General features: G+C 69.6%; 45 protein-coding genes and 1 tRNA gene (1 of these 46 cut by a window edge). 26 read left to right on the forward strand and 20 right to left on the reverse strand.

Annotated features, from left to right (window positions below):
* Positions 1–138, forward strand: partial view of a SigE family RNA polymerase sigma factor gene (locus ABZ664_RS28955; protein ID WP_362516492.1) — the end only. Its footprint begins 381 nt before the window's first position; the window shows 138 of its 519 coding nt (coding positions 382–519); its start codon lies beyond the left edge, outside the window; the stop codon is at positions 136–138.
* Complete coding sequence (locus ABZ664_RS28960; RefSeq protein WP_362516494.1) at positions 135–1,268, forward strand: hypothetical protein; 1,134 nt, start codon at positions 135–137, stop codon at positions 1,266–1,268. Before ABZ664_RS28955 ends, ABZ664_RS28960 begins: the two co-directional genes overlap by 4 nt.
* 230 nt (positions 1,269–1,498) lie before the next feature.
* Here ABZ664_RS28960 and ABZ664_RS28965 read toward each other — a convergent pair whose 3' ends face one another.
* The 4 genes from ABZ664_RS28965 to ABZ664_RS28980 all read right to left on the reverse strand — a co-directional run bounded on the left by ABZ664_RS28965 (position 1,499) and on the right by ABZ664_RS28980 (position 4,558).
* On the reverse strand, positions 1,499–2,632 hold the full coding sequence (locus ABZ664_RS28965; RefSeq protein WP_362516496.1) for a hypothetical protein: 1,134 nt from the start codon (positions 2,630–2,632) through the stop codon (positions 1,499–1,501).
* A 192-nt stretch (positions 2,633–2,824) separates the two neighbouring features.
* Positions 2,825–3,637, reverse strand: coding sequence for an SDR family oxidoreductase (locus ABZ664_RS28970; protein WP_362516498.1), 813 nt, complete (start codon positions 3,635–3,637; stop codon positions 2,825–2,827).
* Between the two features lie 136 nt (positions 3,638–3,773).
* Positions 3,774–4,112: a metalloregulator ArsR/SmtB family transcription factor gene (locus ABZ664_RS28975; RefSeq protein ID WP_362516500.1), complete on the reverse strand. Its 339-nt coding sequence runs from the start codon at positions 4,110–4,112 to the stop codon at positions 3,774–3,776.
* Positions 4,109–4,558, reverse strand: coding sequence for an SRPBCC domain-containing protein (locus ABZ664_RS28980; protein WP_362516502.1), 450 nt, complete (start codon positions 4,556–4,558; stop codon positions 4,109–4,111). The genes ABZ664_RS28975 and ABZ664_RS28980 overlap by 4 nt, the downstream gene beginning before the upstream one ends.
* A gap of 337 nt (positions 4,559–4,895) precedes the next feature.
* Between ABZ664_RS28980 and ABZ664_RS28985 the strand changes: the two genes are divergently transcribed.
* The 4 genes from ABZ664_RS28985 to ABZ664_RS29000 all read left to right on the forward strand — a co-directional run bounded on the left by ABZ664_RS28985 (position 4,896) and on the right by ABZ664_RS29000 (position 10,007).
* Positions 4,896–5,378 (forward strand): GNAT family N-acetyltransferase, encoded by a 483-nt coding sequence (locus ABZ664_RS28985; RefSeq protein ID WP_362516505.1) that lies wholly within the window; start codon positions 4,896–4,898, stop codon positions 5,376–5,378.
* Between the two features lie 713 nt (positions 5,379–6,091).
* A complete protein-coding gene (locus ABZ664_RS28990; protein WP_362516507.1) occupies positions 6,092–7,297 on the forward strand; it encodes a cellulose binding domain-containing protein in 1,206 nt (401 codons plus the stop codon).
* Between the two features lie 322 nt (positions 7,298–7,619).
* A complete protein-coding gene (locus ABZ664_RS28995; protein ID WP_362516509.1) occupies positions 7,620–8,732 on the forward strand; it encodes an ABC transporter substrate-binding protein in 1,113 nt (370 codons plus the stop codon).
* A 339-nt stretch (positions 8,733–9,071) separates the two neighbouring features.
* A complete protein-coding gene (locus ABZ664_RS29000) occupies positions 9,072–10,007 on the forward strand; it encodes a leucine-rich repeat domain-containing protein (protein ID WP_362516511.1) in 936 nt (311 codons plus the stop codon).
* A 587-nt stretch (positions 10,008–10,594) separates the two neighbouring features.
* On the opposite strand, the gene ABZ664_RS29005 is transcribed toward ABZ664_RS29000, so the two are convergent.
* From ABZ664_RS29005 to ABZ664_RS29040, 8 genes are all read right to left on the reverse strand, one after another.
* On the reverse strand, positions 10,595–10,933 hold the full coding sequence (locus ABZ664_RS29005) for a helix-turn-helix transcriptional regulator (protein ID WP_362516513.1): 339 nt from the start codon (positions 10,931–10,933) through the stop codon (positions 10,595–10,597).
* Positions 10,930–11,292, reverse strand: coding sequence for a type II toxin-antitoxin system RelE/ParE family toxin (locus ABZ664_RS29010; RefSeq protein ID WP_362516516.1), 363 nt, complete (start codon positions 11,290–11,292; stop codon positions 10,930–10,932). The genes ABZ664_RS29005 and ABZ664_RS29010 overlap by 4 nt, the downstream gene beginning before the upstream one ends.
* A gap of 460 nt (positions 11,293–11,752) precedes the next feature.
* Positions 11,753–11,827 (reverse strand) — tRNA-Val (locus tag ABZ664_RS29015).
* Positions 11,828–11,859: 32 nt separating this feature from the next.
* Positions 11,860–12,936 carry an ROK family protein gene (locus ABZ664_RS29020; protein ID WP_362516519.1) on the reverse strand — a complete coding sequence of 359 codons (1,077 nt, stop codon included), beginning with the start codon at positions 12,934–12,936 and terminating at the stop codon, positions 11,860–11,862.
* A 170-nt stretch (positions 12,937–13,106) separates the two neighbouring features.
* The gene (locus tag ABZ664_RS29025; RefSeq protein ID WP_362516521.1) at positions 13,107–13,457 is read right to left on the reverse strand and encodes a hypothetical protein; all 351 of its coding nucleotides are present in this window, start codon (positions 13,455–13,457) and stop codon (positions 13,107–13,109) included.
* Positions 13,458–13,487: 30 nt separating this feature from the next.
* Positions 13,488–13,946 carry a peroxiredoxin gene (locus ABZ664_RS29030; RefSeq protein WP_362516523.1) on the reverse strand — a complete coding sequence of 153 codons (459 nt, stop codon included), beginning with the start codon at positions 13,944–13,946 and terminating at the stop codon, positions 13,488–13,490.
* An 83-nt stretch (positions 13,947–14,029) separates the two neighbouring features.
* Positions 14,030–14,458, reverse strand: coding sequence for a DUF3052 domain-containing protein (locus ABZ664_RS29035; protein WP_329084203.1), 429 nt, complete (start codon positions 14,456–14,458; stop codon positions 14,030–14,032).
* Between the two features lie 123 nt (positions 14,459–14,581).
* Positions 14,582–14,989 carry a secondary thiamine-phosphate synthase enzyme YjbQ gene (locus ABZ664_RS29040; protein WP_362516527.1) on the reverse strand — a complete coding sequence of 136 codons (408 nt, stop codon included), beginning with the start codon at positions 14,987–14,989 and terminating at the stop codon, positions 14,582–14,584.
* Between the two features lie 852 nt (positions 14,990–15,841).
* On the opposite strand from ABZ664_RS29040, the gene aceE reads away from it, so the two are divergent.
* Both aceE and ABZ664_RS29050 read left to right on the forward strand, forming a co-directional pair.
* The gene (gene aceE / locus ABZ664_RS29045; RefSeq protein ID WP_362516530.1) at positions 15,842–18,589 is read left to right on the forward strand and encodes a pyruvate dehydrogenase (acetyl-transferring), homodimeric type; all 2,748 of its coding nucleotides are present in this window, start codon (positions 15,842–15,844) and stop codon (positions 18,587–18,589) included.
* Between the two features lie 94 nt (positions 18,590–18,683).
* A complete protein-coding gene (locus ABZ664_RS29050) occupies positions 18,684–20,255 on the forward strand; it encodes an alpha/beta hydrolase (protein WP_362516534.1) in 1,572 nt (523 codons plus the stop codon).
* A gap of 176 nt (positions 20,256–20,431) precedes the next feature.
* Here ABZ664_RS29050 and ABZ664_RS29055 read toward each other — a convergent pair whose 3' ends face one another.
* Positions 20,432–22,252 carry a serine/threonine-protein kinase gene (locus ABZ664_RS29055; protein WP_362516537.1) on the reverse strand — a complete coding sequence of 607 codons (1,821 nt, stop codon included), beginning with the start codon at positions 22,250–22,252 and terminating at the stop codon, positions 20,432–20,434.
* Between the two features lie 318 nt (positions 22,253–22,570).
* Between ABZ664_RS29055 and ABZ664_RS29060 the strand changes: the two genes are divergently transcribed.
* The 9 genes from ABZ664_RS29060 (at position 22,571) to ABZ664_RS29100 (ending at position 31,040) form a co-directional block, all read left to right on the forward strand.
* A complete protein-coding gene (locus ABZ664_RS29060) occupies positions 22,571–22,876 on the forward strand; it encodes a hypothetical protein (RefSeq protein WP_362516539.1) in 306 nt (101 codons plus the stop codon).
* Positions 22,877–22,931: 55 nt separating this feature from the next.
* A complete protein-coding gene (locus tag ABZ664_RS29065; RefSeq protein WP_362516542.1) occupies positions 22,932–24,092 on the forward strand; it encodes a glutathionylspermidine synthase family protein in 1,161 nt (386 codons plus the stop codon).
* A 22-nt stretch (positions 24,093–24,114) separates the two neighbouring features.
* Positions 24,115–24,597: a DUF350 domain-containing protein gene (locus ABZ664_RS29070; protein ID WP_362516545.1), complete on the forward strand. Its 483-nt coding sequence runs from the start codon at positions 24,115–24,117 to the stop codon at positions 24,595–24,597.
* 302 nt (positions 24,598–24,899) lie between these two features.
* Positions 24,900–26,009 (forward strand): helix-turn-helix domain-containing protein, encoded by a 1,110-nt coding sequence (locus ABZ664_RS29075; protein ID WP_362516594.1) that lies wholly within the window; start codon positions 24,900–24,902, stop codon positions 26,007–26,009.
* Positions 26,010–26,126: 117 nt separating this feature from the next.
* Positions 26,127–27,038, forward strand: coding sequence for an ACP S-malonyltransferase (locus tag ABZ664_RS29080; protein ID WP_362516548.1), 912 nt, complete (start codon positions 26,127–26,129; stop codon positions 27,036–27,038).
* A 7-nt stretch (positions 27,039–27,045) separates the two neighbouring features.
* Complete coding sequence (locus ABZ664_RS29085; RefSeq protein WP_362516550.1) at positions 27,046–28,002, forward strand: beta-ketoacyl-ACP synthase III; 957 nt, start codon at positions 27,046–27,048, stop codon at positions 28,000–28,002.
* Positions 28,003–28,067: 65 nt separating this feature from the next.
* Entirely contained in the window at positions 28,068–28,307 is a 240-nt protein-coding gene (locus tag ABZ664_RS29090) for an acyl carrier protein (RefSeq protein ID WP_362516552.1), read from the forward strand.
* A 57-nt stretch (positions 28,308–28,364) separates the two neighbouring features.
* Positions 28,365–29,597, forward strand: a complete 1,233-nt coding sequence (gene fabF / locus ABZ664_RS29095; RefSeq protein ID WP_362516555.1) for a beta-ketoacyl-ACP synthase II — start codon at positions 28,365–28,367, stop codon at positions 29,595–29,597.
* Between the two features lie 12 nt (positions 29,598–29,609).
* Positions 29,610–31,040 (forward strand): carboxyl transferase domain-containing protein, encoded by a 1,431-nt coding sequence (locus tag ABZ664_RS29100; protein ID WP_362516557.1) that lies wholly within the window; start codon positions 29,610–29,612, stop codon positions 31,038–31,040.
* Between the two features lie 163 nt (positions 31,041–31,203).
* On the opposite strand, the gene ABZ664_RS29105 is transcribed toward ABZ664_RS29100, so the two are convergent.
* A complete protein-coding gene (locus tag ABZ664_RS29105; RefSeq protein WP_344918407.1) occupies positions 31,204–31,698 on the reverse strand; it encodes a DUF3145 domain-containing protein in 495 nt (164 codons plus the stop codon).
* 205 nt (positions 31,699–31,903) lie between these two features.
* Between ABZ664_RS29105 and ABZ664_RS29110 the strand changes: the two genes are divergently transcribed.
* Genes ABZ664_RS29110 through ABZ664_RS29125 form a run of 4 tightly spaced genes read left to right on the forward strand, consistent with a single transcriptional unit; the run spans position 31,904 to position 36,666 of the window.
* Complete coding sequence (locus ABZ664_RS29110) at positions 31,904–32,971, forward strand: S8/S53 family peptidase (RefSeq protein WP_362516560.1); 1,068 nt, start codon at positions 31,904–31,906, stop codon at positions 32,969–32,971.
* A 60-nt stretch (positions 32,972–33,031) separates the two neighbouring features.
* On the forward strand, positions 33,032–33,598 hold the full coding sequence (locus ABZ664_RS29115) for a sigma-70 family RNA polymerase sigma factor (RefSeq protein WP_362516562.1): 567 nt from the start codon (positions 33,032–33,034) through the stop codon (positions 33,596–33,598).
* Positions 33,595–34,059, forward strand: a complete 465-nt coding sequence (locus ABZ664_RS29120) for a hypothetical protein (protein WP_362516565.1) — start codon at positions 33,595–33,597, stop codon at positions 34,057–34,059. The genes ABZ664_RS29115 and ABZ664_RS29120 overlap by 4 nt, the downstream gene beginning before the upstream one ends.
* The gene (locus ABZ664_RS29125; protein ID WP_362516567.1) at positions 34,060–36,666 is read left to right on the forward strand and encodes a CHAT domain-containing protein; all 2,607 of its coding nucleotides are present in this window, start codon (positions 34,060–34,062) and stop codon (positions 36,664–36,666) included.
* Between the two features lie 3 nt (positions 36,667–36,669).
* Here the strand turns inward: ABZ664_RS29125 and ABZ664_RS29130 are convergent, their stop codons facing one another.
* Genes ABZ664_RS29130 through ABZ664_RS29140 form a run of 3 tightly spaced genes read right to left on the reverse strand, consistent with a single transcriptional unit; the run spans position 36,670 to position 39,258 of the window.
* Positions 36,670–37,506, reverse strand: coding sequence for a sulfurtransferase (locus tag ABZ664_RS29130; RefSeq protein ID WP_362516569.1), 837 nt, complete (start codon positions 37,504–37,506; stop codon positions 36,670–36,672).
* A 49-nt stretch (positions 37,507–37,555) separates the two neighbouring features.
* On the reverse strand, positions 37,556–38,671 hold the full coding sequence (locus ABZ664_RS29135; RefSeq protein WP_362516571.1) for a nucleotide pyrophosphatase/phosphodiesterase family protein: 1,116 nt from the start codon (positions 38,669–38,671) through the stop codon (positions 37,556–37,558).
* Positions 38,668–39,258 (reverse strand): DUF5998 family protein, encoded by a 591-nt coding sequence (locus tag ABZ664_RS29140; protein ID WP_350945965.1) that lies wholly within the window; start codon positions 39,256–39,258, stop codon positions 38,668–38,670. The genes ABZ664_RS29135 and ABZ664_RS29140 overlap by 4 nt, the downstream gene beginning before the upstream one ends.
* Before the next feature lie 504 nt (positions 39,259–39,762).
* On the opposite strand from ABZ664_RS29140, the gene ABZ664_RS29145 reads away from it, so the two are divergent.
* On the forward strand, positions 39,763–40,290 hold the full coding sequence (locus ABZ664_RS29145; RefSeq protein ID WP_362516574.1) for a hypothetical protein: 528 nt from the start codon (positions 39,763–39,765) through the stop codon (positions 40,288–40,290).
* 87 nt (positions 40,291–40,377) lie between these two features.
* Here ABZ664_RS29145 and ABZ664_RS29150 read toward each other — a convergent pair whose 3' ends face one another.
* Entirely contained in the window at positions 40,378–42,996 is a 2,619-nt protein-coding gene (locus tag ABZ664_RS29150) for a bifunctional GNAT family N-acetyltransferase/acetate--CoA ligase family protein (RefSeq protein WP_362516576.1), read from the reverse strand.
* Positions 42,997–43,207: 211 nt separating this feature from the next.
* Here ABZ664_RS29150 and ABZ664_RS29155 point away from each other — a divergent pair, with 211 nt between their 5' ends.
* Both ABZ664_RS29155 and ABZ664_RS29160 read left to right on the forward strand, forming a co-directional pair.
* A complete protein-coding gene (locus ABZ664_RS29155; RefSeq protein WP_362516578.1) occupies positions 43,208–44,101 on the forward strand; it encodes a sugar kinase in 894 nt (297 codons plus the stop codon).
* 268 nt (positions 44,102–44,369) lie between these two features.
* Positions 44,370–45,200: a formate/nitrite transporter family protein gene (locus ABZ664_RS29160; protein WP_362516580.1), complete on the forward strand. Its 831-nt coding sequence runs from the start codon at positions 44,370–44,372 to the stop codon at positions 45,198–45,200.
* 39 nt (positions 45,201–45,239) lie between these two features.
* On the opposite strand, the gene ABZ664_RS29165 is transcribed toward ABZ664_RS29160, so the two are convergent.
* Positions 45,240–47,309 carry a RecQ family ATP-dependent DNA helicase gene (locus ABZ664_RS29165; protein ID WP_362516596.1) on the reverse strand — a complete coding sequence of 690 codons (2,070 nt, stop codon included), beginning with the start codon at positions 47,307–47,309 and terminating at the stop codon, positions 45,240–45,242.
* Between the two features lie 135 nt (positions 47,310–47,444).
* On the opposite strand from ABZ664_RS29165, the gene ABZ664_RS29170 reads away from it, so the two are divergent.
* Both ABZ664_RS29170 and ABZ664_RS29175 read left to right on the forward strand, forming a co-directional pair.
* A complete protein-coding gene (locus ABZ664_RS29170) occupies positions 47,445–48,089 on the forward strand; it encodes a GNAT family N-acetyltransferase (RefSeq protein ID WP_362516582.1) in 645 nt (214 codons plus the stop codon).
* A gap of 215 nt (positions 48,090–48,304) precedes the next feature.
* Positions 48,305–50,797, forward strand: coding sequence for a DNA topoisomerase IV subunit A (locus ABZ664_RS29175; protein ID WP_362516584.1), 2,493 nt, complete (start codon positions 48,305–48,307; stop codon positions 50,795–50,797).
* Positions 50,798–50,956: 159 nt separating this feature from the next.
* On the opposite strand, the gene ABZ664_RS29180 is transcribed toward ABZ664_RS29175, so the two are convergent.
* Positions 50,957–51,322 carry a VOC family protein gene (locus ABZ664_RS29180; RefSeq protein WP_362516586.1) on the reverse strand — a complete coding sequence of 122 codons (366 nt, stop codon included), beginning with the start codon at positions 51,320–51,322 and terminating at the stop codon, positions 50,957–50,959.
* Between the last annotated feature and the right edge of the window lie 186 nt (positions 51,323–51,508).

Raw genomic sequence — 51,508 nt, forward strand, 5'->3', positions numbered from 1 at the left:
CAGACGGCCGAGGTGCTCGGCTGCTCGATCGGCACCGTCAAGAGCCAGGCCCATCACGCGCTGACCCGCCTGCGCACGGTCGCGCCCGAACTCGCGCACCTGCTGTCCGATTCCGAGCTCACGGAGGTGGCCCGATGACAAGCTTGCGTAAGACGCTGGGCGACATCGCCGACGAGGCTCCACCGGTGAGTCTGGCCGACCTGGCCGACCGGGCCGTCACGGGTCACCGGCGCAGGCGGCGCACCATCCTGACGCTGGCCGCTGTCGCAACGGTCATGGCGCTGGGCGTGGGAACCGCGGGCATGACGCTGGTGGGGTCGCGTGGCGACTACGGCGACTACGGCGACTACACGGTCACGCCGCAGCGCGCGGACACACTGCCCGAGCTGCCCGACGGCAAGGTGGAACCACTCGGCTACGCGTACCAAACCCCCTGCAAGGTCGACAAGAAGACGCGGCACGTCGACTGCGGCGTCATCGAGTGGCGGGTGGTCACCCGCACCGGCACGACCTACCGAGTGCCGCAGGCACTCACCGAAACCGTCAAGGCGTTTCGCGTCCCCATCTCGATCAGCCGGGACGGACGCATGCTCGCCTACTACAGCCGTCAGGCCCAGGCGCATGTGGTCCGCGACCTGGTGAGCGGCTCCACGGTGACCTCCTCTGTCACGGTGAAGGAGGAGCAGCTCGGCGTGGGCACCATGCTCGTGGTCTCCGACGACGGCCGCTACGTGGTCTTCGACCCGCGTGAGGGGAGCAAGCAACCCGGGCTGCTGATCGACATGCACACCGGCAAAACGGTGTCGATACCCGGCGAGTACGAGACGATCGGCATCAAAGACGGCGTTGCCCAACTGGTCCGTTACCGCAAGACCGACCTGTGGCTGATGCCCGTCACCGGTGGAGGCGCACCGGTGCGCTTCGACGGCGTGTTCATCATGTTCAGCGAGCTCTCCCCGGACGGCCGGACGGTGGCCGCCTTCGAGTTCGGGAAGCAACGCATGGAGAGCCACTCGCTCACCCTGCTCGATGCCAAGACCGGGCGGACCATACGGAAGGTGGTCATCCGCGGCCTGCCGAAGGCCGGCGGCATCCTCGACACCTCCCTCTGGCGGAACAGGGCCGAGGTCACGCTTTTTTACCTGCACAACGGAGGGTCGCGCAGCAGCTATGCGATCGACATCAATACCGGCCGGGCCCGACAAACAGCTCGTTACCCGAATGTGTCTCCGTACATGCTCTTTCCTGGAGTCGTGAGCAGCAAATAGAGCTCGTGCGAAAAATCCCTGGATGAGGATATCGATGGTGGGGTGACTTGTCGTGGAGCACGGGGCCGTCGATGACAAGGAAGCGCGCCACCTATCCGATAGCGCGCGAGAATTCCTTGCCCCGCCGCTCCCGGCGGGGCAAGGAGGGCAGTCGAATACTTCCGACGAGAGATCGTTAATTCACCGGCCTATCGGCTGCCAGCCCTGAGCGAGGTTCCGGTTCGTCGAACTCATCGCACGCAAGACGACTCAGCGATGCGAGCCAGGTCCAGGACGGTGTAGCGCTCACGATTGCCTACCCAGAACAAGGTCGACCCCTCGGGCGAGGTCGCCCCCACTTTGATCTCATGCCATGGCATCCCACGTTTTTGCAGAGCAGATGAACCAATCACAGCGGTCCGCTTCGTGCAGCGATCATAGAGCTGGATAAGAGGTCCGAGTTGGGCCGCACCCCAAGTGATCTCACGGGAATCATCACCGCGAATTGTCGGGAGGCCGAGAAGAAAGATCGTCTCACGGAACGGCGCCATCCTGAGGTTAGCGTCTCCCGGCAGCTCCGTCCGCTCGGCGCCGTCCAATCGCATGATGACAACCTTACGCATTTCATAGGGCACGCTCTCGGCTTGACCGACGCACCAGACGGGCCCGCAAGTCAATTCACGAAGATCCCTCCCAGCGGTGACACGTCTTTCCTCGCCGGTGGCGAGATTGATCACAGTACGTTCGCTCACATCCCAAGCCCACGGCCAGTTGGTGACCCTGAGTTTTCTGTCAGGCCGAACCGGCTCCGGACGGCCTCCGGACATCGAGGCCTTCCAGACGTCACCCTCGTAGCCCCACCACGCCGCGGTGTCTTCCGTTATCTGGAAACCGAAGATTTGTTGATCTTTGTTTATTGGCAGGCGTGTCACCATGCGCATGGAACCACCGACTAAGGGCATGGCCCACAGCTCGACATGACGCTGGCCGCCATAGGTCGCCCCCGGCGCATAGCCGCTGACAAGCCACGCTACCTGTGTAGCACTCAAAGCCGTGTGCTCGATTTCAAAGCACCCTCCACACTCCGCCCACCTTGGCGCTGTGGACAGCTGGCGATGACGGCCGCTCCGAGTGTTGACGTTGAAGAACGTAGGGCGCTTCGCCCAATCCCTCATGAGCATTTCATGCTTGCCGAGCATCGCCACCGGCAGCAGGGTGCCCCCGCCCTTCAGCTTTCTTGGAGCGGAACCCACAGCATCCGGCCAGATATCCTTGACAGGATCCAGAACCGGCAACGCCGGGAGATGTTCAGGCCGCGCGGGCGACTCTGGAGCCGAACAAGCCGTCACCGCGACCTGAAGGGCAAGTGCCAGGGCCGCACTCAACCATGTAAGTCTATATAGGATTCGCACACGTCATCAGACGTGTGTGAGAAAAGATCGGTTCCGAAAACATATTGCGCCTTTCCCCTCTGGCTCGGTGCTCCACATCTCAGGCGTTCGGCGACACCAGCGGAGCCCGGGATGTGCAGAAAACGATGCAGCTTGGTCTCGTCGGCCTGATCGGGCACAGCGGCCTCAGTCGACAAGTGCGCCGGCGGACAGATTGACGATCGCTCCGGTCATGGCTCCACTTCGCTCTGAGGCGAGGAATGCGGCCGTCTCCGCCACATCGGAGAGCGTGGGCAGCTTTTTCAGAAGCGTTCCCTGCACCATTCCCCCACCTTCGAGCATTTCCTGGACCGACTGTCCGGCCGCCGCCGCGGTTTGCTCGAAGAGGTCCTTGGTATAGGAACCCGCCGCCGGCGCGTCGGCGACAGCGTGGGGACGGATGCCGATCACCCGGATGTTGCCGGGTGCCAGCTCCGCGGCCAGGACCCGCGAGAACGCCTCCTTGCCGGCCGCGCTCACGCTGTGCCCCAAGATGCCGCCTACCGCCATTTTGGAACCCGGCTCGGACAAGGTCAGGATGACGCCGGGACGCTCGCGGCCCATGTGCCGTGCCACAGCCTTGCTCGTGATGAACAGCGTCCGCAGGAAACCGTCGATCGGCCGCATGAACTCCTCCAGCGAGAGGTCCGCCAGCGAAGTCCCCTGGTCGTGCATGACACTCACGGCGTTGAGGGCGATGTCGATGCCGCCGGCCGTCTCCGCGATCGCGTCGGTGTGCTTTTCGACCGCCTGTTGATCGAGAACGTCGACTTGCGCGGTCTCGACTTTTCCGCCCGTGACGGCGATGTCACGCGCCACGGCGTCGAGCTTCGCCCGCGTCCGCCCGGCGATGAAGACCCTCGCACCTTCCCTGGCGAATACCCGGGCGACCGCGCCGCCGATCGCGCCCCCGCCTCCATAGATCACAGCATTCTTATCTCTGAGCAGCGATCCACTCATACGCGTCCTCCAAAGGTGATCGGTTCTTCCGAATGGTCACGCGGCCTCGATGGTCACACCGTCACCGCCGCGAGTTCTGCCGCGTCCGCGATTACCAGGAGCTTCGGGAAGCAAATGCCCCAGACGACCGGGTTGGTCAGTCGCGTTTCTGACGCTGGATCTGTTCCGCGATGCGCTTGATGCGGTTCAGTCGCGTATCCCACGTCTTGCCGACCTCGTTCAACTGCCGGACGGCGCGGGCGAGCTGCGCCTCGTCGACTTCGTAGCGCCGCTCGCGGCCCATCGGTGTCGCGTGCACGAGTCCCGCGCGATCGAGGACGGCCAGGTGCTTGGTGACCGCCTGGCGTGAGATCGGGAGACGATCGCTCAGGCTGGTCGGCGTACCGACTCCTTCCGCGAGCAGCAGGTCGATCAGGCGGCGCCTGGTCGGGTCGCCGATCGCCGACCAGAGTTCGTCGTCGACGGCGACGGTCATCGCGCCACCACGGAAGGGGCGTAGCCCTGCAGCCTGGGCAGGAACAAGTCCCAGCCGCGCTCGTGGTCGTGGAAGGCCTCCTCAAGCACGGCGGCCTCCCAGCCCTTCTCCCGCCAACCGCTCTCGGTCACGCGCAGAATCGTGCCGTCGCCGGAGGGTTCGAGCTCGAAGGTGACCAGGAGAGAGTTGCCCGCATCCGGCAGCTCACCACCGGGAGCGACCCAGTGGAACGCGAACGTGCGGGGCGGATCCACGGTGACCACCGTGATCGGTTCGACCACGGCACGCTCGTTCCACACCAGTTCGCCGACCGCGCCCGGCTCAGGCTCGAACGACGCGTCTTCGGACCACCACATCTTGATGTGCTCGGGACGGCTCACCACATCGAAGACGATCTCCGGTACCGCGTCGATATGGATCTCACGCGCCAGCTTTCCGAACTCCACTACGAACCTCCAATAGGCAACCATCGGTTGCGCATAACTCTAGCGACCACACCGTCAACCTGCAACCTTGTGTTGCGCGATGCCTCCGAGGTCGACGTCGAGAACCACCTGACCAGGCGACGAAGCTGCCACCGATCGCCCATCAAGGCACTCGGGACCAGATTCCGATCTATGCCGTTATCCAACGGGGCACTAACATGGCGGACCATGGAGTGCTTTGCCGCTTGGCGTACCCGCCCCTGAGGGCCGGTTCGCTGCCGACACCAGGCCGCGAGCGGGCCGACCGATGCCCTTTTTCGTTCAGGCATCAAGCCCTCAGCCCGAAAGGCGCACTTCCATGCTCATCCGCCCGTTCGTTCAACAGGACCTCACGCGGCTCACCGAATTGACCATCGAGACGTTCCGGCCGTTCTACGAAGACCACTTCCGCCCCCTGGTGGGTGAAGTCGTCTTCGCCAACCGGCACGGCAACTGGCGTGACGACTATCGCGAGCAGGTCGCCGAGCTCCACGACCCGGCCCGGCACAGGTACGTCGCGGTCGCCGAGACCGAGAACGCCATCGTCGGCTACGTCGCCTGGGGCGTCGACCCGGCCGACAGGAACGGCACCATCACGCACCTCGCCATCTCGGCCGAACACCGCCGGCAGCACACGGGCACCGCCCTGTGCGAGCACGCCTTCGATGAGATGCGTGCCCTCGACGTCGAGGTGGTCGAGATCGGTACCGGGGGCGACCCCTTCCACGCACCCGCCAGAGCCCTCTACGAAAAGCTCGGGTGCACCCTGCTTCCAGTCGCCGTCTACTACCGCGAACTCTGACCGACCCCCTCCGGGACAGTGCTCTCACAGGCTGTCCCGGCGGGGGCGAGCAGCCGGCCGACCCGGTTTTCGCGCCTATACGCGCTACGCCGGTCACGCGAAGCCTCACCGAAGGCCGGCGGCTCTCGAATCACGATCCGTTCGAGATCCTCACCTCAGCCCTGGCGAGGGTGGAGTGGCGGTGCCGGTCCACGGAACCCCGGTCGCCATGCGCGCCTTCGGCGGACAGCGGTCCGCACCCGACCGGCTCCATGATCGCGATGAAAGTTTCAGGCGCTTTCATTCGTCGGCGTCCTGTGCCGACACACCATAAGACGCGTGTACCCCCAGAGCGGGTCATCGAGAGCTTTACACGGATCTTGACACGTTTCACAGATGTTTCCACACTGAGTCCTCGGAGCGATCTCCGCTGCCGGTTGCCGATGAAGAGACCGCCGATCACGACGCCCTTGTCGTACGCGCTCCGGTACCGGGACGAGGAGGCGACCGATACGGTGCGGAGCCCCCGCACCGAAGGCCACTCGGCGATGGCCGTCACGTACTGATCCCGATGAGGGGCTCACCCGAAGAGAAGGAACACCACAGTGCGACGACGTGTCAGTGAGACTCCGGAGCCTCGTGCCGCCCAGAGTGTCCGATCGGAGCCCGGGCCACAGGGCGGGTGGGGGAAGCGTGCGACAGCCGCGGCGGTCGTCGTCCTCGGGCTGCTCGCGATGATCGTCGTGACTCGGCCGGCATCGGCCGCCGACAACCCCTATCAGCGAGGCCCCGACCCCACCCTGGCCAGTGTGGCCGCCACCAGGGGCACCTTCGCCACCGCGCAGGTCAGCGTACCGTCCGGGAACGGCTTCGGCGGTGGGGTGATCTACTATCCGACGGACACCGGCCAGGGGACTTTCGGCGCGGTCGCGATCGTGCCCGGCTACTCCGCCCGGTTCGCCGACGAGGAGGCCTGGATGGGCCCCTGGCTCGCGTCCTTCGGCTTCGTCGTCATCGGAATCGAGACCAACAGCCGCACCGACGGCGCCGACCCCCGAGCGACCCAGCTGCTCGCCGCGCTGGACTACCTCACCCAGCGGAGTTCGGTACGCGACCGCGTCGACCCCAGCCGGTTGTCGGTGGTCGGCCACTCCGCGGGTGGCGCCGGCGCCCTCACCGCGGCGCTCCGGCGGCCCTCGCTGAAGGCCGTGGTCGGGCTCGCTCCCGGCTCTCCCACGGGAAACCTGAGCCTGGCCGATAACCGGGTGCCCATGATGTTCATCTCCGGGCAGAGGGACACGGTGGTCACGCAGTCCTACCTCAACGGGTTGTACAGCACTCTCCCGGCCTCTGCACAGAGCGCCTGGGTGGAGATAACCGGCGTGGACCACCTGTTCGCGACGAGGGCGAACACGACCGAGATGCGGACGCTGATCCCGTGGTTGAAGATCTTCGTTGACAACGACACCCGGTACACCCAGTTCCTGTGTCCGTTGATGGACTCCACCGGCATCTCGATGTACCGCAGCAAGTGCCCATACGTGCCGCCGGGCGGCTCGTCGCCCTCGCCCTCGGTCACTCCTTCGCCTTCGGTCACCCCGTCACCCTCACCTTCGGTCACCCCGTCGCCCTCCCCCTCCCCGGGCGCCTGCACCGCGAGCTACCGCACCACGAACTCGTGGCCGGGCGGCTACCAGGGCGAGGTCACGGTGAAGGCGGGCGGCTCGGCGGTCAGCGGATGGACCGTCAGATGGACGCCGGGCAACGGCCAGACGGTCAGTCAAGTGTGGAACGGCACGCTGGCCACCGACGGCTCCGCGGTAACGGTGACGAACGCTGCCTACAACGGCTCCATCCCGGCCTCCGGCACGACCACCTTCGGCTTCCTGGCCGGCGGTACGCCGTCGTCCCCCTCCCTCACCTGCAGCAGCCGCCCCTGACACCCATTCGGCGCGCTGTGACCATCGGTCGGCCAGATGCCACCGTCCCTTCCCCCGGCGTCGCCGATCCATCTCGCCACGACAGGAGTCCCGCCTGCGTCACGACGGTCGCGGAGAAAGAACCTCGCTGTCGCATACCGCGACATACCGCGACTAGAGTCTGGTGCAAAAGTGGATCAAGGTGATAGATGATCACGCCCCCGGGGGCGTGATCATCTGACGAACGGCCAGTTGGAGCGACCGGCAACGTCGCTACCGGCGGGCAATACTCTGCGATCCACACAAACTGCCACCAAATCGTCGTACAAGGGACGCCCGACGCATGAGTACGCCACCATCGCCACCCGGAACGGAGCGGACTGAAGGATCAGCCGTCCAGATCGGTGCCCTCGTTCCGCTCACCCGGCCTGGCTGGGTGGAGGCGGGCCAACACTTGCTCGCCGGGCTCGAGTTGGCCGTTCGCGAGGTCAATGACGCCGGAGGGATCGCCGGAAGACCACTCGAACTGGTGGTTCGAGACACCGCGGCTGATCCGCAGAAGGCCGCGGCGGCCGTGGACGAACTGGCTCGCCTGGGCGTGGCCGCCTTGGCGGGGGAATATCACAGCGTCGTCGCTCGCGCCGCCGCAGCCAGGGCCGACGCCCTCGGCCTGCCGTTCCTCTGCTCGTCGGCGGTTCTCGACGCGCTCACCGAACAACCAACGGAATGGGTCGCGCGCCTCGCTCCGGCGCAGTCCCACGGCTGGCAGATCTACGCGGACTTCCTCCTCGGCGCGGGTCACAGTCGGATCGCCGTAGCGGCCGAGTCGAGTGTCTACTGGGCATCCGGCACCCGTATTCTGCGGAACCACCTCGCCTCCCGCGGCGGAACCGTCATCGAACTCGACATGCGCACGCTCACCCCTGCGGCCGTGTGCGACGAACTCCTCGACAATCGCGCGACAGCTCTCCTTCTCCTGGTCGGCTACCCGGAACCGGCGGTGTCGATCGTCAAGTCCGTTCGCCACGACCGGCGTCTCGCCGAGATCATGATCGGTGCTCCGGCCGGGCAACCGGAGTTCACCGAATGGGCGGCGTCGCTGGGCGACGACAGCGCCGCGATCCCCTTCCTGCGCTACCTGCCCGAGCGTCTCAGCCCACTGGGCGCGCGAGTCGAGACGGCCCTCCGCGAGCGACTAGGCGAAGCGCCGTCTTTCGTCGCTTTCGAGGGCTACGACACGGTCGCCATCCTCTCCCAGGTGCTGCGTTCTCAAGGCGCGGACCGGGCGCGCACCGCCGGATCCTGGCCGCGCGTTGCGGTCGAAGGCACCCGCGGGCAGATCCGGTTCTCCCGCACGCCAGGCATCAGCGTTTGGCAATGGGCCTGGCCGCCGATCCAAGTCGTTGATCGAGATCCGGCGGAACCTGATCGCTTTCGGATCCTCCACACCGGCTGAGAGAGCACGGAGGTCCGACTGCCCAGATCTGTCCGCATTTGGGGCCGTCTACCTATCTGCTCGTTAGCACCGGGAACTGGTGTGACCGCGCTGGTCATAGCCAGTCGCTCCGCCCTTTGAGCGACAACACGTTAGCGAGCCGACACGGGTGGGGTTGCCGTCATCCACCGTTCCGATGTCGCCCAGGGCCGGGGCCCAGCCCGATCCGGCCTTCTCCTCAATGTGTTGGAGTGATCTACAAGCCGTTTCCCAGTACCGGTCCCTAGCCTCGTCACCGGCCCTCGCGTCTGGCGCGACAGGGCCGAGCTCGAAGACATCGGCAACGACGAGGAGTAAGACATGGTCAGGGCCGAAGACGGCCGGTCGGTCGCCGCCGAGCGGATCAGCAACTGCCTACGGTACAGATGGCCCAGGCTCGACCTGAGCAATCTCCAACTGGAGACGGTTCCCGAGCCGCTCGGCGACCTCACTCACCTGATCAAGCTCGACCTGAGCGGCAACGGGCTGACCGCGCTACCCCAGTGGCTGGGCGGCCTCACTCATCTGACCGAGCTCGATCTGAACTGCAACGGGCTGACCGTCCTACCCGAGTGGCTGGGCGACCTCACCAACCTCACCACACTCCAGCTGGGCGGTATCGAGCTGACCGTCCTGCCCGAGTGGCTGAGCAACCTCACTGCCCTCACCTGGCTCGACCTCGGTTGCAACGAGCTGACCACTCTGCCCGAGTGGCTGGGCGGCCTCACCAACCTCACCTACCTAGAGCTGCGCTGCAACGAACTGACCGCTCTGCCCGAGACACTGGGTGATCTCACCAACCTCATCTACCTCGACCTGAGCGATCTCCGCCTGGCGACGCTTCCCGAGTGGCTGGGCAACCTCACTCGCCTGAACGAGCTCTATCTGAGCAGCAACGGGCTGACCGTCCTACCCGAGTGGCTGGGCGACCTCACCGCCCTCGCCTGGCTCAACCTGAGCTACAACCAGCTGACCGCTCTGCCTGAGTCGCTCCGCAACCTCACCGTCCTCCGAGAACTCCTACTGGACAGCAACCGGCTGACCGCGCTCCCTGAGTGGATGGGCGGCCTCACTCACCTGAACGCGCTCTACCTGAGCAACAACGAGCTGACCGCCATACCCGAGTGGCTGGGCCACCTCACCACCCTCACCGTCCTCGACCTGAGCGGTAATCAGCTGGTCTCGCCCGAATCGGTGGAGAACCTCGCCGCCCTCCACGAGTTCCACCGGGACGGCTACCGGCTCACCCGCGCATAACGGCGGATTTGAGCCACTGAAGCGACCCAGCTCCCACCGGCCAAGTCGGCGACCCCTCACCGCCGGGTACAAACCGGCGATGCTGCAGGACGACCAAGCCGATGTCTTCCGACTCATCCGGGCGGTTCTGTCCGGCGGCAAGAGTGTCCGGATTCGGGCGTACCGATCGAGGACATCTCATGGCTCGTCGGGCGTCAGAACACAGCGGATCGAGACCGTCTACCGGAAGCAGATCCGGCCGGTGCTCATACAGGGCGCGGAGGCCATGGACGACACCTTCGGAAGTCAGTCACTCAAGCCCCGTCCTGAAGATCAGGAACGGGGCGTTTTGGCTGGTGGGCACTACTGGGTTCGAACCAGTGACATCTCGCTTGTAAGGCGATCCGAACGGGGGCACGACCAGGGCCAATAGTGGCCATGACCTGGGCGTACGGTCCACGCTCGTCCACTGTTGTCCGGCCCCGTCCGGGGTCGTTGTCACCCAGTTGGTCACTCAGCTACGAAACACGGCCAGATGGCACGGCAGCAACGCGAAAGCCCGCAAGGAGAGAAGAACACGGGAAGCACGGCATCCATCATGAACACGATTACCCAGTACGGCGACCGCGAGGCGTATCAAGCACCATGGCCGAGTCGCCGAAGTCGGCCACGATCTTGAGCTGACCTCCGAGCGCCGTTACGTAAGCAGCCAGGGTGGCCACTTCGCTGATCACTCCGTTCTCGATCTGTGAGATGCGGGCCTGTGACACGCCCATCGCCTGAGCGACATCCTCCTGCCGTAGGCCGAGCTTGCGTCTGGCTTCAGCGAGTTGGTAGGCGCGCTGGCGAGCTACGAGCCCATCGCGGAGTCGGGCAACCTCCTGCTCATCGCCGGGCTGGACAAGCTCAGCACGCAGTTCCTCCCATGTCACCGCCTGATCGCTCATTGCTCCCTCTCCTCGAGGTATCGGGCAAAACGTACCTCTGCCGTTTTGATCGCCACGCCATACCAACCGCTCCAGTCGCTGGACTTGTCTCCGGCGACCAGGAACACAGCTTGACGCCAAGGGTCGAAGACGAAGAGCATTCGCACCTCGCTCCGCCCGCTGGATCCAGGCCTCAACTCCTTGAGGTTACGGATAGTCGACCCTTGAAGCGTGTCCACCAAGGGCCGCCCCAGACCGGGACCTTCCTCAGCGACCCGATCCAAGGCCGCAGCGATCAGCAAGAGCGTCTGCCGATCCACCTTCCGTAGCTCGTGAAGCCAGTCACGGACCTCTGGAACGATCACTATCTGCCAGTTCACTCAAGCATAATAAATTTCTTATGTTGATCCAAGAGGAGTTTTGGCAACTCAGCGTATCGACGACGTCACAAAACCTCCCTCGCCTCTTGATGCGGAGACCTTGAGGCAGGGATCACGAGTGGCCCAGAGAAGGAACCCCGCCGGAGTCGCCCAAGCAGCCGGTTGCCTCCGGGTGGGGGCGCGATCGGAGGACCCCTCCATGCCGATCGATCACGATGCGTGCGGGTATGCCTTCGCTCAACCCCGACCTGACCGAACGCTCCCGTCGAGGACACCGCGCCTCGTCGATCATCGCAACGCGATCGTCACGGAGACTGCATCTCGCGAGTAGATCCGTCCGGCGCACCCACAGACGCGGAGGTGTTAGACGAAGCCTTCAGGAGTTAGTCACCCAGTAGCCACCCTCGCCCTGCGCCCAAAGCAAGAGGAGGGACGTTTTGCCTGGTGAACACTACTGACTTGGTGGGCACTACTGGGTTCGAACCAGTGACATCTCGCTTGTAAGGCGAGCGCTCTACCGCTGAGCTAAGCGCCCGGGAAATCCCGTCGGACAGACGGGACAACACTTTACGCCACGTGGGGGGACTTCAGCACATCGAGAGACCACGTGGTTCCCGCGTCGGTGAAGCCGGCGGCGCGCCAGCCGAGGAGGGCCGCGCCGAGCATGCCGGCGGACATGCCCAGGGCGGCATGACGCAGGGGCGGGGCATCGCGGAAGGCGAGGCGTTTGCCGAGCCGTTCGGCCAGGGGGTCGGAGAGGAGGGGGCCCGCTTCCGCGAGACCTCCGCCGAGGACGATGGCGGAGGGGTCGAGGAGAAGCGTGTAGGTGGCCAGGGCTAGAGAGAGTGCCTCGACCGCGTCGTCCCAGATCTCCACGGCGAGAGGGTCACCGGAGGCGACCAGGGCGGCGACTCGCTCGGCGCTGACCGAGACGGGCGGGACGACGGTGGCGGATGAGGTGGACGGCGGAGAGGAGGGAGGAAGGGACGAGGCAGGGGCGGAGGAAGGCTCCAGGGCGGAAGTGGAGGAGGAGGGAGAGGTGGGGGCGGAAGGCGGGGGTGCGGCGGCGCGGGTGGAGTAGCGGCGGGCCACGGCGGAGGCGGAGGCGTAGGTCTCCAGGCAGCCGATCTGACCGCAGGCGCACGGTTCCCCCTCGGGGTGGACCGGTGTGTGGCCGATCTCGCCGGCCCAGCCACCGCTTCCGCCGTACGGCTCGCCACTCAGGATCGTGGCGCCCGCGATGCCGGTGCCGATGGGCAGGAACAGGAAGTCGGAGAGCTCACGGCCGGCTCCGAGCACGCTCTCGGCCAGACCGCCCGTGCGGACGTCGTGCCCGAGCATGACGGGGATGTCCAGCGGGACGAGGTCCCTCGCCGGGACGTCGCGCCAGCCGATGTTGGCGGAGTACAGGGCCGCCTCGGCGGTGACCAGGCCCGGTACGGCGAGTCCGACCCCCTCGGGGGTGCCACCCCCCGCGGCGGCGAGGTCGTCGATGAAGGACCGGATCGTCGCGATGACCGCCGCCGGGCCCCTGTCGCGCGGGGTGGCGCGGCGGTCGGTACGGATGATCTCGCCGGAACGGGTGACGAGGCCGCCCTTCATCGACGTTCCACCGACGTCAAGGGCAACAACGAAGGAGCTCATGCACCCATCCAGCGGGTCGAAGGGGCGGGACCGAGCCCGACCTTAGCGCACGCCGGGCGCGCCGGAATGGAGGGATCTCTCCCATACGGCCGGGCGCGTTGCTCGGAGAAACATCCCTGTGTGATCGGGAAACGCCCGGTCCCATGGCCCCTGGAATGGCCGGGGTGTTCTCAGGGGACCCGGCGCAGGACCCTGGCCAGGGCGGCCTCCACCTCGTCGGCCAGGCCGGGCGCGCAGGCGTGGGAGGCGGTCGGCCTGTTATCGCCCCGCGCGAGCCGTACCGCGCCGCAGGATCGGCACTCCACCTCGCCCAACCGGCAGATGAGCGCGACGGAGCCGCACGAGAGGCACGTGTCGAGGTCGACTTCGTGGGTGCGCCGGCAGTCCGGGCAGATCAGCACCTGCGTCTCGTGGCGCACTCCGCGCGTCCACGGGCTGGAGCCACGGATCGGGTCGGTCTGCCTGGCCCCGCAGGAGAAGCAGGGCATGATCGCCTCCGAGAGGTCGGACCGGCGGGGCACCTTGTGAGCGGGTGACCGCCGGATCGCCGCTTAAGGAAGGTCGGCGAGCGCCTTGCGGTACTCGGCGATGTCGCGGGCCCGCGAGATCGGGTTCACGACGCGCCAGCGAACCACGCCCTCGCCGTCGATGATGAAGGTCCCGCGCTCCGCGCAGCCCTTCTCGTTGTCGAATACACCGTACGCCCGCGCGACCTGCCCATGTGGCCAAAAGTCGGAGAGCAGCGAGAAGGTGTAGCCCTTCTGATCCGCCCACGCGCGGTGGGCGAAGGTCGAGTCAACCGAGACGGTGAGAATTTTAACGTCCTCGGGCATGTCGGCGATGAGCTCGTCGCGGATGGCGTCGAGTTCGTTGCCGCAGACACCGGTGAACGCCAGAGGGTAGAAGATCAGCACGATCTTTTTGCCCCGGTCTCCGGAAAGCTTGACCGGGGTGCCGTGCTGGTCCCTCAACTCGAAGTCGGGAGCCTGGTCACCCACCTCGATCGTCATGATCGGGGTTCCTTTCCTCGGCTGACGGCAGGCGTCATCATCCTGCCGTACGGCCCGCGCGAGCCGTACGGCAGGGCGGACCCTTAGCGGCGCGCCTTGGGCGTCGCCAGACGCGTCCCCGACCAGTCGGGAGCGGCACTGATGCTGCTGGTCTGCGAGAGACCCGCAGTGGTGGCGTCTTCCCCGATGTCGCTCGGCTCCACGTGCCCGTCCCGGCCGGCTTTGGGAGTGAGCAGCCAGATCTGGCCACCGTCGGTGAGGTTGGTCACCACGCTGCTCAGGGCGTCGAACAGATCACCGTCGCCGTCACGCCACCACAGCAGCACGACGTCGACGACGTCCTCGAAGTCTTCATCGACCAGCTCGTTACCGGTCAGCTCCTCGATGGAGTCGCGCAGATCGTCGTCGGTGTCCTCATCCCATCCGACCTCCTGCACCACCTGACCCGGCTTGAGGCCGAGCCGTTCGGCCAGGCCGCGTTCGCCTTGCGCCTGACCCGCGGTCGCGCTCACGTTTGTCCCTCCTGCTTGAATGGCCCCGCAATCACACGGTGCTCAGAGTGCTTCGGCACAGTCCACACGCTGTGACCCTCAGTCGTCAACGGTCGCCACGGCAACGACTGGGCTACGTATGAATTAGTCCGACAAAAATGACAAACGGACCTGGCGTTCCAGATTGTCGACGTTGAGATCCACGATGGCGATGGACTGCCAGGTTCCCAGCGCGAGCCGTCCCGCGAGAACCGGGACGGTGGCGTACGGCGGAATGAGGGCAGGCATGACATGCGACCGTCCATGCCCTCGTGATCCGTGCGCATGCCTCCATCTGTCATCGGCCGGAAGCAGATTCTCCAGGGCCGCGAGCAGATCGTCGTCACTGCCCGAGCCCAGCTCCAGCAGCGCGACCCCCGCGGTCGCGTGGGGCACGAAGACGTGCAACAGGCCGTCGCCCCCACATGACCGGACGAAGCTCTCGCACTCGGAGGTGATGTCGTGCACCCGCTCTTGGGAACCCGTTATCACCTCGATCGTCTGAGATCTCACATACCGATCCTACGATCCATCGTGAGCTGCGATGACGACCGCACCCGGTCCGGAAGACCCCGGGTGGCCCTCGCCGCCGCCCGATCTTCGTCGGGGCGGGGACGGGGGGTGGTGTGTCTGGTTCCGGGAATGTCCTCGTCTGGACCGTTCCCTACCGGGAGGAGCCGGGCAGGGCGGGGGGCGGAACAAGAGCGGAGCCTTGGGATACGCCTGCCGGATGCGGCGTTTCCGGGCAGTGACGGCGGCCGTAGCGCCGCTCACGGTTGGCGCGCGAATCGTTACCACTTCGGCACGGAGCCTCACGGGCCGCGTCCTGTTCTCCCACGCGAGAGGGGCGCATGACAGGCCTCCGCAGCGGAGCCGATGCGAAAGATGGTGGGAAAAAGAGCGAAAGACGATACGCGAGGCGTCCGTTAGGGCACCTTCAGGGGGGATCATGCGTTGTATACGGTGAGGGTCCCGATCACGACGCCCGGGCACATCGCGCGGCGGCGGGGAGGGCACCCTCCCCTTCCGGGGTCCCTCGAAGACCCTCGGGGGTCTTCGACGGTCCCCCGAAGACGGTCGAAGGGCCCCGGCGAAAGGGGCTCGGAAGGCTCCGGCAGGGGGCGCGAAGGCAGGCCAGACAGCGGGTCCCAGATTCCCAGGGAGGGAACCTGTAAAAAAGGGGCAACCCCGATGTAACCTTTGGTGGCAATTCGTCCTACCATCGGTGGTCTAGGCCACTTTCGTATCACTGCCAGCAGGGATCTCCTGGTTACCGGGAAGTAGAGATGCACTTTCCGGGGTAAGCGACCAGGATGGAAGACGACCTACTCCAGACAAAAGTCCATCCTCGGAAGGCGAGACCCAGTGGCTTCCGGACGCCAGCGTTTCTCGATCATCAGCGACGGCCTACCCAGCCAGCTTCCTGATGTCGACCCCAGCGAGACCCAGGAGTGGCTCGAGTCGCTCGACAACGTCATCAAGACGGAAGGTCGCACTCGGGCCCGCTATCTGATGCTCCGGCTCTTGGAGCGCGCCCGTGAACACCAGGTCGGGGTGCCCGGCCTGCGTAGCACCGACTACATCAACACCATCCCGCCGGAGCGCGAGCCCTGGTTCCCCGGCGACGAGTACGTCGAGCGCCGGATCCGCGCCTACACGCGCTGGAACGCGGCCGTGATGGTGACCCGGGCCAACGCCCGCACCAACGTCGGCGGGCACATCGCCACCTACGCCTCCGCCGCGTCGCTCTACGAGGTGGGCTTCAACCACTTCTTCCGCGGCAAGGACCACGGCGAGTCCGGAGACCAGGTCTTCTTCCAGGGCCACGCCGCGCCGGGCATCTACGCCCGCGCCTTCCTGGAGGGCCGCCTCAACGAGGCACAGCTCGACGCCTTCCGTCAGGAGCTCTCGCACGGGTTCAGGGGTCTGCCCTCCTATCCTCACCCCCGCCTGATGCCCGACTTCTGGGAGTTCCCCACGGTCTCCATGGGTCTCGGCCCGATCGGGGCGATCTACCAGGCCCGGTTCAACCGCTACCTGCTGAACCGGAAGATCAAGGACACCAGCCGGAGTCACGTCTGGTGTTACCTCGGCGACGGCGAGATGGACGAGCCCGAGTCGCTCGGCGCGATCGGCGTGGCGGCCCGTGAGGAGCTCGACAACCTCACCTTCGTCATCAACTGCAACCTGCAGCGCCTCGACGGCCCGGTGCGCGGCAACGGCAAGATCATCCAGGAGCTGGAGTCCTACTTCAGGGGCGCCGGCTGGAACGTCATCAAGGTCGTCTGGGGTCGCGACTGGGACCCGCTGCTCGCGGCCGACGTCGACGGTGTGCTGGTCAACAAGATGAACACCGTCCCCGACGGCCAGTTCCAGACATACTCCGTCGAGACCGGCGGATACATCAGGGAAAACTTCTTCGGCGACGACCCGCGCCTGCGCAAGATGGTCGAGCACCTGTCGGACGAGGACATCCGTAAGCTGTCGCGCGGCGGCCACGACTACCGCAAGGTGTACGCGGCCTACAAGGCGGCTCGTGAGCACGTCGGCCAGCCGACGGTCATCCTCGCCCAGACCATCAAGGGCTGGACTCTCGGCAAGGACTTCGAGGCGCGCAACGCGACGCACCAGATGAAGAAGATGTCCAAGAGCGACCTGAAGGAGTTCCGCGACCGGCTCTACCTGCCGATCCCCGACTCCGCTCTTGAGGGCGACCTCCCGCCGTACTTCCACCCGGGCGAGAACGACCCCGAGATCCAGTACATGAAGGAGCGCCGCGCGGCCCTGGGCGGTTTCCTGCCCAAGCGCGTGGTGCGTGCCAAGCCGGTCACGCTTCCCGGCGACGCCGCGTACGCGCAGCTGAAGAAGGGCTCCGGCAAGCAGAACGTCGCCACCACCATGGCGTTCGTCCGCCTGCTCAAGGACCTGATGCGCGACAAGGAGATCGGCAACAGGTTCGTGCCGATCATCCCGGACGAGGCGCGCACCTTCGGTCTTGACGCGATCTTCCCGACGGCGAAGATCTACTCACCGCACGGCCAGACGTACGAGGCGGTCGACCGCGATCTGCTGCTGTCCTACAAGGAGTCGACCGAGGGTCAGATCCTGCACGAGGGCATCAGCGAGTCGGGCTCGATGGCCTCCACGATCGCGGTCGGCTCGTCGTACGCCACGCACGGCGAGCACATGATCCCGATCTACATCTTCTACTCGATGTTCGGCTGGCAGCGCACCGCCGACCAGATGTGGCAGCTCGCCGACCAGATGGGCCGGGGCTTCCTGCTCGGCGCCACCGCCGGCCGCACCACGCTGAACGGCGAGGGCCTGCAGCACGAGGACGGCCACACCCCGCTGATCGCCTCGACGAACCCGGCTGCGGTCTCGTACGACCCTTCGTGGGGATTCGAGGTGGCCCACATCGTCCAGGACGGCCTTCGGAGGATGTACGGCGAGGAACCGGAGAACGTCTTCTACTACCTCACCGTCTACAACGAGCCCTACCCCCAGCCCGCCGAGCCCTCGGACCTGGACGTGACGGGCCTGCTCAAGGGTCTGTACAGGTTCGCCCCGGCTCCGGCCGTGTCCGGGCCGAAGGCCAACATCCTCGCGTCCGGCGTGGCCGGGCCGTGGGCGATGGAGGCCCAGCGGATGCTGGCCGAGGACTGGGGCGTGGCGGCCGAGGTCTGGTCGGCCACCTCCTGGGCGGAGCTGCGCCGCGACGCGCTCGCCGCCGAGGAGCACAACCTGCTCAACCCCGACTCCGACAAGCGCGTGCCGTACGTCACGCAGGCGCTGTCGTCGGCGCAGGGGCCGTTCGTGGGCGTGAGCGACTACATGCGGGCGGTCCAGGACCAGATCGCCCAGTGGGTTCCCGGTGACTGGAGCTCGCTCGGCACCGACGGCTTCGGCCTGTCGGACACCCGGTCGGCGCTGCGCCGCCACTTCCACGTGGACGCGGCCTCGATCACCCTGGCTGTGCTCACCCAGCTGGTCAACAGGGGTGAGCTCGACCAGGAGGTGCTGGGCGACGCCATCTCCATGTATCACCTGAAGAACGGCGTGACCGAGGCCGCGGGCGCCGAGAGCAACGACACCCAGTCCATGGGAGTCTGATCGTTCCCGGGCGGGTTCTCCTTTTCCATGGAGGGCCCGCCCGGTTAGTGTTAGTCGCTCCCCCCCGGCGAACGATTCCAGGGGAGAGCGTTTCATGGCAACAATCCTTAGGGCCGCCGCGACGGTCACGGCCCTGTCAACCGTGCTCTCCGCCTGCGGTGGCGGACCCGGCGGGGACGGTTCCCTCCCGGGCGGGCTCGTCGGAGGCGACGTCGTCTCGGGCACGACCGCTCCGACCGCCACCTCCACCGTCCCTGCGGAGGCGATCACCTGGGGTCCGTGTACCGAGGTCAGGCGGCCCGGCGGTGAGACCCCCCAGCCCAACTCCGCGCAGCAGTGCGGGAAGCTCAGGGTCCCGCTCGACTACGCCAACCCGGACGGCGACTCCATCGAGATGGCCGTCATCCGCGTCAAGGCCACCGACCCCGGCAGGCGGATCGGCTCGCTGGTCTTCAACTTCGGCGGCCCCGGCGCCTCGGGCGTCGAGACAATGGCCCAGGCCGCCAAGGCGTTCACCACCCTGAACAGCCGCTTCGACCTGGTCAGCTTCGACCCGCGCGGGGTCGGCGAAAGCTCGGGTGTCCGGTGCGGTGACAGCGCGGTGATGGACAGGTTCACCTCGATGGACACCCTGCCCGCCAACGAGGACGAGCGCGCCAGGAGCAGGGAGATCACCAAGGAGTTCGTGACGGCCTGTCAGCAGACCTCTGGCAGGCTGCTGCCCTACATCGGCACGGTGAACGCCGCCGCGGACATGGACCGCCTCCGCGCGGCCCTGGGCGAGAAGCGGCTGGACTACTTCGGCATCTCGTACGGCACGCAACTCGGCGCGGTCTACGCGACGAAGTTCCCGCAGAACGTGGGCCGGTTCGTGCTGGACGCCCCGCTGGATCCGAGCGTCTCCATGGCGACGCGCACGATGGTCCAGACGAAGGGGTTCCAGCACGCCTATGACGCCTTCCTGAAGGACTGTGTGAAGCAGCCCCGCGAGTGTGAGATCGGCAGCGACGCGACCATCGCGAACAAGAACGTGATGAAGCTCATGGACGAGCTGAACGACAAACCGCTCAAGGTCGGCAAACGTCTCCTGACCCAGGGGCTGGCGGGCGTCGGCATCGCCGCCGCGCTGTACTCGAAGCTGACCTGGCCGCTGCTGGACCAGGCGCTGGGCCAGGCGATGAAGGGTGACGGGCGGATCCTGCTGGCCCTGGCCGACAGCTACAACGGCCGTCAGCCCGACGGGAGCTACACAACGCTCATGAGCAGCTTCCCCGCGATCAGCTGCGTGGACACCGCCGAACGTCCCACCCCCGAGCAGCTGAACGCGCTGGAGGACGAGACGATGAAGGTTTCCCCGCTGTTCGGCGGCGCGGGGATGGGCCTGATCTGCTCGATGTGGCCGGTTCCCGGCAACGACGAGGCGAGGCGGATCAACGCCACGGGCTCGGCGCCGATCCTGGTGATCGGCGGCACCGGCGACCCCGCCACACCGTACGAGTGGGCTCCGAAGCTGACGGGGGAGCTTCGGACGGGGGTGCTGGTGACCTACAGGGGCGAGGGGCACGGCGCCTACCTGTCCGGTGACACCTGCGTCAAGAAGCTGACCGACGCCTACCTCATCGACGGGAAGGTCCCTGCCAGGGGGACCGTCTGCGACGGCTCGTGACGCGGCGGGCCCGCGGGTGGGTCCGCGGGTGGGTCCGCGCGGTCACGCCTTCCCGCGCGTCGCTCGCCCTCGCGGGAGACGTCGCTCGCCCCCGCGGGAGACAGGGCGGCGGTGAGGAGCGCGGCCGGAGGCGGACGGGCACAGCGCGGAGAAGACCGCGGTCGAAGGCGGACGGCTCAGCAGGTCTCCGGGCGGGGCCGCGCGGTCTCGAAGCGAAAACCGACCCGGCCCAGGTGCTTTTCGAGCAGGCGCTTCATCGTCCCGTCCTCGTACATCGACGCGATCACTTCGTTGATCTTCCGGCAGGCCACCGGGTCTCCGCGCCTGAGCGCGACGCCGTACCTCTCCGAGGTGAGCCTGATCCCGGCGATCTCGACCTTGACGTCGCGCAGGCGGGCACCGAAGCCGGCGATCAGCAGGTCGTCCCCGACCATGGCGTCGGCGCGGCCGTCGGCCACCTGGGACGCGCACTGCGAGAGGTCCTCCGCCCGTACGTCGACGAAGTCGACGCCCCTGTCGCGGATCATCGTGCCCGTGGTCTGGCCAGGTGACAGACAGATCCTCCTGCCGCGCAGGTCCTTGAGACTGTCGATCCTCGCGCCGGTACGCACCAGCGCGTCGCGGTGGGCGAGGTAGTACGGCCCCGCGAAGGCGACGCGGCGGCGATCGGCGGTGTCGATCGAGAAGTTGGCGATCACGAGGTCGGCCCTGCCCTTCTCCACCGCCTCCTCGCGACCGTCGTACCCCACCACGGACACGAACCTGAGTCCGCCGTCGGGCACCTTCAGCTCTTTCGCGATGTGGGCGGCCACGTCGGCCTCGAATCCCCGGGGCGGCCTGCCCAGCGAGATGCCCGGCAGGCCCTCCCTGAACCCCACGCGGAGCCTGCCGGTCTCCCCGATCCGGTCGAGCAGGGGCGAGCCGGTGGAGACCCGCGGGGTCGCCGTCGCAGGGCCGGACGTCGGTGGGCGGGAGGGTTCGGCCTGGCCGCGCGGCGTGCTCCCGAACGGGAGGCCCAGCAGGGCGCCCACCACGCCGAGGACGACCCCGGCGGCGATCGCGGCGAGGACCGCAGGGCGGCGCCGCGTGGGCGCGGCGGGCTCTTCCGGCCGCGTCAGGTCCCCGGTGGCGGCCTGCGCGCCCTCGGCCAGCTCCTCCTCCGATGCCTCCGGGGTCTCCGCCTCGTCCACCGGGTGGCCGAGCAGGCGCTTCAGCAGCACGTCCGAGGTGGGCCTGAGCCTCTGGTCCTTGTTCAGGCAGGCCGCGACGACGTCACGCAGCCTGTCGGGCAGGCCGTTCAGGTCGGCCTCGTGGTTGATGACCCGGTTGAGCGTCGCCACGATCGTGTCGCTCCCGAAGGGAGCCTTTCCGGTGGCGGTGAAGACGATGGTCGAGCCCCAGGCGAACACGTCGGCGGGAAAACCCACCCGCTCACCGGCGATCTGCTCGGGAGCCATGTAGGCGGGGGTGCCGACCGCGCGGGTGGTGATCGTCCCGCTCTCGTCGATGATCTTCGCGATGCCGAAGTCGACGACCCTGGGGCCGTCGGTGGCGAGCATGACGTTGTCGGGCTTGAAATCGCGGTGCGCGATGCCCGCGTGGTGGATCGCGGTCAGCGCGGTGGCGGTGCCGATCGCGAGGCGTTCGAGGGCCTCCCCGGTCAGCGGTCCCTCGCGTTCGACCACCTGGCGCAGCGAGGGCCCCTCGATCAGCTCGCTCGCGATGTAGGGCGTCTCACCGTCGAGGTCGGCGGCGAGCACCTGGGCGGTACAGAAGGCGGCCACCCGGCCGGCCGCCGCCAGCTCTCGGGCGAAACGGGAGCGCGCGTGGGCCTCCTCGGTGAAGCGCACGTGCAACAGCTTGACGGCCACCCGCTCACCGTCCTCGGACTCGCCGAGATAGACGACCCCCTGCCCGCCCTCCCCCAGTCTGCCCTTGAGCTCGTACTTGCCCAGTCGCGGCGGATCCCCCGGCCGCAACGGTCTGATCTCCGGCACCGCGCACCCCTCGCTCACTGCGCTTTGCCAGAACATTACACACCCGGACGGGCGATGATCGGCTGTCTTCTCAGGGCCGGTGCGGTTCACCTCGCCCCCGCGCGGGCGTCGGCGATTCTCCCGAAAGATCCAGAGATCGGTTGAACAGACAAAAGCGCATCGATACCCTGTGGCGACGTATCTCATTGGAGCTCGATGGCCGCGCGACCACAACACCCACGGGCCACACCGCCAGGTCCCCATGGCAAGACGCCTTCCAAGCCCCCGGGCTTCAAGGCTTCCAGAGCGATCGCCATCACCGGAATCGGTGTCGTCTCGATGCTTCTCGTCTCCTCCTGCTCCACGCCGGACTACGAGGAGGTGGGCGCCGAGTGCGTCGACCTCAACAACCGCCAGCCGGACGGCAGCTACGCGATCGTGGACGAGGACCTCTGCGACGACGACAGTCGCTACCACGGATCGCGGGGCGCCTACGGCTGGTACTACGGAGGCGTCAGGTCCGGCTCCCACATCCGGCAGGGCACCACCGTGCGTCCCTCGGACGTCCAGATCACCAGCCGCAAGGGCACGGTGATCCAGCGGGGTGGCTTCGGCGGCCGAAGCGGATCGGGTGGCGGGAGCTGATCCGGCGCCGATGAGCAAGCCGACGGACCACAGGTGAGCGACAGGTGAGCAGGAGATGAGACGCGAGACCTCACTCCCTCGCGACGACTGGGAGAGCGTCATCGAGGGCCACGGCCTGGCCTACCACCGCTCGGCCCATCCCGAGGGCCTTGACCGCCCGTACTGGGACGAGACCGTCCAGTACGTCTTCTCCATGGACGAGGTCCTCGACCTGGAGAACCAGGTCGAGGAACTGCACCGGATGTGCCTGAACGCCGTGGAGCACGTCATCGCCAAGGGCCGCTACGCCGACTTCGCGATCCCGCCGTGGGTGGCCTCCGAGATCGCCGCCTCCTGGGAGCGTAACGACCCGCACCTGTTCGGCCGCTTCGACCTGCGCTACGACGGGACCGGCCCCGCCAAGCTGCTGGAGTACAACGCCGACACCCCCACCAGCCTCCTGGAGAGTTCGGTGGTGCAGTGGTTCTGGCTGCGCGACCGCTACCCGAACGACGACCAGTGGAACTCCATCCACGAGCGGCTGATCGCCAGGTGGCAGCAGATCTCGACCGGCCTGCCCACCGGGCCCACACACTTCGCCTGGACCAACATGGACACCTCCGGCGAGGAGGTGATGACGCTCGCCTACCTGCAGGAGACCGCCGACCAGGCCGGGCTCAAGACCGTCGCGGTCGCGATGGAGGACATCGGCTGGGACGACCTCAACCTCCGCTTCGTCGACATGGAGCGCAGGGTGATCCGCTCGCTCTGCAAGCTGTACCCGTGGGAGTGGGCCGTCGCCGACCCGTTCGGGACGCGGGCGGTGCGCCAGCAGGTCTCGACGACCTGGATCGAGCCGCTGTGGAAGATGCTGCTGTCCAACAAGGCGCTGCTCGCGGTGCTCTGGGAGCTGTACCCGGGGCACCCGAACCTGCTGCCCGCCTACCTCGACGGCCCCCGCGGCATGTCCTCCTACATCGTCAAGCCGCTGCTCGGCCGCGAGGGCGCCAACATGCGGATCGTCACCCCCGGCGAGCACGTCGAGACCCTCGGCGGCTACGGCGCCGAGGGATACGTCTACCAGGAGTTCCAGGCGCTGCCCGTCTTCGAGGGCTGGCGTCCCGTCCTCGGCGCCTGGGTCGTCCACGACGAGGCGGCGGGTGCCGGCATCCGCGAGACCTCGGGGTTCATCACCGACGACACATCGTCATTCGTCCCGCACCGCATCGAACTCTGAGTCCCGGAAAGAGAAACAACACATGAGTTTCACCCCCGTGCCGCCCGTCCCAGTCGTGCCCGGTGCCGAGGCGCTCTCGCTCGCCGAGGTCCTCGGGCGCGGCGCGCTCGCGATCGTCTCGTACGCCGCGCTCGGCGTGATCCTGCTCATCGTCGGTTTCTACGTGATCGACATGGTCACCCCCGGCAGGCTCGGCAAGCTCATCAAGGAGGGGCGCAACCCCAATGCCACCCTGCTCGCCGGCTCGGGGCTGGCGGCCGTCGGGCTGATCGTGGCGGCCTCCATCTGGTCCTCGGGCGGCGCCCTGCAGGAGGGCCTGCTCGCGACGCTGGTCTTCGGCCTGGTCGGCATCGCCGTACAGACCGTGGCGATGCTCGCGTTCGACAAGGTGGCGGGCATCTCGGTGCGCGAGCTGGTCACCGAGCCGGAGCTTCAGCCGGGCGCCCGGCTGCTCGCGGTCACCCACCTCGCCATCGGCCTGATCACCGCCGTCGCGGTCGTCTGAGCCCTCGCCCGACACGCCCCACCCTCCGTACGTTCACATCCCGGTGGACGTACGGGACATGGGCCCCGGAACGGGATCGCGGCGTACGCGCGCGCCCTGGTCGTGCGGGACGTACAAGATCGGGGAGCGTACGCTGTCCGGAGCCGCGGCTGGCGCATCTCCCGCGACCTGGCACTCTTAGTGGCGTGAGGGAGCGGAGCGAGCGAACGTTCAGGCACAGCGACGTCGTGATCGGGGAGGACGGGAGGGATCCCGACTCCGACCGGATCCGGGAGGACACCACGCGTCGGCTGGAGCGGGCCATGGGCACGCTGGGCACGGCCGCCATGTCCCGCATGGACGACCGGCTGATGTGGTTTCGTGCCCTGTCGGCTGAGGACAGGTCCTGGGTCGGGCTGGTGGCCCAGGCCGGGATCGCCGCGTTCGTGGAGTGGTTCCAGCACGCCGGGGAGGGCCGCCCGACGCCCAGCATCGAGTTCTTCGGCACCGCGCCCAGGGAGCTGAAGCGGTCCATCTCGCTGCAGCAGACCGTCGACATCGTGCGGGTCGTGGTCGAGGTGGTCGAGGCGCAGACCGGGGATCTGGCGGCGCCCGGTGGGGAGCACCAGCTCCAGCAGGCGATGCTCCGCTACACCCGCGACGTCGCCTTCGCCGCCGCGCAGGTGTACGCGCGCGAGGCCGAGGCTCGCGGGGCCTGGGACGCACGGCTGGAGGCGCTGATCGTGGACGCCCTGGTCAGGGGCGAGGTCGACGACGGCCTGCACTCGTGGGCCGCCGCGCTCGGCTGGACCTCCGCCCCCGTCGTGGTGCTGGCCGGGCAGACCCCCGACGACGACCCGCAGGCGGTCATCGACGCGCTGCGCGACCGGGGCCGCAGGTCGGGCCTGGACATGCTGGCCGGGGTGCAGGGCGACCGGTTGATCGTGATCGTGGGCGGGGCGGACAGCGTCGCCGCGGCGGCCAGGCACGTGGTGCCGCGCTTCGGCGCCGGTCCGATCGTGATCGGGCCCGAGGTGGCCGACCTGCACTCGGCCGCGAGCTCGGCACGGGCGGCGATGGCCGGGCTGCGAGCCGCCGCGGGATGGCCGGACGCGCCCAGGCCGGTTCACGCCGAGGACCTGCTGGCCGAACGGGCCATCGACGGCGACGGCGACGCCAGGGCACAGCTGATCGAGAACGTCTATCTGCCGTTGATCGGCACACCGCTCCTCGACACCCTCGCGACCTACCTGGAACAGGGCACGTCCCTGGAAGCGACGGCCCGCCTGCTTTTCGTCCATCCGAACACGGTGCGCTACCGTCTGCGTAAGATCACGGAATTGACCGGCTATCAGCCGACCGAGGGGCGATCCGCCTTCACCCTCCAGGTGGGGCTGATTCTCGGGCGCCTGTCGGAAACGCCGGTAACCTAACATCCTTTACTTAACCTCCGCGAAACTCCCGCTGTAGGTTCCCTACAAAGAAGTGGGGACAAAGTTCGTCTGGATCTCCATCCATGTATTGAACCTCTACAGGGCAGGCTGGATTTTGTGCTCGTCATCGTCGCTCCGGGCCAGGGTGCCCAGACTCCAGGCTTTCTCGGTCCATGGCTCGAACTACCGGGCGTGGCCGATCGGCTGACCGCTTGGTCGGAGCTGGCCGGCCTCGATTTGATCGCCTACGGGACCACCGCGGACGCGGACGAGATCCGTGACACCGCCGTCGCGCAACCACTCCTCGTAGCCGCCGGGCTCGCCGTCGCCGAGGTGCTGGGGGCCTCCCCCGACATCGTCGCCGGGCACAGCGTGGGAGAGTTCACCGCCGCCGCACTGGCCGGGGTGATCACCCCCGAGCAGGCCGTCGGCCTCGTCCGTGAGCGCGGCCAGGCCATGGCGAAGGCCGCGACGATCACCGAGACCGGCATGTCCGCCGTCCTCGGCGGCGTCGAGGAGGAGGTCCTCGCCGCCATCGCCGACAAGGGACTCACCCCCGCCAACATCAACGGCGCCGGGCAGATCGTGATCGGCGGCACGCTGGAGCAGCTGGCGGCATTCAAGGCGGAGCCGCCCGCGCGGGCGAGAGTGAGGGAACTCTCGGTCGCCGGAGCGTTCCACACCGTCCACATGGCCTCCGCGGTCGGCCGCCTGCGCGAGGCCGCCGCGGACGTCACACCGGCCGATCCCGCCGTCACGCTGCTGTCCAACAGCGACGGGTCGGCGGTCACGAGCGGCGCCGAGTTCATGGAGCGCCTGGTCACCCAGGTCGCCAACCCGGTGCGCTGGGACGCCTGCATGGCCACGATGGCCGAGCTCGGCGTCACCACGATGATCGAGCTCGTCCCCGGCGGCACGCTCACCGGCCTGGCCAAGCGTGCTCTGCGCGGGGTGACGACCGTCGCCCTGAAGACCCCCGACGACCTGGAGGCCGCGCGAGCCGCCCTTGAGTCGAACAAGGAGCGGTGACCGAGGAATGAAGACCTCACAGGGCGCGCCCGGCGCGAAGATCCTCGCCTTTGGCCACTACCAGCCTTCCAACGTGGTGACCAACGACGACCTGTCGGCGACCATGGAGACCAACGACGCCTGGATCCAGAGCCGCGTCGGCATCAAGGAGCGCCGGATCGCCCCGGACAACGAGTCCGAGATCGACCTGGCCGTGCAGGCGGGCGGCAAGGCCCTCGCCGCGAGCGGCCTGGCGGCCTCCGACATCGACCTGGTGATCGTCGCCACCTGCACGCTGGAGACGCAGATCCCCAACGCCGCCGGCCGGGTGGCCACCCGGCTGGGCATCGACGCCCCCGGCGCCTTTGACGTCAACACCGCCTGCTCGGGCTTCTGCTACGCGCTCGCGGTCGCCAACGACGCGATCCGCGCGGGCTCGGCGACCCACGTGCTCGTCGTCGGCACCGAGAAGCTCTCCCAGTGGATCGACTGGACCGACCGGGCCACCGCGGTGATCTTCGCCGACGGCGCGGGCGCCGCGGTCGTCGGCCCCTCCGACACCCCGGGCATCGGCCCCGTGGTGTGGGGCAGCGCCGGCGACAAGTTCGACGCGATCATCATCAAGGACCGCGACTCCTTCCTGCACCAGGAGGGCCAGACCGTGTTCCGCTGGGCGACCACCGCACTTCACCCCGTCGCCAAGGAGATCTGCGAGCGTTCCGGGGTGGACCCGGCCGACCTCGCGGCCTTCGTACCCCATCAGGCCAACCTCCGCATCATCGAGGCGATCGCCCGCAAGCTCGGCGCGGACAACGCCGTCATCGCCAAGGACATCGTTCTGGCGGGCAACACCTCCGCCGCCTCGATCCCGCTCGCCCTGTCCCGGATGATCGAGCGCGGCGAGGTCCAGGCGGGCGGGCTCGCCCTGCTGCTCGGCTTCGGCGCGGGCCTGACCTACGCGGGCCAGATCATCGAGATCCCCTAGAGCTTCCGCGCGGCCCCGCCGCACGGGAAACCAGAAGAACCACGATTCCAAGGAGAACACGCGACATGGCTCTGACCGAGCAGGAGATCCTCGCCGGCATCGGCAAGATCATCAACGAGATCACCGGGATCCCGGCCGCCGAGGTCACCCCGGAGAAGAGCTTCGTCGACGACCTCGACATCGACTCGCTGTCCATGGTCGAGATCGCCGTCGCCGCTCAGGACGAGTTCGGCGTCGAGATCCCGGACGACCAGCTCAAGCACCTCAAGACCGTCAAGGACGTCATCAACTTCATCCAGAACTGAGACGTTCCCGCTTATCCCCCAGCCCAGATTGACCAGCGATTCACAAGGAGCGCAGCAGTGAGTACAGACCAGGTACGTGTCGTCGTCACCGGGCTCGGCGCGACCACGCCCCTCGGTGGAGACGTCGCCTCGACCTGGTCGGCGCTCCTCGCCGGTCAGTCGGGGGTCAGTGATATCACCGCCGACTGGGTGGACTCCGTCCCGGTGAAGTTCGCCGCCTTCTCCGCCGTCGACCCGACCGAGGTTCTGCCCCGGCCGGAGTCGAGGCGGCTGGACCGGGCCGAGCAGTTCGCGCTCGTCGCGGCCCGCGAGGCGTGGGCGCACGCCGCGATCGACAAGGTCGACCCCGAGCGGCTCGGCGTCGTCGTGGGCAGCGGCATCGGGGGCATCACCACGATCCTCGCCGCCTACGACACCTTCAAGGAGAAGGGCTGGAAGCGGCTCTCACCGTTCACCGTTCCCATGCTGATGCCGAACGGCTCGGCGGGCTGGATCGGCATCGAGGTCGGCGCGCGCGCCGGCGTCCACGCCACGGTGAGCGCCTGCGCCACCGGCGCCGAGTCGATCGGGTACGCCATCGAGATGATCCGCTCCGGCCGGGCCGACGTGGTCGTGGCCGGCGGCACCGAGGCCGCCATCCACCCGCTGAACATCGGGTCCTTCGCGGCCATGCGCGCCATGTCCACCCGCAACGACGAGCCGCAGCGCGCCTCCAGGCCGTGGGACAAGGGCCGCGACGGCTTCGTCCTCGGCGAGGGCGCCGGCATTCTCGTCCTGGAGTCCGAGGAGCACGCCCTCGCCCGCGGCGCCACGATCTACGCCGTGGCCGCCGGTGTCGGCTACTCGGCCGACGCCCACCACATCGCGCAGCCGGAGCCGACCGGCGCCGGGGTCATGCTGGCCATGCGCCGCGTCCTGGAGGACGCCGGTCTCACCGGCGCCGACATCAAGCACGTGAACGCGCACGCCACCTCCACCCCCGCGGGTGACGTGGTGGAGACGATGGCCATCAAGGAGGTCATCGGCGAGCACCCGCTGGTCAGCGGCACCAAGTCGATGACCGGTCACCTGCTCGGCGGCGCCGGCGGTATCGAGTCCGTTTTCACCGTCCTCGCGCTGCACGAGCGGCGCGCGCCCGGAACCATCAACGTGGACGACCTCGACGACGGCATCGAGGTCGACATCGTGCGCGGAGAGCCGCGCGCCCTGCCGGACGGTCAGATCGCCGCGATCAACAACTCCTTCGGGTTCGGCGGGCACGACGTCGCCGTGGCCTTCACCAGCGTCTGACAGGGGCTCGCGATGACTGTGCTCGACAAAGGGCTGGTGAGCGAGGACAGCGAGGATTCAGCACGGGAGCCTCTCGATCCCCGTGACCCCCAGGTGCGTCTCTCCGCTCTGCTCGACGAGGGCTCGATCCGGCTGATCTCGCCGGTCGACCGCAGCGGCGTGCTCGCCGCGACGGGCCGCGTGGAGGGTGTGCCGGTCGTCGCGTTCGTCAGTGACGCCCGCGTCCAGGGCGGCGCGATGGGCAGCGAGGGGTGCGAGCACATCGTGCACGCATACGACGTCGCGGTCCGCGAGCGGGTTCCCGTCATCGGCGTCTGGCATTCCGGCGGCGCCCGCCTCGCCGAGGGCGTGGAGTCGCTGCACGCGGTCGGCCGCGTCTTCGCCGCGATGACCCGCGCCTCCGGCGTGGTCCCGCAGCTGTCCGTGGTCGTCGGTCCCGCGGCGGGCGGCGCCGCGTACGGCCCGGCGCTGACCGACATCGTGATCCTGGCCGACGAGGGCCGCATCTTCGTCACCGGTCCCGACGTGGTCCGCAGCGTCACCGGCGAGCAGATCGACATGGCCGCCCTCGGCGGCCCCGAGCCGCACAGCAAGCGCAGCGGCGTCGTCCACGTGGTCACCAAGACCGAGACCGACGCCTACCTGCGGGCCCGCCGCCTGGCGGTGCTGCTCGGCCACCAGGGCCGGGTGCGCACCGGGGTCGAGGAGGTCGACTTCTCCGGCCTGCTGCCCGACAACGTGCGCCGCGCCTACGACGTGAAGCCGCTCGTCACGGGCCTGCTGGATGAGCCCGGCGTGGAACTGCACGCCAAGTGGGCACCCAACATCGTCACCACCCTGGGCCGCCTCGGGGGCCGGACCGTGGGCGTGGTGGCCAACAATCCGATGCGCCTGGCCGGCTGCCTCGACTCCGCCTCCGCGGAGAAGGCGGCCCGGTTCGTCCGGATGTGTGATGCCTTCGGGGTGCCGCTGATCGTCCTGGTGGATGTTCCTGGCTATCTGCCCGGCGTCGGGCAGGAGCACGACGGCGTGGTCCGCCGCGGTGCCAAGCTCCTGCACGCCTTCGCCGAGGCATCCGTGCCGCGGATCACCCTGGTGACCAGGAAGGCCTACGGCGGCGCCTACATCGCGATGAACTCCCGCTCGCTGGGCGCGACCAAGGTGTTCGGCTGGCCGACGGCCCAGATCGCGGTCATGGGCGCGGTCGCCGCGGTCCGCGTCCTCAAGCGCCGCGAGCTCGCCGCCGCCCCCGAGGAGGAGCGTGCCGCCCTGGAGGTCAGGCTCGCCGAGGAGCACGAGATCCTCGCGGGCGGCCTGGACCGGGCCATCGAGCTCGGCGTGATCGACGAGGTGATCAAGCCCGAGGAGACCAGGGGCGCCATCGCCAGGGTCCTGGCCCAGGTGACCCCCGCCAGGGGCGCCCACGGCAACATCCCCCTCTGACGGTCGTTCGACGAGCCCTCGCCGGTCCCTGCCGGTGGGGGCTCGCCCGTCTTCCCTGCGCCCTTCCCCGCGCAGGGAAGAGGCGCAGGGCACGTTCCAAACCCATGGCCGGGACGGTCGTCCGCCACAAGGGACGCGGACGTGCCCCCTGGGGCATGCCCGATCAGACGGCGGCGTGCAGCCAGCGGACCGGAGCGCCCTCGCCCGCGTAGCGGAACGACTCAAGCTCGGCGTCCCACTGCTTGCCCAGCAGGCGATCGAGCTCCTCCTCCAGCACCACGCGGCCCTGACGGGCCATCAGCATGGCGGAGCGCAGCCGGTCCTCCGGGATCAGGATGTCGCCGTTCGCCCCGACCACGGCCGTGAAGGCGCCGAGGGAGGGGGTGTAGGCGTGCCGGGTCCCGTCGGCGCCCGGTGAGGCGTCCTCGGTGATCTCGAAGCGGATCCGCTGCCAGCCCATCAGCGACGAGGTGATGGCCGCCGCGGTACCGACACGGGCCTCCCACTCGGCCTGCGCGCGCACATGACCGGGCGCGGCGGGCTGCGGAGTCCAGGTCAGGTCTACGGGCACGCCAAGGACACCTGCGACCGCCCATTCAATATGAGGGCACAGCGCAGGCTGAGCCGAGTGGACGTAAAGCACGCCACGAGCAGACACCGGACCTCCCGTTTCGTACGAGGTGCGCCTTCCCCAACGGCCTCATACCAGGATGATCACAAGTGACTGAAGGAGAGACTACCGTCGGTCGTGACGTCGCACCAGAGGGGGGTCATACCGAGATGTTGTGCCGTGGGCACTTGGCCAGGGCGTCCTCGGGAATGAAGAAAACCCCGTCACCTGGTGATCGCCCCCGGAGGACCAGATGAATACCGGCATAGAACGGGTCGAACCCATCCCCGGTTCGCCCGCCCTGATCAGAAAAGGTCAGCTGCTGACCGACGCCGCGGGCCTCGCGGCCACTGCCCGCTGGGCCGACGCCGTCACCGAGATCGGGGGAATCCACCGGGTGCGTCTGTCTCCGGGCGTGGACGTCTGCGACCTGGTGGCGTCGGTACGGGCGCGGGGCGTGCGCGCCTCCGCCAACCACATCCTGACGGGCCAGCCGCTCTACTTCGGGGGCCCCGCCTCCCGCCCCTTCCCCAGCGCCGCCCTCCCGGCGCCCGAGCCCGCCCCCACCGGGCGCGCGGCGGGCGCCGTGACGGTGGTACTCGCCGACACCGGCCTGGCGGAGCACCCGTGGTGGCAGGGAAGCCCGTGGTTCCTGGAGCGGGGCCGGGAGGCCGACGAGGTGCCCGACTCCGACGGCGACGGCGAACTGGACCTCCAGGCGGGGCACGGCACGTTCATCGCCGGGCTGATCCTGCGGTCGGCCCCGTCGGCGCGGCTGCGGCCGATCCGGGTGCTGGACGGCCACGGCGTCGGGGACGAGGCCGGGCTGCTGCACCTCCTGGAGCGGCTGCGGGCCGACCCGCCGCAGGTGCTCAACCTGTCCTTCGGCGGGCACACCTTCGACGACCGCCCCTCCCCGCTCGTGGAGGCCGCCCTGGAAGCACTGGCCGGTACGGTCACGGTGGCCTGCGCGGGCAACACCGCCTCCGACCGCCCTTTCTGGCCCGCCGCGTCACCCGGGGTGATCGCCGTCGGGGCACTGGATCCGAACGGCGGGGCAAGGGCCCCGTTCTCGGCGTACGGAGCGTGGGTGGACGCGTGTGCCCGCGGTGAGTGGCTGTCCAGCACCTTCCTCGAACACGGGGCGTTCAACGGCTACGCGCGCTGGAGCGGGACCTCCTTCGCCACCGCCCTGGTGAGCGGGGCGATCGCCGCCGCGTGCGTGGACCGGCCCCAGCAGGAGGCCGTGAAGCACGTCCTCGATCCGGCGAGGACCAGGCGGATCCCCGATTTGGGAGTCGCGGTGCCCACGCCGGGCTAAAGTCTCACCCAGAGCATTCACTCGAACACGTAAAGTGTTCTCCGTGATTCCGGAGGTGCGGTGAGCGACCAGCGCGAGATCGACGCCGTGCCGGTGGACGACCAGGTGGCCTGGGACGCGCTGGTCACCCGTTTCACGGGGCTGCTGTGGTCGGCCGTGCGTGCCTACGACCTGAGCCCGGCGGACGCCGCCGACGCGGTGCAGGGCACCTGGCTGCGGCTGCTGGAGAGCCTGCACACCATCCGCGACCCCGACAGGATCGGCTCCTGGCTGTTCACCACGGCCAAGCGTGAGGCGTCCCTCCTGAGCCGTCGGCACCGGGGCGAGCGGCTGGTCGCCGACCTCTCCGACGGCGAGCACGCGTGGCTCGCCCCGGCGGGCGCAGCCCACGCCGATCCCGTGCTCGCCGTGCTGAGCGCCGACGAGGGCCGCCGTCTGTGGCAGGCCGTCGACGAGATGCACGAGCCGTGCCGGTCGCTGTTCCGGCTGATGGCGACTGCCCCCGACGCGGGTGTCCACCAGCTGGCCGGGCGCCTGGGCATGCCCAGCGGCAGCTACGGCCCCACCAGGGGCCGCTGCCTGAGCCGGCTCCGCACCATGCTCATCGCCCGGGAGGCGACATCGTGACGCGACATCCGGCGGCGATCGACGACGAGTCCCTGATAGCCGCGCTGCGCCTGGCCTCGGGAAGTGACCCGGTGCCCGCGCGGGTGACGGCCGCCGCCCACGCGGCCTTCGGCCTGCGGCTACCCGACGCCGTTCAGGCCCGCTCCGTGGTCACGTCCGTGCCGCGAGGCGTCCGGTCCACCGAGGGGGCACGGCTGCTGAGGTTCACCGTGGCCGAACTCACGGTGGAGTTGGAGGTCACCTCCCTGGACGGCCTGGTCGACCTCGCGGGCCAGATCTCCCCCTGCCCAGAGGCGGGCACGCTGGTCGATATCCGCACCCTGCACCTCACGGAGTCGCGTGTGCTGTCCTCGACTGGCCAGTTCGCCGTCACCGGTCTGCCACCGGGCTGGTTCAGCGTGGTGTGCCACCGCCCCGGGTGCTCCCCCGTGGTCACCACCTGGACCCGGATCCGCCCGTAGGTGACCTTCCAGGAGGCGCTCACCGACGCCGAGCACGCGCTCGACCTCTCGGGCAGCGACCCGGCCCGCGCCCTCGCTCTCGCCCGCAGTGTGCTCGCCTCGCTTCCCGCGTCCTGCCGGGCGGATGCCCCGGTCGGCGACGCGACGGAGAGCAGCACGACGAGGAGCGATGCGACAGAGGGCAGCGCGACGAGGAGCGGAGAGCCGAAGATCGGCGCGTCGGAGGACGAGGGGCCGGAGGGCGGAGGGCCTGCCGAGCGCCTCGCGGGGTGCGGGCACTGCGAGACGGAGGCGGTGGCGCACAGGGCGGTGGCGGTGGCGGCGCGCGAGCTGGGCGACCTGCCGTTCGCCGAGGAGCACCTGCGCCGGGCGGTGCGGATAGCGCTCTCGGCGGGGCTGCCGCACCGGGCGGCCCAGGCGCGGCTGTCACTGGTCCACGTCCGTACGGAGCTGGGTCATCCGGAGCAGGCGCTCGCCCTCGCCTCCGACGCCGAGCCCGGCCTCACCCCGGCGGAGGTGGGCAAGCTCGGCGTGCACCGGGCCGTGGCCCTGGCACGGCTCGGCCGCTACCGCGAGGCCGTCGACCACTGCGACCGGGCCGTGCGGGTCCTCGGCGGCGATGTCAGGTTCCTGGCCGGGGCGATGCTGAACCGCGGGCTCGCCCGGGTGTTCCTCGGAGAGTTGGGGGCGGCGGAGGCCGACCTGAGCCGGTGCGCGGAGCTGGCGAGGGGCGCGGGCCTGGAACACGTTCTCGCGCTCGCCGAGGGCAACCTGCCGTTCCTGGCCGCACGGCGCGGCGACCTGCCCGCCGCGTTCAGCGCCTACCGGCGCGCGGAGAGCGTCCTGGTCGGCTACCCGGAGCGGCTGGCGACGGTGCGCTGCGACCTGGCCGAGGCCCTGATCGCCGCCCATCTGCCCGGCGAGGCACGGGTCCTGCTGGAGGCGGCGGTTCCCGAGCTGGCCGCGGCGGGCGCCGGGACGGCACTGGCCGAGGCCCTCCTGCTGCTCGCCAGGGTCGAGTTGCGCACCGGTGATCCGCGCCGCGCAAGGGAGAGCGCGGACCTGGCCGCCCGCGAACTGGCCGCGCAGGGGCGGACGATCCTGGTGCCGGTCGCCGAGGAGATCCTCCTGCGGGCCCGGCTCGCGCTGGAGTCGCCCACGGCGGAGCTGGCGGCGACGATGCTCTCGTGCGCCGACGTCCTCGGCGCCGCCGGGCACCAGGACACCTCGGAGGCGCTCAGGCTCACCGTCGCCGAGGTCTCCCTCGGACTGGGCGATCGGCCCTCCGCCGAGCACCAGCTCGACCTGCTCTCCCGTTCGGGCCACGGGGTGGTCGCCCTGCACGCGACGGCACTACTGCGTTCCCTGGCGGGAGACCGGCGGGGAGCGTTCGCCGCGGTGCTGGCCGGTCTGGCGGAGGTGGGCGCCGAGACGAGGACGTTCGAGGATCCGGTGGTACGCGCGCACGCCGCCAGGGCGGGTGAGCCGCTGGCCCGCTTCGGGCTCGCCCTCGCCGTGCGGACCGGGCGGGGCCACGCGGTCCTGGCCTGGGCCGAGCGGTGGCGGGCGGTCACCGGGGGCGCCGGCCGGCCGCTCGCGCCCCGCCCGGCCGCGCTGCGGGCGGCACTCGGGGAGTCGGTCCTGGTGGAGTTCGTCCGCCACGAGAGCGACCTGGCCGCCGTCGTGGTCACCCGGGACCGGATGACGCTGCGCCGCCTCTGCCCGTTTCCCGCCGTCGCCGAGGCCACCGTCCGCCTCCGGTACGGGCTGCGCAGGACACACCTGCTCGACGGAAGGGCCCCCGAGCCCGGTGCGGAGGCCACGGAGTTGGAACGGCTCCTCTTCGGCCCGCTGCGTGATCGGCTGGCCGACCGGCCACTGGTGATCGTGCCGACGGGGATGCTGCACACCCTGCCCTGGCCACTGCTGCCGATGAACGCCGATCGGCCGGTGACCGTGGCGGCCAGCGCCGCCGCCTGGCTGGCAGGGCGGCGTGTGCCGTCCGTACGGGACGGGAGGGAGGAGGCGGTGCCGATGGCGGTGGCCGGACCGGGACTGCGGTACGCGGAGGCCGAGGCCCGCATGGTCGGCGAGTGCCATCGAGGCACGGAGCGGGTGGCGGCGCGGCGGGCGGAGGTGCTGGCGGCACTGGAGCGGGCCGACGTGGCCCACCTGGCCGCGCACGGGATGTTCTCCCCGCGCAGCCCGCTGCTGTCGAGCATCGACCTCGACGACGGCCCGCTGATGGCGTACGACCTGCTGCGGCTGCGCACCCCGCCCGCTCTGGTGGTGCTGTCGGCGTGTGACGCGGGAATGGCGCACGCCCCCGCGGACGGGGCGCCCCTGGGGCTCGCGGGCACGTTTCTGTCGCTGGGGACGCGGTGCGTGGTGGCGAGCCTGGTGCCGGTGCGCGACGAGGAGACGCTCGCGCTGATGACCGCCTTCCACGAGGCCCTCGCCGCCGGTGACCCGCCCGCGCGGGCGCTGGCCGTCGCGAGCGGGAGGACCGGCGTAGCGGGCTTCGTCTGCTTCGGCCGCGGGGATGAGCCGCCTTGGCCGACCGGGAAGGACCGGCCACCTGAGGCGACCGGCGAGGAGGGAGCGTGACGGTCAGCCGGCGGCGACCGGCCGGGAGGGGTCGCTCACCCAGTCCGACCACGACCCGACGTAGAGCGCGGCCGGGACGCCGGCCACCTCCAGGGCCAGCACCTCGTGCGCCGCCGTCACGCCGGACCCGCAGTAGGCGCCGACCGCGACCCCGGGGACCGCGCCCAGGGTGTTGAAGCGTTCGCGCAGAAATTCTGGCAGGTGGAAGCGTCCGGAGGCGTCGACGTTCTCACCGGTGGGGGCGCTGACCGCGCCCGGGATGTGCCCGGCGACCGGGTCGATCGGCTCGACCTCGCCCCGGTAGCGCTCGGCGGCGCGGGCGTCGAGCAGCACCCCGTCGGCGGCGAGTTCGCCGGCCCCCGCGGCGTCGAGCAGCGGCATCCCGCCCGGCCGCGCCTCGAAGTCGCCTGGCTCGGGGCTGCTCTCCTCGGTTGAGACCGGCAGGCCCTCGGAGATCCAGGCGCGCAGACCGCCGTCGAGGACCCGCACGTCGGAGTGGCCGAAGTAGCGCAGGAGCCACCAGGCGCGGGCGGCGGCCGCGGTGGAGTCGGCCCCGTCGTAGACGACGACGGTCCGGGAGCCGGACACGCCGAGCCGGCGCATCGCCTCCTGGAAAGCCTCGGCGGAGGGCAGCGGATGGCGGCCTCCGCGGCCCCCCTGCCCGGCATGGGCCGTCAGGTCGGTCTCCAGGTCGCAGAAGACGGCGCCGGGGATGTGCCCCTCACGGTAGGAGTCGATCCCGGCCGGCCCGGTGGGCGAGACGGCGAGCTTCCAGCGCACGTCGAGGACGCTCACCTCGGCCAGGTCGGCCAGTTCGGCGGTGGTGATCAGCGGATTCATCGAAAATGCCTCCAGCGTGCGGACCCCGAATTCAGCCGCGGGGCGCATGTCAGCGGGTGCTCGTCTCCAGAAGGGGAACATACTGCTCGGCGGGGGTCAGCGAGCCGTGACAGCCGAGGAAGCTCGCCTCGTGCGGCTCCGCGACCGAGGCGACGATGGCGCAGTCGGTGTAGGGAACGGCGAGGACGTCACCTATCCTGGGCAGCCATTCGCGGCGGACGTCGGGCCCGAACCAGCCGGACTCGACCGCCTCCTGCCGGGACGCCACCCACGCCTTTCCCGCGAGGACCTCGCGCCAGGTGTCGAGGACCGCCGCCGAGGCGCCGGGGGCGGTGTAGAGATGGCGAGCCCTGCTCTCCCCTCCGAGCATGGCGACGCCCTCGCGCAGCGCGGGAAAGGTGTCGACGTCGACGCGATCGGCGACGTTGATCATGCCGTGGTCGGCGGTGACGTACATCGCCGAGCCGGGCGGGAGCGTTTCCGCCAGCCGCTCGGCCATCCGGTCGACCCGGGCGAGCTGGTCGAGCCAGGCCGGGGAGCCCCAGCCGGCGACGTGGCCGATGGAGTCAAGATCACCGTAGTAGACCGAGACGTGGGCCCGGGGCTCGGCCAGCGCGTGGCGGACCCCGGCGATCCGGTCGTCGACCTCGTCGGCCCCGACGAAGCGCACGCCCCGATAGACGGCCCTGTTGAAACCGGTGGTCTCGAACCTGGCCGGGCCGACGTAGCTGACCCGGACGCCGGCCGCCGCCGCGCGCTCGTACACGGTGGGGGCCGGCTGCCACGCGCCGGGCTCGACGGGGGGACCGGGGGCGGTCCAGCGCAGGCAGTTGAGCAGGTAACCGGCGCCGGGCACGGCGAGCTGGTAGCCGAGCATGCCGTGCCCGCCCGGCGGCAGGCCGGTGCCGAGGGTGCTCAGACTGGTCACGGTGGTGGCGGGGAAGCCCGCGGTGAGCACCCCACCGGACATGGACGACAGGAACGGCGCGACGCCGGGATGGGCGCGGAGCAGCTCGGCGCCCATCCCGTCGACGAGGAACAGCAGGACCCGCTCGGCGGGGGCGAGATCCAGCGGGTTGTCGCCGCCCACCCCGACCGCGGCGAGCAGTGAGGCGGACAGGTCCGCGAGCGAGGCCGTCCCGTACGCGGGGACCAGGGGGTTCACGAGGCGGTGCGGGCGGTGGCCTCCGACAGTGCCTTGGCGAAGGCCAGCACGTGGGAGACGGCCTCCGGCCCGTCCGCCGCCTCGCTCACCCGCAGGGAGAGATCGTCGGCCGTGATGGCGCCGGTGTATCCGTGGTCGGACTCGCAGTTCTCGTCGCCGCAGGTGGCCGGCTCCAGATCGACGTGGGAGATGGCTCCCCAGCCGATGGTGAGCGTGACCTCCGTGGGCGGCACCCCCGGCACGTAGGAGGCGGGGTCGGGGACGACCCGGGTGACCGCGACCGACTGGATTCGGCTGAGGCGCACGGCCTCGGTGGTCGTGGAGGCGTGGGAGGCCGAGACTCCCTCCACCGCGGGGTGCTCGTCGGTGTGGCAGACGAGCAGCCGGGTGGGCGAGAGCACCAGCACGGTGACGTGCCTGCGCACCTCCATGGCCGGGTCGAAGGTGGCCTCGTGGTGCACGACGTAGGCGCCCACCTGCTCCTTGCCGAGCGCGGACTCGACCGCGTCGGCGACCAGGTCGGGATAGTAGCCACTGCGGTCGATGGCGTCGCGCAGGCCGGCGGACGAGAGTCGGGTTTCCCTCATGGGTCCATCCTGCCCTGTCCGGGGCGGCGCTTTCACCGGGAGTACGTGAGCTTCGGCCCGCGGTGCAAATCGTGATGCGGTCCGCCCTCGCCTTTTTCCGGCCGTGAAAGCGTCATCGGGGGGTGATCCCGGTGCCGCCGGGCCTCCGTTGCCGGCCGCGAATTTCCCCTCCACCCGGTTTGACGCGACCCTTTCCGGGTTACCGGGAGCGGTAACGGGCGGGGGTGTGCGGCGCCCTGAGCAGCAACAACGGGCGATTTTATTTATTTTCCGTCTTGTTCACATATCTGGGATTTTTTCATCACTCCGGAATGGGAAGCGGTGAATCCCTACCGGAATAGGGGGCGAGAGAACATGGCCGGAGAAGGTCGGGATTCAGCAGGACGGCCTGTCCCAGCGCCGCCCGACCCGCCGAGCCGGACCCGGCCGTGTCTGCCGACCTCGCGGGGCCGGACCCGGCCGGCGTGGCGTACCGGCCTCTCGCGCCTCGCGGCGGCCGTCCCGGTGACCGTCGTGACGGCCGCCATGACGACCGCGGCGGCGACCGCCGTCGGCCCGTCCCTCTCCGGGGCGGGCTTCCCCGGCGACCTGATCCTCACCACGGTCCACGACGGCCCGTTCGAGGCGGGTGACAGCGGCACCTTCTCCATCGATGTCACCGCGAGACCCGACTCCGCCGGGATCACCCGGCCGACCAGGGTCACCTACTACTTCCCCACGGGCCTGACCCCGGTGCGCGCCTCGGGCACGGGCTGGAGATGCCGGATCACGGCGGGAATCGTCGACTGCGACACGCGCGACCTGGTGGCGCCCGGATTCCAGCTCCCCCGGATCACGGTCGGCGTGGCCGTGTCGCGGAACGCCTCGGGAACGCTCACCGCGTCCGGCAGAGCCGCCCATGCCGCCCATGCCGTCCAGGACGGCATGGACATGGTCGATCCCGGCACGGGCGACGCCATGGAGACCGGTCCCGCGCCCGCCACCGTCGCCAGCACGGTCCAGATCATCCCCGCGACCCGGCGGACGGGTTAGCCCCGCGTTCCGTACGTGCCCCACAGTGCCCTGGCCCTCGCGGCGGATCGGATGTGGCCGCTGAGCGGTGACGAAGCGGCATGTGCGCTAGCCGAGGCGCCGGGGACCGCCGTCCGGGCGCGGGCCCTCGTGACTGCGGAGCACGGCGCGGGCACCCAGCACGATCACCCCCGACTCCCCCACCAGCACCGGGTCGAGGGTGAGCCGCGCCACCTCGGGAAGGTCGTCCGCCAGCCGCCCGAGCCGGACCAGCAGGTCCTCCAGTGCCTCGACGGCGACCGGCGGGTAGCCGTACTCGCCGAGCAGAAGGGGTGCGGCGCGCGGCGACCTCACCAGCGCCGCGGCGTCCTCCCTGGTCAGCGGGGCCAGACGGTACGCCTCGTCGCGCAGCAGCCGCGCGGTGATCTCGCCGAGCCCGAAGGAGACCACCGCGCCGAAGGCGGGGTCGTCCATCACACCGGCCACGGTCGGCACCGCGGGCTGCGGGGCCATGCGCTGCACCGCGAGCACGGCACCGGGTTCGAGCTGGCGCTTCAGGTCGGCGTAGGCGTCACGCACCCCGTCGGGACCGGACAGCCCGAGACGTACGGTCCCGGCACGCTTGGCCGCCTCGGGATCCGCGGCCTTCAGCACGACCGGCCAGCCGAGCTTCGACGCCACCTTGACCGCCTCCCGCGGCGACCCCACCGTCTGCGACGGCCAGACCTCCACCCCGTAGTGGGCGAGCAGTTCCGACGCGTCGATCTCGGCCGGGGTGTCCGCGAGCGTCGCGAGCACGAGGTCCCGCGCGGCGCCGAAGTCGATGCCCTCGACCTCCTCGGGCAGTCCGGCCGGCTGCTCCAGCCAGCGCGCGTGCCGCACGACGTGGGCGAGCGCGCGGACCGCCTCCTCCGGTGCGGCGTACGAGGGGATGGAGCCCCTGCCGGGTACGGTGCCGACCCGCAGCTCGTCGAGCATGCCGATCTTGCCTTCGAAGGTGGCGAGCACCGGTTTGCCGCAGTCGCGGGAGGCGCGCAGCAACTCGGCGGCGACCTCCGCCCCGTCGCCGGGGATGGGCGGCATGTAGATCGCGACCACGGCGTCCACGTCCGGGATCACCGAGGCGAGCGCCGTACCGAACTCCTCCGCGCAGGCCCGCGCGCCGAGGTTGACCGGCGGGCGGGGCTCCAGGCCCATCCGCACGCAGGCGTCGGCCGCGAGGAGCGCCATCGCGTCGGAGTTGCTGACCAGTCCCACCCTGGGCCCGGCGGGCAGCGGCTGGTAGGCGAGCAGCTGCGCCACGTCGAACTGCTGGATCAGGTCGTCGACCCTGATCACCCCCGCCTGCTCGAACAGCGCACTGAGCGCGGTGTCCGGCAGGCCGAGCACGGGTGCGGCGTGGCCGGTGGGCACGTTCTGGGTGGTGCCACCGCTTTTGACGACCACGATCGGCTTGCGGCGCGAGATGCGCCGCGCGAGGCGGGCGAACTTGCGAGGATTTCCCAGCGACTCCAGATAGAGCAGGATCACGTCGGTCCGCGGGTCCTCCTCCCAGTACTGCAGCAGGTCGTTGCCCGACACGTCGGCGCGGTTGCCCGCCGAGACGAACGAGGAGATGCCCATGCCGCGCTGGGCCACCCGCTGCAGCAGCGCGGTGCCCAGGGCTCCCGACTGGCTGAAGAACCCGACCCGTCCGAGGCCGGGGAGGGTGGCGGCGAGCGTGGCGTTCAGCCGTATCGCGGGGTCGGTGTTGGCGATGCCGAGGCAGTTGGGACCGACGACCCGCAGGCCGTACGCGCGGGCGATGCGCGCCAGCTCGTCCTGCCTTGCCCGGCCTTCCTGACCGGTCTCCCCGAATCCGGAGGAGACCACGATCAGCCCGCGTACGCCCTTCTCCGCGCACTCCTTGACCACGTCGATCACCCCGTCGGCGGGCACCGCGAGCACCGCGAGGTCCACCTCGCCGTCGATGGCCGTCACGCTCGGATAGGCCCGCACCCCCGCGACGGCCCGCGCCTCTCGGTGCACTGGGTAGACCGGGCCGGTGAAGTCGGCGCCGAGCAGGTTGCGCAGCACGGTCTGGCCGACGCCGCCCGGTTCTCGGCCCGCTCCCACGACCGCCACCGAACCGGGTGAGAGCAACCGCTCGATGGAACGGGACTCGGCACGGTGCTCGCGGGAGGCGGTCACCTCCTGGGCGGTCTCGGTCGGGGTGAGGTCGAGGGTCATCCTCACCACGCCGTCGGCGAAACGGCTCTGCGCGGTGTAGCCGACCTGCTTGAGCACCGCCATCATCTTCTGGTTGGCGGGCAGCACGTCGGCGACGAAGCGGGCGATCCCCTTCTCCCTCGCGGTGGCGGCCAGGTGTTCCAGGAGTACGGAGGCGACTCCTCGGCCCTGGTGGGCGTCCTCGACGAGGAAGGCGACCTCCGCCTCACCGGGCTCGATCCGGTCGTAGCGGATGACCGCCACCATCTCGGTGCCGATCGTGGCGATCAACGCCACCCGGCTGTCGTAGTCGACGTTGGTGAACCAGGTGATCTCCCGCTCCGACAACCGCGGCCGGGGGCCGAAGAAGCGGAAGTAGATCGACTCGTCGGACAACCGACCGTAGAAGGAACGCAACCGGTCGGCGTCGGCGGGCCGAATCGGGCGTACGTGGGCGGTTCCACCGTCCGACAGAACGACGTCCGCCTCCCAGTGAGCGGGATACTGAGCAGCCTCCACAGTCCCGAGAGTAGACGTGAATCTCACATAACAGACCACTCGGGCGAATTCACGCAACGCTTGTGCATCGACTGTGGTGCGGTGTCCGGTCAAGGCCCCATACGCTGGCCGGAAGCTGTTAAGTTTTTCGCGGTTACAGGCACGGCCAGAGGTATGGCTTGAAGCATGTCTAGAGGCAGGTCGGCATCGAAGGCAGCAAGGTGGTGACATCATGACGCGGGTGGTCGTGGTGGGCGATCTCATGACCGACGCGGTCGCGCGTGCTCGCTACCCGTTGGCCCGGGCCAGTGACACACCGGCGATCGTCACCATGCACGGCGGTGGTTCGGGCGCCAACATCGCCTCCTGGCTCGCCGTCGAGGGCACCGAGGTCGCCTTCATCGGGCGACGTGGCGCCGACATCACGGGCCGTAACCGCGACATGGAGCTGATGGGGTACGGCGTCGACGCCCGTCTCGTCATGGATCCCGAGCGCCCGACCGGCACCTGCGTGGTGCTCGTCACCCACAAGGGCGAGCGCACCATGCTGTCCGACCCCGGCGCGAACGCGGCGCTGTCGCCCGAGGACCTGCCCCGCGACCTCTTCTCCCAGGGCGGGCACCTGCACCTGTCCGGCTACACCCTGATCAACGAGGGCTCCCGCGACGCCGGCAGGGCCGCCCTGGAGATGGCCCGCCGTGCGGGGATGTCCGTCTCGGTCGACTGCTCATCCTCCGCTCCCCTGGAGCGCACCGGCGCCGAGCCCTTCCTGGAGTGGACGCAGAGCGCCAAGCTGCTGTTCGCCAACGCCGACCAGGCGAAGGTCCTGACCGGCCGCGACGACCCCTCCGCGGCCGCCAAGGTCCTCACCGCCTGGTTCCCGCAGGTCGTCGTCAAACTTCGCGACGAGGGCGCGCTCTGGTACGCCAACAACCGCCCCGAACCGATCAAAGTCCCCGCCGAGACCATCGAACGCGTGGTCGACGGCACCGGCGCCGGTGACGCCTTCACCGCGGGCTTCCTCCCGGCGTGGCTGGGCGGCAAGCCCCCGGCCGAGGCCCTCGCCTCCGGCTGCCACCTCGCCTCCCGGGCCATCTCGCACCTCGGCGCCCGCCCCCGCCTCTGACCCGTCCCTCGCGGGTTCACCGATCTTGAACGTGCGGCAGACCTGGTCCCGCGTTCCGCACGTGCCCCCGGCTCCCCCTGAGGCGATTACCCGCCGCACCGATCGGACATCGCCGCCGAATCGCGACGACGCGGAACGCGCTCATCACGGATCAGAACGTCGGATTCGAAAAACCCCTTGACCAGGCTCAAAACCGCCTGCCGTTATTGGCTGTTCCATTGTTTCCCGAGGTCGGAGTAGCGACTGCCGCAAGGGGCATGCCGTCTCGGTGAGTGAGTCTTCGGAGTCCGGTCATCGTCATGATGACGGGCTCGCGCAGCCCCCGGTGGAGCCGGAGCCCGAGCTTGAGGACGCCTTCGACCGTCTGGTCAGCGAGGGTTCTGCGCGGTTGGCGCGGCCGTGGCCGACGTTGGTGGTGACCGGCCTGCTGGGTGGGATCGACGTCGGCACCGGGGTGCTGGCGTACCTGCTGGTCAAGGAGGCGACCGGGTCGGCGATTCTGGCCGGGCTGGCGTTCAGCATCGGTTTCGTCGCGCTGTTGCTGGCCCGTAGCGAGCTGTTCACCGAAAACTTCCTGGTACCGGTGGCCGCGGTCGCGGCCCGCCGTGGATCCGTGGGTGAACTGGCCAGGTTGTGGGCGGTGTCGCTGGTGGCCAACCTGGCCGGCGGGTGGGGAGTCGCCTGGTTGATCATGCAGGCTTTTCCCCGGCTGCATCGGACGGCTGTGGAGGCCGGCAACCACTTCGCGGATCTGGGGACGAACCTGCATTCGTTCTCTCTCGCGGTGCTGGCCGGCATGGTGATCACGTTGATGACCCGGATGCAGCACGCCACCGACGATCTCGGGGTCCGGTTGGTGCCCGCCGTGTTGTTCGGCGCTCTGCTGGCCGGTGGTCAGCTGTTCCACAGCGTGCTGGACTCGATCCTGATGTTCACCGCCCTGATCACCGGCCAGGCTCCGTTCGGTTACCTCGACTGGTTGGCGGCGTTGGGCTGGGCCGTCATGGGCAACCTCGTCGGCGGTGTCGGTCTGGTGACCTTCCTGCGGCTGGCGCGGGTGCCACACCGCCTCGCCGAGGAACGCGCCCACCACGACTGACAACGTGACACGGCCGTCCACCGGACCAGACTTACTCGTCTAGCTGGTGACCGCGAGGGCGAGAGGCAGCACGGCGGGGGCTCCGGCGTGACGGAGCAGCGCGGCTCCCAGCGTCATCGTCCATCCGGTGTCGACCAGGTCGTCGACGAGCAGGATCGGGCCTCCGGCCCCGGCGACGGCCGCCCCCAGGGCGGCGGGCATGGCGAGGGTGCCCCGGATCGCCTGGACGCGCTGCGCGCTGTTGAACTGCCGTCCGGGCGAGCCCGACCGATAACCGAGGTCGCCCAGGTAGGACAGGCGCCCCACCTGGGCGAGCCGCTCGGCCAGGCTACGGACGAGTTGGGGACGGCTTCCCGAGGGCACCGCGACGACGCCGACCGGTCGCCGGCCCCACTCCCAGGACGAGAGCACCTTGATCACGGCGGCGAAGACGTCGTCGGGGACCGGCCCGTCGGAGGCGCCGTCGGCGAGGAGGCCCCGCAGGCGGTTGCCCCAGCCGATGTCGGTGAGCCTGCCCAGCACCCTCCCCGGCTCGGCACCCAGCTCCGGCTTGATCCTGCCCTTGAGGTCGGCCAGCCCGGTCGGCCACTGCCTGCGGGCCTCGATGTCCACTCCGGGCCGCTGGAGCCGGTCGGCGGCCGACCGTACGGCCCGCTCGTCCACCTCGGGCGAGCGGTGGCCGCCGGTGCAGTTGTCGCAGCGCCCGCAGGGTGAGGCGGTGTCGTCGTCAAGACGGCGGCGCAGGAACTCCTCACGGCAGCCGGTGGTGTCGAGGTAGTCGAGCATGGCCCGCTGCTCGGCCTCCCGCTCGGCGGCGACCCTGGCGTAGCGGGGGGCGTCGTACGCCCAGGGCTCGCCGGTGGACTCCCAGCCGCCCTTGACCCGGCGCACCGCGCCGTCGACGTCGAGGACCTTCAGCATCGTCTCCAGGCGGCTCCTGCTGAGGTCCACCCGGTTCTCCAGGGCGGCCGTGGACATCACGCCGCCCTCCTCAAGCGCAGCCAGCACGGCGCGCACCACGGGCTCGGGAGGGAAGGCCAGCGAGGCGAAGTAGGCCCAGATGTCGCGGTCCTCCGCGCCGGGCAGCAGGATCACCTCGGCACGCTCGACCCCTCGGCCCGCACGGCCGACCTGCTGGTAGTAGGCCACCGGGGACTGGGGTGCGCCGACGTGCACGACGAAGCCGAGGTCGGGCTTGTCGTAGCCCATACCGAGCGCGGAGGTCGCGACCAGCGCCTTGATCTTGTTGTCCAGCAGCGCCTGCTCGGCGGCGAGCCGCTCGGCCTGCTCGGTCTGCCCCGAATAGGCGATCACCTCATGGCCCTGCTCACGCAGGTAGGCGGCGATCTCCTGGGCGGCGGCCACGGTGAGCGTGTAGACGATGCCGGAACCCGGGAGCTCGTGCAGCGTCTGGGCGAGCCAGGCCAGACGCTGCTCGGCGCCGCGCAGGCGCACGACCCCGAGGTGGAGGCTGTCGCGCTCCAGCGCGCCGCGCAGCACGAGCGTCTCCTCGCCCATCTGCTCCGCGACGTCGCGGGTGACCCTGGCGTTGGCCGTGGCGGTGGTCGCGAGGATCGGCACGCCCTCGGTGAGCTCCTCGAACAGCGTGCGCAACCGCCGGTAGTCGGGGCGGAAGTCGTGACCCCAGTCGGAGATGCAGTGGGCCTCGTCGACCACGATCAGGCCCGCGCTCTCGGCCAGCTCGGGCAGCACGTGGTCGCGGAAGTCGGGGTTGTTGAGCCGCTCGGGGCTGACGAGCAGCACGTCGACCGCGCCCTCGGCGACCTGGTTGTAGACCTGCTCCCACTCCTCGGGGTTGGCGGAGTTGACCGTGACCGCGGTGATCCCGGCGCGTTCGGCGGCGGCGATCTGGTTGCGCATCAGGGCCAGCAGCGGTGACACGATGACGGTCGGCCCCTCGCCCAGCTCGCGCAGGAGCGCGGTGGCGATGAAGTAAACCGCCGACTTGCCCCAGCCGGTGCGCTGCACCACGAGCACCCGGCGCCGGTCCATCACCAGTGCCTTGATCGCCGCCCACTGGTCCTCGCGCAGCCGGGCGTGCTCCCCGGCGAGCGCCCGCAGCCGCTCCTCGGCCTCTTCGCGCAGCATCAGCTCTTCGCTCACCCGGTCATTGGTACCAGGTCTCGCCGACTGTTTTCCCCCGGTACGGCACACGCGTGCCTCCGCGCGGTGTCGGGAGCTGGGGACCTGACGGGCTCCGCGCCGTGATTTGATGCATCCACTATGGACGTCACCACCTGGTATCTCGAACAGACCTCCCGCTCGGACCTGCTGCCCGCCAAACCTCCGTCGGTCGAGGTCGACATCGTCCGCGCCGAGCTGCCCTCGCCGGAGTTCAGCCGGTTCCTCACCACGGCCGTCGGCGGAGACTGGCACTGGACCAACAAGCTTCCGTGGACCTGGGACGAGTGGGCCGACTGGCTCGCCGGGGGCGTGGAGACCTGGGTGGCCTACCATCGCGGCACCCCCGCGGGCTTCGTCGAACTCGCCCCCCAGGACGACGCGACGGTCGAGATCACCTCCTTCGGCCTCCTGGCGTGGGCGATCGGCCAGGGCATCGGCGGTCACCTGCTGGAGGTCGGCACGGCCAGGGCCTGGGACCTGGCCGACCGGCAGCCGGAGCGGGAGCCGACCCGGCGGGTGTGGCTGCACACCTGCTCACTTGACAGCCCGGTGGCTCTCGCGAACTATCGGGCACGCGGTTTCAGGGTCTACGACACCAGGGTGAACGTGCCCGGCGACGAACACGAGGGCGAGACCCCCGGCCCCTGGCCGGGAGCGGGTCCTCGGACCCGCGTTCTTCCCGCCCTCGGCACCCCGCCAGGACGGCCCCAGCACCCACGGGCGGACCGGCAGGAACGGCTCTGACACCCGCGGGCAGGCCGTAAGGCCCGGAAGTGTCGGACGGGCTGGGTATCGTATCCAGTCCCGGTACGATACCCGGTCGCCCCCGTCACCGGCCTCCCGCCGGACATCCCGGTCAAGGCTCCCCGGGGAGCCGGCGCCAACGGTTGGACCACGAAGACAGAAGGAGGATGCGCCTCCCCCCGCCTGACGGCCGGGGCACGCGCGCAGGAAATCAGATGGCTCGACGGACGACCACACCCCCGACAGACGAGGGCTTCGAGGAGCGGATCGTCGACATCGACGTTTCCACCGAGATGCGCACCAGCTTCCTCGAATACGCATACTCGGTCATCTACCAGCGTGCGCTGCCGGACGCCAGAGACGGCCTCAAGCCGGTCCAGCGCCGGATCCTCTACTCGATGAGCGAGATGGGCCTGCGGCCCGACAGGGGCCACGTCAAGTCCTCGCGCGTCGTCGGCGACGTGATGGGCAAGCTGCACCCGCACGGCGACACCGCCATCTACGACGCGCTGGTCCGCATGGCCCAGCCGTTCTCGATGCGTCTGCCGCTCATCGACGGGCACGGCAACTTCGGCTCCCCCGACGACCTGCCCGCCGCGATGCGCTACACCGAGGCCCGGCTCGCCTCGGCGGCGATGGCCGTGGTCCAGTCGATCGACGAGGACACGGTCGATTTCAAGCCCAACTACGACGGCCAGGAGACCGAGCCCACGGTCATGCCGTCGGCCTTCCCCAACCTGCTGGTCAACGGTGCCACCGGCATCGCGGTCGGCATGGCCACCAACATGGCGCCGCACAACCTCGTGGAGGTCGTCGCCGCCGCCCGCCACCTGATCAAGAAGCCGGACGCGACGCTCGACGACCTGATGCGGTTCGTCCCCGGCCCCGACCTGCCCACCGGCGGCACGATCATCGGTCTCGACGGCATCCGCGACGCGTACGCCAAGGGCAGGGGCACCTTCCGGATGCGCGCCAAGTGCGCCATCGAGCAGGTCAGCCCTCGCCGCAAGGGCATCGTCGTCACCGAGCTGCCCTTCAACGTCGGCCCCGAGCGGGTGGTCACCAAGATCAGGGAGCTGGTCACCGCCAAGAAGCTCCAGGGCATCTCCGACCTCAAGGACCTCAGCGACCGGCACAAGGGCCTCAGCCTGGTCATCGAGATCAAGAACGGCTTCATCCCCGAGGCCGTGCTGGAGGAGCTCTACCGGCTCACGCCGATGGAGGAGACCTTCGGCATCAACAACGTCGCCCTCGTCGACGGCGAGCCGCGCACGCTGGGCCTGCGCGAGCTGCTCCAGGTCTACGTCGACCACCGCATCGACGTGGTCCGCCGACGCTCGCTCTACCGCCGGCGCAAGCGCGAGGAGCGCCTGCACCTCGTCGAGGGCCTCATCGTCGCCCTGCTCAACATCGACGAGGTCATCCAGGTCATCCGCTCCTCCGACAACTCCGCCCAGGCCCGCGAGCGCCTGATGGAGATCTTCGAGCTGTCGGAGATCCAGGCCAACTACATCCTCGACACCCCGCTGCGCCGCCTGACCCGCTACGACAAGCTGGAGCTCGACCGCGAGAGCCAGACCCTGCGCGACGAGATCGCCGAGCTGACCGCGATCCTGTCCTCCGACGACAGGCTCCGCAAGGTCGTCTCCGACGAGCTCGCCCAGGTCTCCAAGACCTTCGGCACCCCGCGCCGCACGGTGCTGCTGGAGTCCTCAGGGGTCGCGAGAAACGTCTCGGTCCCCCTGGAGGTGGCCGACGACCCCTGCCTGGTGCTGTTCTCCTCCACCGGCCTGCTGGCCCGCACGTTCGACGCCTCGCCGCTGGCCGGCGACGGCGAACGCTCGGCCCACGACGTGCTGGTCTCCGTCGTGCGGAGCACGGTCAGGGGTGAGGTGGGCGTGGTCACCAACCAGGGGCGGATGATCCGGGTCCAGGTCGTCGACCTGCCCACGCTGCCCCGTTCGAACAACCCGCCGTCGCTGTCGGGAGGCCACCCGGTCGCGGAGTACGTCACCTTCAACCCGGGCGAGACGGTCGTCGGCATCGGCTCGCTCGATCCCGAGGGGCCCGGCCTCGCGCTGGGCACGGCGCAGGGGGTGGTCAAGCGGGTCGTCCCCGACTACCCGGCCAACCGCGACGACTTCGAGGTGATCACCCTCAAGGAGGGTGACACCGTGGTGGGCGCTGTGGAGCTGGAGAACGAGAACCACGATCTCGTCTTCATCACCTCCGAGGCCCAGCTGCTGCGCTACTCCGCCTCCATCGTCCGCCCGCAGGGCCGCCCCGCGGGCGGCATGGCCGGTGTACGGCTGGACGGCGACGCCGTGGTGATCTGGTTCGGCGCGGTCGATCCCGCCCGCGAGTCACAGGTCGTGACGATCGCCGGTTCCTCCACGGCGCTGCCGGGCACCCAGATCGGCGGCGCCAAGATCTCCGACTTCGCCGAATACCCGCCGAAGGGCAGGGGCACCGGCGGGGTCCGCGTCCAGCGCTTCCTCAAGGGCGAAGACATCCTGCTGCTCGCCTGGGCCGGTCCCGGCCCGGCCCGCGCGGTCTCGGCCGTCGGCAAGCCCGTGCCTCTCCCCGAGGAGCTGGGCCGCCGTGACGGCTCCGGCGTACGGCTCACCCACACCGTGTCGGCCGTGGGCGGCGCCCTCGGCTCCGAAGGCGGCGAGGAGGGCTCCGAGGCGGCTCCCCCGCAGGAGTGACCCCCGCCCGCGAGAAGGGCCCCGGGGATTCCGCGTGATCCCATGAGGCGGTCGGCGAGGTTTCCCGCGGAAGGCCCCCGCGTCACGCGGCAGCAGTGGCGCGGGGGCCTTCCGCGGGAGACGCCATCGGTGCGGAGGCCCTGAGATCGCTCAGGACGGTCAGTCGACGCACAGGCAGAACGGGTGCCCGGCAGGGTCGAGAAAGACCCGGAAACCCTCATCCTCGCCCGGCTGGTAGGGGTGTTTGGACGCGCCGAGCGCCAGCACCTCCTTTTCCGCCTCATCGAAGTCCTCGACCGTCACATCGATGTGAAACTGCTGGGGCCGTTCGGCGGTGGGCCACTCCGGTGGCCGATGGTCGGGAACCCGTTGGAAGCAGAGCCGCCCTGGCCCATCCCCGGTGACCACCACCCAGTCGTCCTCGACTCCGGCGATCTTCCAGCCCAGAAGGGCACTGTAGAAGTCGGCCAGTCGCCTGGGATCTGGACAGTCGAGGACGATCGACCTCAGCTGCGCGATTCCCATGTTTCCTCCTGATCTTGACACCGGTGAAGATCTCATGGCGGTCTCGCCGGAAGCCTCAGGTGCGTTCCGTGCCGACCGGGCCCGAGGCGCGGGGGGGGGCGGGGCCCGGGGGGGCGGCCCGCCCGGCCCCCCCGGCCGAGCGGAGCCCCCCGGCGCCGCCCGCCCCCCCCCCCCGCAGACGACCCC

The sequence above is a fragment of the Streptosporangium sp. NPDC006930 genome, assembly GCF_040635605.1.
Taxonomy (GTDB): domain Bacteria; phylum Actinomycetota; class Actinomycetes; order Streptosporangiales; family Streptosporangiaceae; genus Streptosporangium.

Excerpts from the sequence above, each read along its gene's own strand:
- ABZ664_RS29005 (WP_362516513.1), bottom strand. The coding sequence starts at position 10,933 with ATGAGCGATCAGGCGGTGACATGGGAGGAACTGCGTGCTGAGCTTGTC.
- ABZ664_RS28995 (WP_362516509.1), top strand. The coding sequence starts at position 7,620 with ATGAGTACGCCACCATCGCCACCCGGAACGGAGCGGACTGAAGGATCA.
- ABZ664_RS29155 (WP_362516578.1), top strand. The coding sequence starts at position 43,208 with ATGACGCGGGTGGTCGTGGTGGGCGATCTCATGACCGACGCGGTCGCG.
- ABZ664_RS29065 (WP_362516542.1), top strand. The coding sequence starts at position 22,932 with ATGAGACGCGAGACCTCACTCCCTCGCGACGACTGGGAGAGCGTCATC.
- ABZ664_RS28985 (WP_362516505.1), top strand. The coding sequence starts at position 4,896 with ATGCTCATCCGCCCGTTCGTTCAACAGGACCTCACGCGGCTCACCGAA.
- ABZ664_RS28970 (WP_362516498.1), bottom strand. The coding sequence starts at position 3,637 with ATGAGTGGATCGCTGCTCAGAGATAAGAATGCTGTGATCTATGGAGGC.
- ABZ664_RS29070 (WP_362516545.1), top strand. The coding sequence starts at position 24,115 with ATGAGTTTCACCCCCGTGCCGCCCGTCCCAGTCGTGCCCGGTGCCGAG.
- ABZ664_RS29020 (WP_362516519.1), bottom strand. The coding sequence starts at position 12,936 with ATGAGCTCCTTCGTTGTTGCCCTTGACGTCGGTGGAACGTCGATGAAG.
- ABZ664_RS29170 (WP_362516582.1), top strand. The coding sequence starts at position 47,445 with ATGGACGTCACCACCTGGTATCTCGAACAGACCTCCCGCTCGGACCTG.
- ABZ664_RS29030 (WP_362516523.1), bottom strand. The coding sequence starts at position 13,946 with ATGACGATCGAGGTGGGTGACCAGGCTCCCGACTTCGAGTTGAGGGAC.
- ABZ664_RS28960 (WP_362516494.1), top strand. The coding sequence starts at position 135 with ATGACAAGCTTGCGTAAGACGCTGGGCGACATCGCCGACGAGGCTCCA.
- ABZ664_RS29090 (WP_362516552.1), top strand. The coding sequence starts at position 28,068 with ATGGCTCTGACCGAGCAGGAGATCCTCGCCGGCATCGGCAAGATCATC.
- ABZ664_RS29075 (WP_362516594.1), top strand. The coding sequence starts at position 24,900 with ATGGGCACGCTGGGCACGGCCGCCATGTCCCGCATGGACGACCGGCTG.
- ABZ664_RS28975 (WP_362516500.1), bottom strand. The coding sequence starts at position 4,112 with ATGACCGTCGCCGTCGACGACGAACTCTGGTCGGCGATCGGCGACCCG.
- ABZ664_RS29110 (WP_362516560.1), top strand. The coding sequence starts at position 31,904 with ATGAATACCGGCATAGAACGGGTCGAACCCATCCCCGGTTCGCCCGCC.
- ABZ664_RS29180 (WP_362516586.1), bottom strand. The coding sequence starts at position 51,322 with ATGGGAATCGCGCAGCTGAGGTCGATCGTCCTCGACTGTCCAGATCCC.
- ABZ664_RS29050 (WP_362516534.1), top strand. The coding sequence starts at position 18,684 with ATGGCAACAATCCTTAGGGCCGCCGCGACGGTCACGGCCCTGTCAACC.
- ABZ664_RS29175 (WP_362516584.1), top strand. The coding sequence starts at position 48,305 with ATGGCTCGACGGACGACCACACCCCCGACAGACGAGGGCTTCGAGGAG.
- ABZ664_RS29165 (WP_362516596.1), bottom strand. The coding sequence starts at position 47,309 with ATGCTGCGCGAAGAGGCCGAGGAGCGGCTGCGGGCGCTCGCCGGGGAG.
- ABZ664_RS29100 (WP_362516557.1), top strand. The coding sequence starts at position 29,610 with ATGACTGTGCTCGACAAAGGGCTGGTGAGCGAGGACAGCGAGGATTCA.
- ABZ664_RS29000 (WP_362516511.1), top strand. The coding sequence starts at position 9,072 with ATGGTCAGGGCCGAAGACGGCCGGTCGGTCGCCGCCGAGCGGATCAGC.
- ABZ664_RS29130 (WP_362516569.1), bottom strand. The coding sequence starts at position 37,506 with ATGAATCCGCTGATCACCACCGCCGAACTGGCCGACCTGGCCGAGGTG.
- ABZ664_RS29060 (WP_362516539.1), top strand. The coding sequence starts at position 22,571 with ATGCTTCTCGTCTCCTCCTGCTCCACGCCGGACTACGAGGAGGTGGGC.
- ABZ664_RS29140 (WP_350945965.1), bottom strand. The coding sequence starts at position 39,258 with ATGAGGGAAACCCGACTCTCGTCCGCCGGCCTGCGCGACGCCATCGAC.
- ABZ664_RS29085 (WP_362516550.1), top strand. The coding sequence starts at position 27,046 with ATGAAGACCTCACAGGGCGCGCCCGGCGCGAAGATCCTCGCCTTTGGC.
- ABZ664_RS28990 (WP_362516507.1), top strand. The coding sequence starts at position 6,092 with ATGATCGTCGTGACTCGGCCGGCATCGGCCGCCGACAACCCCTATCAG.